The organism is Haemophilus sp. CCUG 66565, assembly GCF_001679495.1.
GTDB classification, from domain to species: Bacteria; Pseudomonadota; Gammaproteobacteria; order Enterobacterales; family Pasteurellaceae; genus Haemophilus; species Haemophilus haemolyticus_K.
In genome coordinates this window covers 173,014-230,684 of record NZ_LZOX01000001.1, presented here as the reverse complement: position 1 = coordinate 230,684, position 57,671 = coordinate 173,014, and the positions used below count along the sequence as shown (strand labels likewise).

General features: G+C 37.7%; 55 protein-coding genes, 2 tRNA genes and 1 other RNA gene (2 of these 58 only partly in view). 16 read left to right on the top strand and 42 right to left on the bottom strand.

All coding sequences use genetic code 11. The features are described from left to right. Together cydD and cydC are read left to right on the top strand one after the other, a co-directional pair. Positions 1-976: the 3' portion of a heme ABC transporter permease/ATP-binding protein CydD gene (gene cydD / locus A9501_RS01100; RefSeq protein WP_065264587.1), read on the top strand. Its footprint begins 785 nt before the window's first position; 976 of the gene's 1,761 nt are visible here — the last part of the coding sequence; its start codon lies off the left edge, out of view; its stop codon occupies positions 974-976. After that, complete coding sequence (cydC, locus tag A9501_RS01095; protein WP_065264586.1) at positions 976-2,706, top strand: heme ABC transporter ATP-binding protein/permease CydC; 1,731 nt, start codon at positions 976-978, stop codon at positions 2,704-2,706. The genes cydD and cydC overlap by 1 nt, the downstream gene beginning before the upstream one ends. A gap of 20 nt (positions 2,707-2,726) precedes the next feature. On the opposite strand, the gene ffs is transcribed toward cydC, so the two are convergent. Next, an RNA gene (ffs, locus tag A9501_RS01090) (signal recognition particle sRNA small type) lies at positions 2,727-2,825 on the bottom strand. Between the two features lie 140 nt (positions 2,826-2,965). Here ffs and nrdG point away from each other — a divergent pair. Beyond that, complete coding sequence (gene nrdG / locus A9501_RS01085) at positions 2,966-3,433, top strand: anaerobic ribonucleoside-triphosphate reductase-activating protein (RefSeq protein WP_065264585.1); 468 nt, start codon at positions 2,966-2,968, stop codon at positions 3,431-3,433. Between the two features lie 16 nt (positions 3,434-3,449). On the opposite strand, the gene rapZ is transcribed toward nrdG, so the two are convergent. The 6 genes from rapZ to yjgA all read right to left on the bottom strand — a co-directional run bounded on the left by rapZ (position 3,450) and on the right by yjgA (position 7,268). After that, complete coding sequence (rapZ, locus tag A9501_RS01080) at positions 3,450-4,310, bottom strand: RNase adapter RapZ (RefSeq protein ID WP_065264584.1); 861 nt, start codon at positions 4,308-4,310, stop codon at positions 3,450-3,452. 22 nt (positions 4,311-4,332) lie between these two features. Then, entirely contained in the window at positions 4,333-4,827 is a 495-nt protein-coding gene (ptsN, locus tag A9501_RS01075) for a PTS IIA-like nitrogen regulatory protein PtsN (RefSeq protein ID WP_065264583.1), read from the bottom strand. Between the two features lie 2 nt (positions 4,828-4,829). Further along, complete coding sequence (gene lptB / locus A9501_RS01070; RefSeq protein ID WP_065264582.1) at positions 4,830-5,555, bottom strand: LPS export ABC transporter ATP-binding protein; 726 nt, start codon at positions 5,553-5,555, stop codon at positions 4,830-4,832. A gap of 2 nt (positions 5,556-5,557) precedes the next feature. Further along, complete coding sequence (gene lptA, locus A9501_RS01065; RefSeq protein ID WP_048954107.1) at positions 5,558-6,076, bottom strand: lipopolysaccharide transport periplasmic protein LptA; 519 nt, start codon at positions 6,074-6,076, stop codon at positions 5,558-5,560. Continuing rightward, a complete protein-coding gene (gene lptC / locus A9501_RS01060) occupies positions 6,060-6,662 on the bottom strand; it encodes an LPS export ABC transporter periplasmic protein LptC (RefSeq protein ID WP_065264581.1) in 603 nt (200 codons plus the stop codon). Before lptC ends, lptA begins: the two co-directional genes overlap by 17 nt. Positions 6,663-6,731: 69 nt before the next feature. Next, entirely contained in the window at positions 6,732-7,268 is a 537-nt protein-coding gene (gene yjgA / locus A9501_RS01055; RefSeq protein ID WP_065264580.1) for a ribosome biogenesis factor YjgA, read from the bottom strand. An 88-nt stretch (positions 7,269-7,356) separates the two neighbouring features. On the opposite strand from yjgA, the gene pmbA reads away from it, so the two are divergent. Together pmbA and hpt are read left to right on the top strand one after the other, a co-directional pair. Further along, on the top strand, positions 7,357-8,712 hold the full coding sequence (gene pmbA, locus A9501_RS01050; protein ID WP_065264579.1) for a metalloprotease PmbA: 1,356 nt from the start codon (positions 7,357-7,359) through the stop codon (positions 8,710-8,712). A 323-nt stretch (positions 8,713-9,035) separates the two neighbouring features. Then, the gene (gene hpt / locus A9501_RS01045; RefSeq protein WP_065264578.1) at positions 9,036-9,575 is read left to right on the top strand and encodes a hypoxanthine phosphoribosyltransferase; all 540 of its coding nucleotides are present in this window, start codon (positions 9,036-9,038) and stop codon (positions 9,573-9,575) included. Positions 9,576-9,630: 55 nt separating this feature from the next. On the opposite strand, the gene der is transcribed toward hpt, so the two are convergent. Beyond that, positions 9,631-11,142, bottom strand: a complete 1,512-nt coding sequence (gene der, locus A9501_RS01040) for a ribosome biogenesis GTPase Der (RefSeq protein WP_065264577.1) — start codon at positions 11,140-11,142, stop codon at positions 9,631-9,633. A gap of 225 nt (positions 11,143-11,367) precedes the next feature. On the opposite strand from der, the gene A9501_RS09865 reads away from it, so the two are divergent. After that, complete coding sequence (locus A9501_RS09865) at positions 11,368-11,427, top strand: hypothetical protein (protein WP_371316032.1); 60 nt, start codon at positions 11,368-11,370, stop codon at positions 11,425-11,427. Positions 11,428-11,560: 133 nt separating this feature from the next. Here the strand turns inward: A9501_RS09865 and A9501_RS01035 are convergent. The 3 genes from A9501_RS01035 to dnaQ form a co-directional block, all read right to left on the bottom strand. Beyond that, positions 11,561-11,637, bottom strand: a tRNA-Asp gene (locus A9501_RS01035). Between the two features lie 23 nt (positions 11,638-11,660). After that, positions 11,661-11,737, bottom strand: a tRNA-Asp gene (locus A9501_RS01030). A gap of 87 nt (positions 11,738-11,824) precedes the next feature. Further along, positions 11,825-12,595 (bottom strand): DNA polymerase III subunit epsilon, encoded by a 771-nt coding sequence (gene dnaQ, locus A9501_RS01025; protein WP_065264576.1) that lies wholly within the window; start codon positions 12,593-12,595, stop codon positions 11,825-11,827. A 60-nt stretch (positions 12,596-12,655) separates the two neighbouring features. Here dnaQ and rnhA point away from each other — a divergent pair, with 60 nt between their 5' ends. Both rnhA and A9501_RS01015 read left to right on the top strand, forming a co-directional pair. After that, entirely contained in the window at positions 12,656-13,126 is a 471-nt protein-coding gene (rnhA, locus tag A9501_RS01020; protein WP_065264575.1) for a ribonuclease HI, read from the top strand. A gap of 254 nt (positions 13,127-13,380) precedes the next feature. Next, positions 13,381-14,463: a porin gene (locus tag A9501_RS01015; RefSeq protein WP_065264574.1), complete on the top strand. Its 1,083-nt coding sequence runs from the start codon at positions 13,381-13,383 to the stop codon at positions 14,461-14,463. A 129-nt stretch (positions 14,464-14,592) separates the two neighbouring features. Here A9501_RS01015 and A9501_RS01010 read toward each other — a convergent pair whose 3' ends face one another. The 20 genes from A9501_RS01010 to ffh form a co-directional block, all read right to left on the bottom strand. After that, a complete protein-coding gene (locus tag A9501_RS01010) occupies positions 14,593-15,750 on the bottom strand; it encodes a chorismate mutase (protein ID WP_065264573.1) in 1,158 nt (385 codons plus the stop codon). Between the two features lie 122 nt (positions 15,751-15,872). Further along, positions 15,873-16,790: a UDP-3-O-acyl-N-acetylglucosamine deacetylase gene (gene lpxC / locus A9501_RS01005; protein WP_048954116.1), complete on the bottom strand. Its 918-nt coding sequence runs from the start codon at positions 16,788-16,790 to the stop codon at positions 15,873-15,875. Positions 16,791-16,822: 32 nt separating this feature from the next. Beyond that, positions 16,823-18,082 carry a cell division protein FtsZ gene (ftsZ, locus tag A9501_RS01000; RefSeq protein ID WP_065264572.1) on the bottom strand — a complete coding sequence of 420 codons (1,260 nt, stop codon included), beginning with the start codon at positions 18,080-18,082 and terminating at the stop codon, positions 16,823-16,825. A gap of 83 nt (positions 18,083-18,165) precedes the next feature. After that, positions 18,166-19,443, bottom strand: coding sequence for a cell division protein FtsA (gene ftsA / locus A9501_RS00995; RefSeq protein ID WP_048954118.1), 1,278 nt, complete (start codon positions 19,441-19,443; stop codon positions 18,166-18,168). A gap of 18 nt (positions 19,444-19,461) precedes the next feature. Continuing rightward, a complete protein-coding gene (locus A9501_RS00990) occupies positions 19,462-20,226 on the bottom strand; it encodes a cell division protein FtsQ/DivIB (protein WP_065264571.1) in 765 nt (254 codons plus the stop codon). 1 nt (position 20,227) lies between these two features. Next, complete coding sequence (locus A9501_RS00985) at positions 20,228-21,148, bottom strand: D-alanine--D-alanine ligase (protein ID WP_065264570.1); 921 nt, start codon at positions 21,146-21,148, stop codon at positions 20,228-20,230. A 119-nt stretch (positions 21,149-21,267) separates the two neighbouring features. Next, positions 21,268-22,695, bottom strand: a complete 1,428-nt coding sequence (gene murC, locus A9501_RS00980; RefSeq protein ID WP_065264569.1) for a UDP-N-acetylmuramate--L-alanine ligase — start codon at positions 22,693-22,695, stop codon at positions 21,268-21,270. 67 nt (positions 22,696-22,762) lie between these two features. After that, the gene (gene murG / locus A9501_RS00975; RefSeq protein WP_065264568.1) at positions 22,763-23,818 is read right to left on the bottom strand and encodes an undecaprenyldiphospho-muramoylpentapeptide beta-N-acetylglucosaminyltransferase; all 1,056 of its coding nucleotides are present in this window, start codon (positions 23,816-23,818) and stop codon (positions 22,763-22,765) included. A 10-nt stretch (positions 23,819-23,828) separates the two neighbouring features. After that, complete coding sequence (ftsW, locus tag A9501_RS00970) at positions 23,829-25,013, bottom strand: putative lipid II flippase FtsW (RefSeq protein WP_065264567.1); 1,185 nt, start codon at positions 25,011-25,013, stop codon at positions 23,829-23,831. A gap of 6 nt (positions 25,014-25,019) precedes the next feature. After that, positions 25,020-26,336, bottom strand: coding sequence for a UDP-N-acetylmuramoyl-L-alanine--D-glutamate ligase (murD, locus tag A9501_RS00965; RefSeq protein ID WP_065264566.1), 1,317 nt, complete (start codon positions 26,334-26,336; stop codon positions 25,020-25,022). 123 nt (positions 26,337-26,459) lie between these two features. Then, on the bottom strand, positions 26,460-27,542 hold the full coding sequence (mraY, locus tag A9501_RS00960) for a phospho-N-acetylmuramoyl-pentapeptide-transferase (protein WP_005630348.1): 1,083 nt from the start codon (positions 27,540-27,542) through the stop codon (positions 26,460-26,462). Next, a complete protein-coding gene (murF, locus tag A9501_RS00955) occupies positions 27,536-28,909 on the bottom strand; it encodes a UDP-N-acetylmuramoyl-tripeptide--D-alanyl-D-alanine ligase (RefSeq protein WP_065264565.1) in 1,374 nt (457 codons plus the stop codon). The genes mraY and murF overlap by 7 nt, the downstream gene beginning before the upstream one ends. A 13-nt stretch (positions 28,910-28,922) precedes the next feature. Continuing rightward, entirely contained in the window at positions 28,923-30,389 is a 1,467-nt protein-coding gene (murE, locus tag A9501_RS00950) for a UDP-N-acetylmuramoyl-L-alanyl-D-glutamate--2,6-diaminopimelate ligase (protein WP_065264564.1), read from the bottom strand. Between the two features lie 9 nt (positions 30,390-30,398). Continuing rightward, positions 30,399-32,228, bottom strand: a complete 1,830-nt coding sequence (locus tag A9501_RS00945) for a penicillin-binding transpeptidase domain-containing protein (protein ID WP_065264563.1) — start codon at positions 32,226-32,228, stop codon at positions 30,399-30,401. An 11-nt stretch (positions 32,229-32,239) separates the two neighbouring features. Continuing rightward, positions 32,240-32,563, bottom strand: a complete 324-nt coding sequence (gene ftsL, locus A9501_RS00940) for a cell division protein FtsL (RefSeq protein WP_048954129.1) — start codon at positions 32,561-32,563, stop codon at positions 32,240-32,242. Positions 32,564-32,565: 2 nt separating this feature from the next. Continuing rightward, positions 32,566-33,531, bottom strand: a complete 966-nt coding sequence (rsmH, locus tag A9501_RS00935) for a 16S rRNA (cytosine(1402)-N(4))-methyltransferase RsmH (protein ID WP_065264562.1) — start codon at positions 33,529-33,531, stop codon at positions 32,566-32,568. A gap of 37 nt (positions 33,532-33,568) precedes the next feature. After that, positions 33,569-34,024 carry a division/cell wall cluster transcriptional repressor MraZ gene (gene mraZ, locus A9501_RS00930; RefSeq protein ID WP_065264561.1) on the bottom strand — a complete coding sequence of 152 codons (456 nt, stop codon included), beginning with the start codon at positions 34,022-34,024 and terminating at the stop codon, positions 33,569-33,571. 204 nt (positions 34,025-34,228) lie between these two features. Beyond that, entirely contained in the window at positions 34,229-35,815 is a 1,587-nt protein-coding gene (locus tag A9501_RS00925) for a carbon starvation CstA family protein (RefSeq protein ID WP_065264560.1), read from the bottom strand. 186 nt (positions 35,816-36,001) lie between these two features. Further along, complete coding sequence (locus tag A9501_RS00920; RefSeq protein ID WP_048954133.1) at positions 36,002-36,340, bottom strand: hypothetical protein; 339 nt, start codon at positions 36,338-36,340, stop codon at positions 36,002-36,004. Positions 36,341-36,530: 190 nt separating this feature from the next. Beyond that, positions 36,531-37,910 carry a signal recognition particle protein gene (gene ffh, locus A9501_RS00915; RefSeq protein WP_065264559.1) on the bottom strand — a complete coding sequence of 460 codons (1,380 nt, stop codon included), beginning with the start codon at positions 37,908-37,910 and terminating at the stop codon, positions 36,531-36,533. Positions 37,911-38,053: 143 nt separating this feature from the next. Between ffh and A9501_RS00910 the strand changes: the two genes are divergently transcribed. From A9501_RS00910 to A9501_RS00895, 4 genes are all read left to right on the top strand, one after another. Further along, positions 38,054-38,839, top strand: coding sequence for a cytochrome C assembly family protein (locus A9501_RS00910; protein ID WP_065264558.1), 786 nt, complete (start codon positions 38,054-38,056; stop codon positions 38,837-38,839). A 135-nt stretch (positions 38,840-38,974) separates the two neighbouring features. Then, complete coding sequence (locus tag A9501_RS00905) at positions 38,975-40,237, top strand: HlyC/CorC family transporter (RefSeq protein WP_005638729.1); 1,263 nt, start codon at positions 38,975-38,977, stop codon at positions 40,235-40,237. Between the two features lie 128 nt (positions 40,238-40,365). Next, positions 40,366-41,136, top strand: a complete 771-nt coding sequence (locus A9501_RS00900; RefSeq protein WP_005634905.1) for a threonine/serine ThrE exporter family protein — start codon at positions 40,366-40,368, stop codon at positions 41,134-41,136. A 1-nt stretch (position 41,137) separates the two neighbouring features. Continuing rightward, positions 41,138-41,617, top strand: a complete 480-nt coding sequence (locus A9501_RS00895; protein ID WP_065264557.1) for a threonine/serine exporter family protein — start codon at positions 41,138-41,140, stop codon at positions 41,615-41,617. 45 nt (positions 41,618-41,662) lie between these two features. Here the strand turns inward: A9501_RS00895 and A9501_RS00890 are convergent, their stop codons facing one another. After that, on the bottom strand, positions 41,663-41,881 hold the full coding sequence (locus A9501_RS00890) for a YdcH family protein (protein WP_005628252.1): 219 nt from the start codon (positions 41,879-41,881) through the stop codon (positions 41,663-41,665). A gap of 118 nt (positions 41,882-41,999) precedes the next feature. After that, a complete protein-coding gene (locus A9501_RS00885) occupies positions 42,000-42,758 on the bottom strand; it encodes a hypothetical protein (protein WP_065264556.1) in 759 nt (252 codons plus the stop codon). A 170-nt stretch (positions 42,759-42,928) separates the two neighbouring features. Between A9501_RS00885 and serS the strand changes: the two genes are divergently transcribed. Then, positions 42,929-44,218 (top strand): serine--tRNA ligase, encoded by a 1,290-nt coding sequence (serS, locus tag A9501_RS00880; protein WP_065264555.1) that lies wholly within the window; start codon positions 42,929-42,931, stop codon positions 44,216-44,218. Positions 44,219-44,270: 52 nt separating this feature from the next. On the opposite strand, the gene selD is transcribed toward serS, so the two are convergent. From selD to seqA, 8 genes are all read right to left on the bottom strand, one after another. Then, on the bottom strand, positions 44,271-45,311 hold the full coding sequence (gene selD, locus A9501_RS00875) for a selenide, water dikinase SelD (RefSeq protein WP_083071867.1): 1,041 nt from the start codon (positions 45,309-45,311) through the stop codon (positions 44,271-44,273). 56 nt (positions 45,312-45,367) lie between these two features. Beyond that, a complete protein-coding gene (lpxM, locus tag A9501_RS00870) occupies positions 45,368-46,324 on the bottom strand; it encodes a lauroyl-Kdo(2)-lipid IV(A) myristoyltransferase (RefSeq protein WP_065264553.1) in 957 nt (318 codons plus the stop codon). 46 nt (positions 46,325-46,370) lie between these two features. Beyond that, entirely contained in the window at positions 46,371-47,138 is a 768-nt protein-coding gene (locus tag A9501_RS00865; RefSeq protein WP_065264552.1) for a TSUP family transporter, read from the bottom strand. 17 nt (positions 47,139-47,155) lie between these two features. Beyond that, complete coding sequence (mepA, locus tag A9501_RS00860) at positions 47,156-48,016, bottom strand: penicillin-insensitive murein endopeptidase (protein WP_065264627.1); 861 nt, start codon at positions 48,014-48,016, stop codon at positions 47,156-47,158. Between the two features lie 146 nt (positions 48,017-48,162). Beyond that, positions 48,163-49,236, bottom strand: coding sequence for a chorismate synthase (gene aroC, locus A9501_RS00855; RefSeq protein ID WP_065264551.1), 1,074 nt, complete (start codon positions 49,234-49,236; stop codon positions 48,163-48,165). An 11-nt stretch (positions 49,237-49,247) separates the two neighbouring features. After that, positions 49,248-52,589 carry a mechanosensitive channel MscK gene (gene mscK / locus A9501_RS00850; protein ID WP_065264550.1) on the bottom strand — a complete coding sequence of 1,114 codons (3,342 nt, stop codon included), beginning with the start codon at positions 52,587-52,589 and terminating at the stop codon, positions 49,248-49,250. A gap of 16 nt (positions 52,590-52,605) precedes the next feature. Beyond that, entirely contained in the window at positions 52,606-53,967 is a 1,362-nt protein-coding gene (gene menE / locus A9501_RS00845) for an o-succinylbenzoate--CoA ligase (RefSeq protein WP_065264626.1), read from the bottom strand. A gap of 2 nt (positions 53,968-53,969) precedes the next feature. Beyond that, positions 53,970-54,581, bottom strand: coding sequence for a replication initiation negative regulator SeqA (gene seqA, locus A9501_RS00840; protein ID WP_065264549.1), 612 nt, complete (start codon positions 54,579-54,581; stop codon positions 53,970-53,972). Positions 54,582-54,650: 69 nt separating this feature from the next. Here seqA and A9501_RS00835 point away from each other — a divergent pair, with 69 nt between their 5' ends. The 3 genes from A9501_RS00835 (at position 54,651) to fur (ending at position 56,526) form a co-directional block, all read left to right on the top strand. Beyond that, complete coding sequence (locus A9501_RS00835; RefSeq protein WP_065264548.1) at positions 54,651-55,433, top strand: alpha/beta fold hydrolase; 783 nt, start codon at positions 54,651-54,653, stop codon at positions 55,431-55,433. A 98-nt stretch (positions 55,434-55,531) separates the two neighbouring features. Then, positions 55,532-56,056, top strand: coding sequence for a flavodoxin FldA (gene fldA, locus A9501_RS00830; protein ID WP_065264547.1), 525 nt, complete (start codon positions 55,532-55,534; stop codon positions 56,054-56,056). A 29-nt stretch (positions 56,057-56,085) separates the two neighbouring features. Then, positions 56,086-56,526, top strand: coding sequence for a ferric iron uptake transcriptional regulator (fur, locus tag A9501_RS00825; protein ID WP_048954146.1), 441 nt, complete (start codon positions 56,086-56,088; stop codon positions 56,524-56,526). Positions 56,527-56,660: 134 nt separating this feature from the next. Here fur and cysS read toward each other — a convergent pair whose 3' ends face one another. Then, a protein-coding gene (gene cysS, locus A9501_RS00820; RefSeq protein ID WP_065264546.1) for a cysteine--tRNA ligase crosses the window boundary here: on the bottom strand, positions 56,661-57,671 show its 3' portion. It continues 369 nt past the right edge of the window; 1,011 of the gene's 1,380 nt are visible here — the last part of the coding sequence; its start codon lies off the right edge, out of view; its stop codon occupies positions 56,661-56,663.

Sequence of the window (57,671 nt, the reverse complement as noted above, 5' to 3'; positions counted from 1 at the left end):
ACTGATGGCGGTCTATTTTGGTTTTAGCTACTTAGGTCAAATTGAATTTGGTACCTATAATGCACCGCTTACACTTTTCACAGGCTTCTTTTGTTTAATTCTTGCGCCTGAATTTTATCAACCCTTACGCGATCTTGGCGCTTATTACCACGACCGCGCAGCGGGTATTGGTGCAGCAGAAGCCATTGTTGATTTCTTAGAATACGATTATTTAACCGTTCATCAAAATGAAAAAACAATTTCTTTGGAAAGTGCGGTTGAAATTTCTGCCGAAAATTTAGTGGTGCTTTCTACACAAGGTTCAGCATTAACCAAGCCGTTAAATTTCCAAATTCCAGCAAATCACAATGTTGCGCTTGTAGGACAAAGTGGCGCAGGGAAAACCTCATTAATGAATGTAATTTTAGGCTTTTTACCTTATGAGGGTTCTCTCAAAATTAATGGACAAGAACTTCGCGAAAGCAATCTAGCTGACTGGCGCAAACATATTGCCTGGGTAGGACAAAATCCATTGTTATTACAAGGCACAATTAAAGAAAATCTTCTGCTTGGTGATATTCAAACAAGCGATGAGAAAATTCACCATGCTTTAAGCCAAGCCCAAGCCACCGAATTTATAGATAAACTCGGTTTAGATTATGAAATTAAAGATGGAGGATTAGGCGTTTCTGTGGGACAAGCGCAACGTCTTGCTATTGCACGTGCATTATTACGCAAAGGTAGCCTACTATTACTTGATGAGCCAACAGCCAGTCTCGATGCCCAATCTGAAAGTCTCGTCCTTCAAGCATTAAATGAAATGAGTTGCTACCAAACAACATTAATGATTACACACCGCATTGAAGATTTAAAACAATGTGATCAAATTTTTGTCATGCAGCAGGGCGAAATTGTCCAACAGGGGATTTTTGCTGAATTACAAAATGAAGGTTTCTTTGGAGAACTTCTTGCACAACGAAAACAGGATATCCAATAATGCGCACATTACTTCCGTTTATACGTTTATTTAAATTCGCCAAATTTCCTCTTATTTTAGGCTTGGTGCTGATGATTTTAGGATTAGGATCCAGCATGAGCTTACTTACCGTTTCAGGCTGGTTTTTAGCCGCTACAGCCATTGCAGGACTAGGCACTCTATTTAACTTTTTCTACCCTTCAGCCAGTGTGCGAGGTTTAGCTATCGGACGAACCGTCATGCGCTATTTTGAAAAAATAGTGACGCATGATGCAACATTCCGAATTTTGTCAAAATTACGCGTACAAGTATTTGAAAAAATCATTCCTTTAAGCCCAGGGGTATTAAATCGTTATCGTAACAGCGATTTGTTAAATCGTTTAGTATCCGATGTGGATACACTTGATAGCCTCTATTTACGTTTACTTGCGCCATTTTTCACTGCTGCATTTGTAATCATTGCCATGACGATTGGACTTAGCTTTGTCAATATTCCACTCGCACTTGGTTTAGGCTTATTTTTGTTAATTTTATTAATAATTATCCCAACTGTTTTCTATCGACTAGGACAGGAATTCGGCGAACGCTTAATCCAAGCACGCGCGACCTATCGAACCCAGTTTTTAGAATTTATCCAAGCACAAGCCGAGCTTTTATTATTTAATGCAGAAGATAAATTAAAAGAGAAAATGTCAGCCACAGAAAAAACATGGCAGGAAGATCAAGCCAAAGAAGCCAAATTAAGCGGATTTTCTACCGCACTTGTTCTCTTTCTTAATGGTTTGTTGATTTCTGGAATGCTATGGTTTGCAAGTAACGCCGATTTTGGCACAGATGAATATCGCACGGCTTATATTGCACTTTTCACTTTTGCTGCACTTGCAGCCTTTGAGATCATCATGCCATTGGGAGCCGCATTTTTACATATAGGTCAAGTGATTGCTGCAGCAGAACGTGTGACCGAAATCATTGAGCAAAAACCGCTTGTTGAGTTTAATGGTAACGAAGAATTTGAAACAAAAGTGCGGTTGATTTCTACGAAGAATTTAAGTTTTTCCTATCCAGGGCAAGAAACACTCGTATTAAAAGATCTTACATTAGATTTAGAACAAGGCCAAAAAATTGCTATTTTAGGCAAAACTGGAAGTGGGAAATCTTCACTCCTTCAACTTTTAGTACGCAATTATGATGCGCATCAAGGTGAGCTTTTATTGGCAGAAAAACCAATTTCCGCCTATTCAGAAGAGACATTACGCAGCCAAATTTGTTTTTTAACTCAACGTGTTCATGTATTTAGCGATACGCTTCGTCAAAATTTACAATTTGCAAGTGCGGACAAAATTTCTGATGAAAAAATGATTGAGGTGCTACATCAAGTTGGTTTAAGCAAATTACTTGAGCAAGAAGAAAAAGGTTTAAATCTTTGGCTTGGGGATGGCGGCCGTCCACTTTCCGGTGGGGAACAACGCCGTTTAGGTTTAGCCCGTATTTTACTCAATAATGCGCCAATTTTATTATTGGATGAACCAACAGAAGGTTTAGATCGCGAAACTGAACGTCAAATTTTACGTTTAATTCTACAACATGCCGAAAATAAAACCCTAATAATGGTCACTCACCGTCTCAGTTCAATTGAACAATTCGATAAAATTTGTGTAATTGACAACGGAAGATTAATCGAGCAAGGCGATTACAATAGCTTAATCACAAAAGAGAATGGATTCTTTAAAAGATTGATTGAGCGAGTATAAGAAAAGGAAGTTGGGCGGAAACCTTCCCAGCTTCTTCTCGGCACACAGTAATTCCGACTTTGGCTGCTTCCTTCCGGACCTGACCGAGTAAACCAGACACCGTTGCGAGAGACCGAAAAGGTTTCCATTGATATCGCAGAGCGATTGCGGGCTATTATGCAAGAATTACCATATTATTGCAAAGATTAATTCTCTTTAATTACAAAAGTGCAGTTAATTTGCTGATAATTTACACCATATTCCAGGAGTTTATAATAATATGAACTATCTTCAATACTATCCCACTGATGTCATTAATGGCGAAGGTACACGTTGTACTTTATTTGTCAGTGGCTGTACCCATGGTTGTAAAGGTTGCTACAATCAAAAAAGCTGGTCATTTTCAGCAGGTGTATTATTTGATGAAGCGATGGAACAACAAATCATCAATGATTTAAAAGACACACGCATTAAACGCCAAGGACTGACGCTTTCAGGTGGAGATCCACTTCATCCCCTCAACGTAGAAACATTATTGCCCTTTGTGCAACGCGTAAAACGAGAATGCCCCGATAAAGACATCTGGGTTTGGACAGGTTATAAGCTGGATGAACTAGACGAACAACAACGTGCTATGTTGCCTTATATTGATGTGTTAATTGATGGGAAATTTATTCAAGAACAAGCAGATCCAAGTTTAATTTGGCGTGGTTCAGCAAATCAGGTTATTCATCGATTTAAACTATAATATTACCGATATGCCATTATTGCGTCTTTTTATTTCGCTCTAAAGATTTATGCTGAATTTGCACTATTTTTCCTTTTGCCTGAAAATATTCTCCAAGTTGTTGTGCTATATAAACAGAGCGATGTTTCCCACCAGTACACCCAATAGCAATAGTTAAGTAACTTCTATTATTTTTTTCTAAAAGTGGCAACCATGTTTCTATATAATTTCGTGTAAGATAAATAAATTCATTCACTTCTGTATGACTATTTAAAAATGCCGCCACAGGCGCATCTAATCCTGTCATTGGGCGAAGTGCCGGATCCCAATGTGGATTGGGTAAGAATCGCACATCAAAAACATAATCTGCATCAAGCGGAATACCATATTTAAACCCAAAAGATTCTATAATGATTTTAAGCTCTTTTTCGCCATACCCACAAATAAACTCTCGTAATTTTTCTGCAAGCGTATGTGTCGAAAGATGTGTCGTATCAAGAATGAAATTAGCATGTTGGATAAGTGGTTCTAAATATTGATATTCTGCATCAATCGCAACTTCAAGGGACAGATCTTGAACAGAAAGTGGGTGTAAACGCCGAGAATCACTATATCGACGAATCAACGTACTGCGCTCCGCCTCTAAGAAAATAATCTTAACCTGATGATGGTTTTGTAATGTTGAAAGTGTTTGCTCTAACGTCGTCGCAGAATTTGGAATATTACGAATATCTAGACTAATCGCTACTGAAGATTGTGATTGAGAAAGAATCTGAGTTAATTGAGGTAGTAAATCAAAAGGAATATTATCTACACAATAATAGCCCATATCCTCCAAAGCGCGTAGAGCCACAGACTTTCCTGCACCAGAACGTCCGCTAATAATGATAATATCCATGTGCCCTCCCACTCTTTATTTCTTATCCATTATTCTCAAAAGAGATATTTTCTGAGCTATCTGAAATTTCAAAAACCTGCCAAATTTCCTCTGCACTTTTTGCTGAACGTAACTGCTTCAACAGGTTTTTATCCGTTAGTCTTTCGGTTAAGAAAGATAAAATTGGCATATAGGTTACACACTGATTTTCAGGTACCAATACTGCAAATACAAGATCAACAAATTTACCATCTGATGAATCGTAATCAATCGGTGTATCTAATTGCATAAATACAGCTATTGCTTTGTCTGATAACGTTACAGGAATTTTAGCTTTAGGCATGGCGATACCATTTCCTAAACCTGAATTACCTAATTTTTCCCGTTCAAAAAGACATTCCAAACAAACTTGTTCACCTTTCTCATCATTAACTTGCTCAATGACAAAATGCGCAATAGATTCAAATAATCGTTTTTTACTGGAAAAACTTACCCCCTGACGAATATTCTCAGGGCTTAACAACTCGGTAATGTTCATCTTTATAACTTAAACTGATCACCAAGATAAACACGTTTAACATGCTCATCATTCATAACAGACTCAGGCGTACCTGTCGCAATAATTTTACCTTCTCCAACAATATAAGCACGCTCACACACATCTAAAGTTTCACGCACATTATGATCAGTAATTAGCACACCTAATCCGCGATTACGTAAATCAGTAATAATTTTCTTAATATCAGATACTGAAATAGGGTCAACACCAGCAAAAGGTTCATCTAATAAAATAAATTTAGGATTAGCGGCTAATGCTCGAGCAATTTCTACACGACGACGCTCCCCACCAGATAAAGATTGGCCGAGACTATCTCTAATATGACTAATATTAAATTCTTCGATTAATTCATCCGCTCTTTCACGGCGTTGCTCAGCAGTTAAATCTTTACGAATTTCTAAAACAGCCATCAAATTTTCATAGACGGTTAAACGGCGAAAAATAGATGCCTCTTGGGGTAAATACCCAATACCTCGCTGGGCGCGATTATGCATTGGAAGTAAACTAATATCCTCACCATCAATCACAATCTTACCTTGATCTTGGCGAACGAGTCCCACCACCATGTAAAAAGTCGTCGTTTTTCCTGCACCATTCGGCCCAAGTAATCCCACAATTTCATTTGAATTAACTTGAAGACTAACATCAGATACGACTTTACGGCTTTTATAGCTTTTCGCTAAATTCTCAGCAATCAAAACTGACATGATTACTTCCCTTTCGCTTTTTGTAATTGAGACGGAATTAACACCGTAGTCACTCGTGATTTCGCACCGCCATTGGCTCTAAGTTGCTGTTTCTTCACATCATAAGTGATAAGTTCACCATTAATTTTGCTATCTAATTGTTTCAACTCAGCATTACCTGTCAATGTTAAAAACTCCGTACCAAGATCATAGTGCACCTTATTAGCCTTTCCATCAACCGGTTTCCCATCGTCAAGTAATTGATGAAATGTAACAGGGCTACCAAAAGCATCAACAGTTTCTTTTTTACCTGAGTTTTCTGGTGGACGTGTAATCACAACCTTACTTGCTTTAATTAAAATCGACCCTTGAGTTATCACAACATTATCCGTAAAAGTCACTACACTCTTTTCCATATCCAACGCTTGATTATCCGAAACGATATTAATCGGTTGATTTGTATCATCTTTAAGCGCAAAAGCCGATATGGATGTCATCATTAACGTTGTGAGTAAAAATATTTTATTATTTACGAACTTCATAATATGTTTTCACCTGTTCTTTTAAAGTAGCAACTTGTTGACGTAAATTGCCAACCATTTTTAATCCTGTTGAACTAAAATTTTGTCCATTAATCTTAACCATTGAGTCTGATGTCATATCCTGTGTTTTCAAATTGACAATTGCCATCTGAGTTTCTACACGCCGCAAATGAGAAGTTGGTTCCAAACTTTCCGCCACAACATCTCCCTCTAAATACAGCATTTCATCTTTTGTGAGCTTGGCTTTTTTAGCACTCAATTTCCAACTCTGTGATACCAAAGCATGAGCAACATCCTTTGCTTGACTAGTATTAGATGAATTAACATCGAATAAATAGACTAATGGCATCTCAAAATCAGTATGTCCATCTACAGTATAATGTTTCACATTATCCGCAAGAGAAACATATTGTTTTTTCCCTTCTGGTGAAAACACTGTTGTTTCCATTTTATTGCCAATATAATCGGGGCTATCTGGCTTTTTCACCAAATTTGATAAATCAGGTGCATCCCGATTCAGTGAATAAAACCAACCTAGTAAACAAAAAGCAATAATACTTAAAATTACATTCCAACGAATATTCATTTTTTCTACTTTATTATCTGGATAAGTGCGGTTAAAAACGTTGATAGCACTTGCTTGAGTCTCACAAAGCTAATCTTCCAGCATCAATGATTTCAGCATTTGATAAATATCTCGATATGCTTTCGAAGGTTTATTTTGTTCCCGCTCTTTCTGTGCAGAACGAATCAAATTACGTAATTTCTGGCGATCAGCTTCTGGATAATTATTTAATAAATTCGTCAATGCTATATCACCATTTTCGATCAACTCATCACGAATTTTTTCAATTTTATGTAACATCGCTTGCTGCTGATTATGCTTATTTTCGATTTTATCTAACGCTTCACGAATTGGGGCAATATCAATACCACGAAATAATTTTCCAATATATTGTAACTGACGACGGCGCGCCTCTTTTTGTAAACGCTGAGCAAGCTCAATGGCATCAAGCAAAGATTCATCAAGGGGAATTTTAGCTAAATTTGCTTTGGTTAAATTCACAATTTTTTCGCCAAGTTGCTTTAAATCTTCCGCATCTCGCTTAATTTCACTTTTACTTACCCAAATAATTTCTTCTTGCGCCTCATCTCCCCAATCAAAAGCTTCTTTTTTCTTACGTTTCGCCATTTTTTGTCCTTTATAAAAATTGGGGCGCATTTTACCATAAACTTTGAAAATAAGATAAAATGTTGCAAATTTTTAACAGGAAAAAACAATGAAAGCACCCGAAAATCAAACCGCACTTTTAAAAGCGCAGGAGCAAGGATTACGTCACGCTGTTAGTTTTGCAGTTGAATTAGCCCAAAAAGCTGGAGCCAGTGCAGAGGTGGCTGTAACCAAAGTAAGCGGCTTATCTGTTTCAACACGATTGCAAGATATTGAAAATGTGGAATTTACCAATGATGGAGCACTAGGTATTTCCGTTTATTTAGGACAACAAAAAGGTAATGCTTCTACCTCTGATTTAAGTGAAAATGCCATTAAAAATACTGTAGAAGCGGCACTTTCTATCGCAAAATATACATCACCCGATGATTGTACAGGACTTGCTGATGAGCAATTAATGGCCTTTGATGCGCCTGACTTAGCACTTTACCATCCTGCTAATATTGATGTAGAAAAAGCAACAGAACTTGCTCTCCGTACAGAAAAATCTGCTCTTGAAGCAGATAAACGAATCGTAAATAGCAATGGTGCAAGCTTTAATTCTCACACAGGTGTAAAAGTATATGGTAATACCTACGGTATGTTACAAAGCTATTTATCTAGTCGCTATTCATTATCTTGCTCAGTCATTGGGGGCGTAGAAGGTGCATTAGAAAATGACTACGAATATACAATTTCCCGTGAGTTTGATCGACTTCAATCACCGACTTGGGTCGGTGAAACTTGCGCGAGAAAAGTAGTTTCACGCCTAAACCCACAAAAGCTTAATACATGTGAAGTACCCGTCATTTTTTTAAATGATGTTGCAACTAGTATTATTTCGCATTTAGCGGCATCAATAAGTGGCGGTAGTTTATACCGAAAATCAAGTTTTTTACTTGATAGACTAGGAACATCCGTCTTACCTGAATGGTTTAATATCAGCGAACGCCCCCATTTATTACGTGCACTTGCTTCAACGCCTTTTGATAGCGAAGGAGTCCGCACACAAAATCGTGAAATTGTTGAGAATGGTATATTACAAACCTATTTATTGACCAGTTACAGTGGAAAAAAACTCGGAATGCCAAGCACAGGTCATGCAGGCGGGATTCACAATTGGCTTATTCAACCAAATTTAACGGGAGGATTAACCGCACTCTTACGTAAAATGGATAGAGGTCTATTAGTAACGGATGTTATGGGACAAGGAGTAAACCTTGTGACTGGTGATTATTCTCGAGGCGCATCAGGATTCTGGGTTGAAAACGGTGAAATTCAGTACCCTGTCGCTGAAATTACAATTGCAGGTCAATTACAAGATATGTTGAAAAACATTGTTGCTGTATCAGATGATATAGAACATCGTTCAAACATACAAACTGGCTCAATTTTATTAGAAAAGCTGAAAATTTCTGGAAACTAAAAAATATTTAATATTGATAATTATTCTTATTGACAGAAATTAAAATTCTGATAAGATACCCACCATCTGTTAAGCGATTGCAGGTTGCTCCAACAGGTAGAGTAGAAAGTAAATTCGTTAGGGTTCAAAAGGCTGAAGATTAATCTTCAGCCTTTTTTATATTTCATCTTCTATCTCTAAATCTATCTTAAAAGAATCCAAGTTATTTATATTGAAATATAGAATAACACTCAGCGAGAAATTCTGATACACATGGCATAACGATCAATTTTTTTGTAGAATAGCAAACGATTACATTCCTTTTAAATTCACAAGGACATTTTATGAAAAAACACCATGTTGATGTTTTAATTGCAGAAAGCGATGTTCACTCTCGTATTGCAGAGCTTGGGGCCGAAATAACAAAACATTATCAAGAAAAACAAGTCAATAACCTTGTTGTTATCGGACTTTTACGTGGCTCATTTATGTTTATGGCTGATATTGTACGCCACATTCATTTACCTGTAGAAATTGAGTTTATGACTACTTCCAGTTATGGAACAGGGATGACAACAAATCATGATGTGCGTATCACAAAAGATCTTGATGGCGATATTAAAGGTAAACACGTATTAATCGTAGAAGATATTATTGACACGGGTTACACACTTGAAAAAGTACGTGATATTTTGAACTTACGTGATCCTGCAAGCCTTGCTATCTGTACCTTGCTTGATAAACCCTCTCGTCGCGAGGTTGAAGTGCCGGTAGAATGGATAGGTTTTGAAATTCCAGATGAATTTGTGGTGGGATATGGTATCGATTATGCACAACATCACCGTAATTTAGGCTATATTGGCAAAGTGGTTTTAGAAGAATAATACTCATCAAGCAAGTGCGGTCAAAATTTATAATGAATTTTGACCGCACTTATTCTTAACGTTTCGCTTTCTTAATAAACTTCATCAAACGTTTACGCTTACGCAATTGATTTGGAGTAAGTTTATTTTTACGCCCCGCAAATGGGTTCGAACCTTCTTGAAAAAGAAGACGAATTGGTGAGCCAATAATTTTCAAACTCTTACGATAATAATTAGATAAATAACGTTTATAAGAATCGGGTAATTTATCCATTTGGTTACCGTGAACCACAATAATCGGCGGATTATAACCACCTGGATGAGCATATTTTAATTTAATTCGACGACCGCCAATCATCGGAGGTTGGTGCTCATCCGTTGCCATTTGTAAAATACGAGTTAAAAGCGAGGTTGTCATTTTTTGAGTCGCGCAAGCATACGCTTCTTTAATCGAATCAAAAAGATTACCCACACCACTGCCGTGCAATGCGGAAATAAAATGTACGCGAGCAAAATCAATAAAATCTAAACGACGATCAAGCTCAGATTTAACGCGGTCTTTCACATCTTGATCTAAACCATCCCATTTATTCACAACGATCACTAAAGAACGACCTGCATTTAAAATAAAGCCGAGCAAAGATAAATCCTGATCAGAAATGTTCTCTCTCGCGTCAATAGTCAATAACACAACATTAGCATCTTGAATCGCTTGTAAGGTTTTAATCACGGAGAATTTTTCCACTGCCAAATGCACCTTACCGCGTTTACGCACACCAGCTGTATCAATCAACGTATATTGCTGCCCATCACGCTCCATTGGGATATAAATACTGTCGCGTGTCGTGCCTGGCATATCGTAAACCACCACACGATCTTCACCTAAAATACGATTAGTTAAAGTAGATTTACCCACATTTGGACGACCAACAATCGCAATCTTAATATTTTTATCTTGCTCTTCTTCCGATTCCTCTAGCGCCTCATCAAGCAATGCCGTATCTTCTTCTGAATCAAAATCGAATTCTTGTTCCCATTCGTCTTGTTCTTCCTCAGAAGTGCGGTCATTTTCATTGGAGTTTTCCATCTGTTCCGCAAAAGGCGCAAGTACTTGTTCCATTAACTGAGTGACACCACGGCCTTGTGAAGCAGCGATTTGCTCAATTTCTCCTAAGCCTAATTGATAAAATTCAGCACAATGAGAATCCGCATCAATACCATCAGTTTTATTTGCCACTACAATCGTCGTTTTGTTTTGACGTTGACGTAAGTAATTAGCAATACCAATATCGGCTGCCGTTAAACCCGCTCTAGCATCCACAAGGAAAAGAACAATATCGGCTTCATCAATAGCAAGCAAAGATTGCTCCGCCATTTTTTCTTCTACGCCTTCTTCGGTTCCATCAATACCGCCAGTATCAATAACAATAAACTCATAACCAGCAATATGAGCATGGCCGTATTTTCTATCACGAGTTAAACCAGGAAAATCCGCGACTAACGCATCTCTTGTACGAGTAAGGCGATTAAATAATGTGGATTTTCCCACATTCGGGCGACCAACAAGGGCCACAACTGGAGTTGCCATAAAAAATCTCTTATTTTGTCAAAAATGTCGGCTATTATATCGGAAGTTAAAGGATTGGTAAAAAATGATTTTATAAAGAAAAGAAAAAGCCACAAGATGCAATCCTATGGCTTTCCAAACACTGTTTATTTATCCATAACTTAACATTATAATAATCTAGCTTTCAAGGATCCAGCTTGAAAGAGAGTGTTGCGCTTTTTCGCAACGTTTGAAGAGGATAAAAAGATGATTAAAGTCATTATCCTTGTCGTACTACTATTATTAGTGAGTTTACCGACTTACTAATAACACGACATACTAGGGAGTGACAGCTCCCTAGTTCTTCAAATCTTAAAAGTTTACTTTATTTTTGTCAAGGATGAAGCAAATTTCAGATACAAAAAAAGCACCCTTAGGTGCTATCTTTATTTATCTTAATTGGCGGAATGGACGGGACTCGAACCCGCGACCCCCTGCGTGACAGGCAGGTATTCTAACCAGCTGAACTACCACTCCGAGATAAGATATTAATTTTAAATTGGCGGAATGGACGGGACTCGAACCCGCGACCCCCTGCGTGACAGGCAGGTATTCTAACCAGCTGAACTACCACTCCGCTAAGTGTTGCGTATCATAATGACGAACATAAATCTCGTCAATCTTTTTTTATAATTTTTTTATTGTATGATTAAATCCTAAACGATTAGTGAATAACCTCTTTGTCTAAACGTTTATCCCATAAACAATTATCACCGCTTTTTTTATTAATCATTTTAATAAATTCTAAATGCGCCAATAATTCATCTTCACTCGGTTGTAATACCTTCAAATTATGCGAAATATTCACCGCACTTCGTAAAGCTGCATTTTTATTGCCTGACATAGTTCGAATAAAATGTGATTCATTCACATCATTTTCATCAAACAAACTGGTTTGACCGCCTGTCATTGCCAAATAAACATCAGCTAAAATTTCAGCATCTAGCAATGCCCCGTGTAGCGTACGTTTACTATTATCAATATTCAAACGGTCACAAAGTGCATCTAAGCTATTACGCTTGCCTGGATACATTTGACGCGCCATCTGTAGCGTATCTGTAACTAAGCAAATTTCATCAGTTTTCACATTAAGATTCAACTTACGAAACTCATAATCCATAAACCCCACATCGAAGGGCGCATTATGAATCAATAATTCTGCGCCTTTAATATAATCCAAAAATGGCTGTGCAATCTCATTAAATGAGGGTTTATCTGCCAACATTTCATCTGTAATGCCATGAACTTTAATTGCTTCAGGATCAACAGGACGATCAGGCTTAATATAAAAGTGAAAATTATTGCCAGTATAACGACGATTAATCATTTCTACCGCACCAATTTCAATAATACAATGTCCTTCATAATGCGCCCCTAATTGATTCATCCCCGTTGTCTCGGTATCCAGTACAATTTGGCGATTTGGATTAACCATTTGTTCAACCTATTTCTTTCCTTTAAAATGAGGGCCATTTTACACAACAACCCTTTTGTTATGCAAAAACAGATTGAAATTTTTACTGACGGCTCCTGCTTGGGCAATCCTGGCCCGGGAGGAATTGGCATTGTCTTACGCTATAAGCAACATGAAAAAACCATTTCCAAAGGCTACTTGAAAACTACAAATAATCGTATGGAACTTCGTGCTGTCATTGAAGCATTGAATATTTTAAAAGAGCCCTGCCAAATCACACTTTACAGTGATAGCCAATATATGAAAAACGGAATCACAAAATGGATTTTCAATTGGAAAAAAAATAATTGGAAATCAAGTCAAGGCAAACCTGTAAAAAATCAAGACTTATGGCAAGCGCTGAACGAAGCCATTCAACATCATCAAATCAATTGGCAATGGGTAAAAGGCCATGCAGGACATCGTGAAAATGAAATCTGTGATGAATTAGCCAAAAAAGGGGCTGAAAACCCAATATTGGAAGATGAAGGATATTTTGAAACCTCAATATAAATACACAGCTTCGATGTATTTTTATACCACTTTACTTAAGCAAACGATCACGAAAGCATTCATTTGAACACAAAATAAACAAAAATAGATGAAAAATGTGATCCTGATCAGATTTTTGGAAATTAAGCCTATAGGAGTGATTGACACAAAAAATGGAATTTGCAATGATTTGCACGTCTATTTAGGCGATTGGACTGCCATATAAGGAAAGAGTTCAATCATAGATAGTAAAACAACCATAAGGAATACAAATTATGAAAAAAACACTTGCAGCATTAATTATTGGTGCATTCGCCGCTTCAGCAGCAAATGCAACAGTAATCTATAATAATGAAGGTACTAAAGTTGAATTAAACGGTTCTTTACGTATCAACTTAGAAAAATCTAACCAAGATGGTATCAACAAAAGCAAAACAACTAAACGTCATTCACACTCAGGTTTACAAAATGATGGTTCTCGTTTTGAAATTAAAGCACGTCATGATTTAGGTGATGGCTATTACGCATTAGCACGTACTGAAGTACGTTTTGATGGTGATGAAAAAGGTCTTAAAAAGAAAGACAACGATGGTTTTGGTAATTTAACTACGAAACGTGCTTATGTTGGTTTAGGCCACAAAGAATTTGGTCAAGTAACTTTTGGTCGTCAAGTAACTATTGTTGATGACGTAGTGACAGCAGAAGACAAAACATACGGTCTAATTGAACAAGGTGATTACGTATCAAAAGAAGGAAAATCTGTTGTTCGTTACGACTACTATGGTATTGAAGGTTTACAATTAGGGGTTGGTTACCAATTTGCAGAACAACGCAAAGATAATAATGAAGTACTTGAAGGTTCTGTTCAAAACTCAAACCAATTTGGTGCTTTATATGAAAAAGATGGCATAATTGCTAAAACTGCGTTTGGTAGAACAAATTACAAAACTGGCAATACAGAAACTAAAGAACATAGAGATGGCGTTGTTGCTAGCTTAGGTTATGAGTTCAATGGTGTAACTCTTTCTGTGGATGGTGGTTACGCAAAAACCAAATTTAAAGATACCGATAAAAAAGAAACTCGTTTCTTTGTATCACCAGGTTTCCAATATCAAATTACTGACTTAAGTAAAGTATATGGTAACTATAAATATGAACAAATTAAAGGCACGGATAGTTCTAAAGATAAACAACACGGTTTCTTACTAGGTATTGACTATAAACTTCATAAACAAGTAGTAACCTACTTAGAAGGTAAATATCAAGTTACTAAATCTTATGACGAAGATGGTAAATACGTAGACGATAGCAAAGTTAAAGATAAAGCTATTGGCGTAGGTATCCGTGTATACTTCTAATTAGTTGATTAAAGACTACTGTATAAAAGGCGAATCAAATGATTCGCCTTTTTACTTATTACATGTAAACAAAATCTAGTCATAACGAAGTACGGTAATAAAAATAGCATTTTATTACCGCACTTTTTCTTATATGTTCACAGGCTTAACAATTTCGCTCGGATAGCACCCTAAAATCTTTAAATAATTACTATAATTTTTCAGCTCTTCCAAGGCTTGTTGCGTATCGGGATGATGAATATTCGCCTCAATTTCTAAATAGAACATTTCTTCCCATGGTTTACCATAGATTGGACGAGATTCTAATTTTGTCATATTAATGTGGTGTTTTTTAAATACCAATAAGGCATCGACTAATGATCCCACCTGTTGTGAAGTCGTCATCAACAATAAGGTTTTTGTTGGGATCTGAGAAGAAACCTCTCGAGGTGTTTTAGCAACCACAATAAAACGTGTAATATTATTTTCTTGATTAGCAATATTCGTTTTCAGAACATTCAAACCATATAATTTTCCACCGTCTTCATTACCCAATGCCGCGATATTAGGTTTATTCAAACTTGAAACTAATTGCATAGCATGGGAACTACTTTCGCAATATTCAATATGAACACGTTCAAGACTATGAATAAATTGGCTACATTGTTGAATAACTTGAGGATGGCTATATAAGGTATCAATTTGGCTTAAATCTGTCATGTCATTGACTAATAGGCAATGTTTAATTGGATAAGCCAACTCTCCCACTAATGAAAGCTCCGTATGTTGAAGTAAATCATAAACTTCATTAATCGCACCCGAAGTAGTATTTTCTAAAGGAAGGATACCAAAATCAGCCTCACCATTTTGTACTTTTTCAAATACTTGTTCAAAAGATTGACAGCCTAATTCAATAAATTGTTTTTGGTAACGTGCCGCATAATTCCTTGCCGCAAGATTAGAATAAGATCCACGTTTTCCTAGAAATGCAATATGCAAATTTTGGCTACGCTGTTCATTTAATTTATTTTGTAAGTAAACTTGCTGCGTTAATACTGAATCTTCAATGATTTTTTGAAAAATTGATGTGATATATTGAGCTTCAAGTTGATAGTTCTCATTTTCAGCAAATTGAATCAATTCTTGTAAAAGCGCTTGTTCACGCTCAACATCTCGTAAAGCCTTTTGAGTGACTTCTTTGCTTCTTACAACATCAAAAGCTAAGCGATGACGTTCTGACAGCAACTTCAACAAACTACGATCAATTTGTGTAATTTGTTGCCGAATTTCTGATAATTCTAATGCCATAATGTTTTCCTATAAAATCTTCCCGAAATTAACCGCACTTTTGCGCTGTACAATTAAAATACGTACTAAATAAAAAAGCTATACTTCTTATCAGAAATATAGCTTTTTCAACAAAAAAAGAATTAAATCAATACTTGAACAGGCGCTACATACCCTTGCGGTACTTGAGCTTTATCTTCAAAGGTGACAAATTCCCATGCTTCTTGATTAGCTAAAACGGCGCGAAGCAATTTATTATTCAAACCATGTCCTGATTTATAAGCTTTGAAATCACCAATGATATTATAGCCTGCCATGTAAAGATCGCCGATCGCATCTAACATTTTATGGCGTACTAATTCATCTTTGAAACGTAATCCATCCTCGTTAAGAATACGATAATCATCTAACACGATGGCATTATCAAGGCTACCGCCTAATGCCAAACCTTGAGATTGAAGATATTCAATATCTTTCATAAAACCAAAGGTTCTTGCTCGGCTTATTTGATGAACAAATGCTTGAGCCGAAAATTCCATATCATAATTACGTACGTTTTTACCAATCGCAGGATGATCAAAATCAATAGTGAAATTTAAGCGGAAACCATTATAAGGCTTAAATTCAGCCCACTTATCACCATCTTCTACACGTACATATTCTTTAATACGAATAAATTTCTTCGCCGCGTTTTGTTCTTCAATACCCGCATCCAATAACAAATAAATAAATGGGCTTGCACTACCATCCATAATAGGAATTTCTGGAGCATCGACTTCAATAATAATATTATCAATACCAAGGCCTGCTAGTGCAGCATTTAAATGCTCAACTGTTGAAATACGCACACCTTGCTCATTTATTAAGGCTGTACAAAGCATAGTATCACGAACAGAATTAGGATCAGCTGGAAATGCCACAGCTGGATTTAAATCTGTACGGTAATATACAACCCCTGTATTTGGCATTGCTGGACGTAAAGTTAATGTTACCTTTTTGCCACTATGCAAGCCCACACCAGTGACCTTAATGCTTTGTTTTAATGTTCTTTGTTTAATCATATTATTTACCCTTAATTTCAGGCAATACTACATCAATTTGATGAATTTTCATCACGTTGTGCTGCTGGGTTAAAGAAAGCATTGTTTTTAAACATATCTAAACGATCTGTAATAGGTTTATCAAGTGGACGATGATATTCCTCTTCTACTGTTTTAGTTTCTTCAACCGGTTCCGGACGACGAATATCTGGCACAATATTTACATCTTGTGGCTGGCGCACTGGGCGAACAACTTGAATTGGCTCATTAACTGAGATATCTCCCAATCCTGTTGCAACAATAGTCACTCGGATTTCATCCGTCATTTCAGGCACTAAGCTGGTACCAATCACTACAGTCGCATCTTCAGAAGCAAAACTACCCACCGTTTCACCGACAATATTAAATTCTTCGAAAGAAAGATCCATACCAGCAGTGATATTCACCAAAATACCTTTTGCATTTGAAAGATCGATTTTCTCTAATAAATCATTACGTACGGCAATACGAGCGGCTTCTTCAGCACGCCCTTCACCCGCTGAACCAATAGCAGAACCAAAGCCAATCATTGCTTGTCCCATTTCTGACATAACAGTTCTTACATCAGCAAAGTCTACGTTGATTAAACCTGGTGAGGTAATCATATCTGAAATACCCATTACAGAATTACGTAGTACATCGTTTGCTGCAGCAAATGCATCAATTAATTTAGCGTTTTTAGGGAGAACTTTTTGAATTTGTTGATTTGGGATAATAATCATTGAATCAACATATTGCGCTAAATCTTTAATACCCAATTCAGCAAATTGCATACGTTTTTTGCCTTCAAAAGCAAACGGCTTAGTAACAACCGCTACAGTTAAAATACCTAATTCTTTTGCAATTCTCGCTACAACAGGTGCAGCACCCGTACCTGTACCGCCACCCATACCAGCAGCAATAAAGACCATATCAGCACCTTCAAGCATTTTACGGATTTCTTCTTGATCATCTTCCGCTGCTTTACGGCCAATATTTGGATTTGCTCCGGCACCTAAACCTTTAGTCGTCTCTCCACCAATTTGTACAGTTTGTTGAACATGGCTTTTACGTAGAGCTTGTGCATCAGTATTTACTGCATAGAAAATAATGCGACCATGCTCTTCCGATGTTAATGTGCTTTCCCCTAAGTAGGTACCACCCATTTCTTGTTTCACCATATTCATAACCATATGGTTGACGGCATTACCGCCACCGCCTCCCACACCTACGACTTTAATCAGTGCGCCGGACTCGTTAAAATTGTCGTACTCAGGGTACTCAGGGTATAGCATTGATGTTCTCCGTTATGATCAGACAAACTGACCCAATATATAAAACCTAAATTCTCTTTATTGTAGATGAAAAATCAAAATAATCAAAATTCTGACCGCACTTTATTGACAATTTTTTTAATTCCTTGCCAGATTGGCTGCCAAACACCACTCTCTGAATCATCACTACCCGAAATTAAATCATCATCACTATTGCTTTGATTATATTGTAATAATCCTACTACTGTAGAATATTGTGGACGACTCACATAATCCGTTAAACCAGTAATATTTAACGGACTACCAATACGTACTTGGCAATTAAATACATCTGAAGCACATTCTTTTAAATCTTCAATTTGTGCTCCACCGCCGGTAATCACAACACCTGCAATTAATTCAAATTTAATATGTTTTGCTTCTAATTCTTTTTTTAATTTATCTAATTCATCTTTTACTACACCTAAAAGTTCAGTATAACGCGCGGATGTAATTAAGGATAAATCACTTTTAGTTAAAGAACGAGGTGCTCGACCACCAATACTTGCCACTTCAATTTTTTTATCGCCATGTAAACGTGCTGGATAAAATGCACTTGCATAGTTAACTTTAACACGCTCAGCTTCTGCACGTGAAATGGTACAAGCGTGTGCAATATCATTTGTCACAATATTCCCAGCATAAGGAATTACCTTACTAAAACGCAAAGCACCATTAGTATAAACCATCACATTCATTGTGCCTGCGCCAAAGTCAATTAAGCATACCCCTAAATCTTTTTCATCTTCAGTTAATACTGAATGGGTAGCAGCAAAACCAGAAAATACAACCTTATCAACCTGTAAACCACAACGTTCAACAGCTTTTTTTAAGTTATTTTGCCAATCTTGATGGCAAGCAATTAAGTGCACTTGAGCTTTTAATCGAACACCTTGTAAACCAAGAGGATTCTTGATATTAAATTGACGATCTACTGCATATTCTTGTGGAATAATATGTAATAAAGATAATCCTTCTGGCAATTTAATCGAACTTGCAGTATGAAGTGCCGCATCAATTTCATCTTGTGTTACTTCGCGATCAGAAATAGGTACAAAGCCACTTTCATTTAAGCTTTGAATATGCTCACCTGTAATTGCTAAAGTCACACTCATAATTTGGCAGTCTGCCATGGATTCAGCGCCTTCAATCGCACGTTGAATCGAATTGACGACAGCATCAAGATCAGTAATACTGCCACGATCAATACCTTTTGATGGGCAACTTCCCATCCCAAGAACATTTACCACGCCATCAGGGAAAACTTCCCCAACAACTGCGACAACTTTTGACGTGCCAACTTCTAATCCTACAATCGTTTTTGCTTCCACACCTTTAACCATTTTTGCACCTAGTTATTTTTATTTATCTGCCATACCTACAGCAGCACCTGCCGTATATCGTAAATCTACATAATCTATTTTTTTATTTTCAGGTACATCAATTTGTGGATAAATCGTTACAAAGCGCTCCAGTTTCGATTTCCACTCACCTCTGCCTAATCTTAACACAATATCATTATCAAGCGTAACCTGCCATGCACCACGCTCATCAATTGTCATGCCTTTTGCCATTAAATTCTTGGCTTTAAAATCAGCATAAATTTGATTCCATGCCTCCAAAACTTTTAAGCTTTGATAATCTGGCCCTCCTAAATAAGGTAACGTTTGCTTATTCAACCTTTCAAAAGGAAGCTGAAATACAACACCATCTTGTGTGACTAACTGGTTATGATTCCAAAATGCTACAGGCTGATATTCAGTTACCCAAATGCTTAAACGGTTTGGCCATATTTTCCGAACAATTGCATTCTTAACCCAAGGCAAAGCTTCTATTTGAGCCTGAATAGGCTCAACATCCTGTCCCCAGAAGCCTTTTAACGATCCCATTTTTAATAGGCTTTCTTTTATATCTGCATCTGTCGTAAATGTTTTCTGCCCCATAAGTGCAAATGCCCCCATGGGTTTGTCATCCATTTTTTCTAAAAGTGTTTGCCAATTAATATATACGCTAAACACAAGCAAAGCGCCTAACAAAGCAAAGAAAGCCCGGATGTGAAAATAATACTTGGACTTTTTTTCGCCAAAACGAATATTCTGTGGTGTATTCCCTTTCAGAATGTTCATATTATGCACTTAACTCCAAAATTTTCACGACAAGTTGCTCAAAAGAAATCCCGACTGTCGCAGCTGATTTAGGAAATAAACTATGACTAGTCATACCTGGGTTTGTATTCACTTCCACTAAACGGAAATTGCCTTTTGAATCACACATGACATCAATACGGCTCCAACCACGACAACCTACTGCATCATAAGCACGTTTCACTAATAACGCTAATTCTTGTTCACGTTCAGGCGTTAAGCCTGCAGGGCAAAAATATTGTGTATTATCTGAAATGTATTTTGCCTCATAATCATAAAACTCGCCTTCAGGTACAATACGAATAGCAGGTAAAACCTTTCCATCTAATACCGGTACAGTTAACTCATCTCCAGCAAGCCACTCTTCAATCAAAATTGTATTATCAAATTTAAGGGCAAATTCTACCGCACTTTTTAGAGCTTCTACGGTTTTCACTTTTGTTAATCCCACACTAGATCCTTCTAAAGACGGTTTTACCATTAATGGTAAGCCCAGCCTTGCCACAACCTCTTGAGAATTAAGATTATTAAAAGTTTCACGCGTAACCACTTCCATTTCAGCGACAGGTAAACCAAACGCCTTCCATAGCATTTTTGTACGCATTTTATCCATCGTCAGCGCAGAAGCCATCACGCCACAACCAGTATAAGGCAAACCAATTTGCTCTAATAAACCTTGCATTGTGCCATCTTCACCACCACGACCGTGTAAAATATTAAATACTCGATCAAAACCATCATTTTTAAGATTTGCAACAGGGTATTCTTTAGGATCTACTGGATGAGCGTTATACCCCTGATTCAACAAAGCTTCTAATACGGCTTTCCCTGATTGAAGAGACACTTCTCGCTCAGCAGATGTACCGCCTAGTAATACAGCGATTTTTTCTTTTTTTAAGTTCATTTTTTATCCTGTTCGTCATTACCTAGGGAAAATATATCCTAGATTTCTTTCTGTTCTATTTCATGGGAAATGTAGCCGTTCCTCAACAGAGGATGATTATAAATAACCAAGAGCCTATATTAATTTTTCCAAGATTCAGCCAAACCACGAGAAATTTTACTCACACTTCCCGCACCTTGCGCTAGAATTAAATCACCGTCTTGAATAATTTGATCAAGCACATCACCTAATTGTGATGTATCTGAAACTAAAATTGGATCAACTTTTCCCAAATTACGAATAGAACGGCAAAGTGATTTACTATCCGCACCGACAATTGCGACTTCTCCTGCTGCATAAACATCAAGCATAATTAACGCATCAACTTGAGAAAGTACCTGAACGAAATCATCAAATAAATCTCGAGTACGAGAATAACGATGAGGTTGGAAAATCATCACAATTCGTTTATCGCCCCATCCTTCTCGTGCAGCTTTAATGGTTACACCAACTTCTGTTGGGTGATGGCCATAATCATCTACTAAACGTACTTTTCCATTAGGACGAATAAATTCACCTAATTGATCGAATCGGCGACCAGCCCCTTGGAAATCAGCTAATGCTTCTAAGATAGCTTCATTATCAATACCTTCTTCTTTTGCTACCGCCAATGCTGCCGTTGCATTTAAGGCATTATGTTTACCTGGCACATTTAATAATACATTGATACGTTCACCATTTGGACAAATCACTACATAATGTCCTTGGAAACCAGTCTGTTCATAATCTTCAATGCGATAATCCGCATGCTCACTGAACCCATAGGTAATGACTTGACGGCCAACTTTTGGTACAAGTTCCATTAATACAGGATCATCTGCACACATCACGGCTAAACCATAGAATGGTAAATTATGTAGAAACTTGACATAGGTCGCTTTCATTTTCTCAAAATCACCTTCATACGTATCCATATGATCGGGTTCCATATTAGTCACCACTGAAACCATAGGTTGCAAATGTAAAAATGAAGCATCACTTTCATCCGCCTCCGCAATTAAATAGCGACTCGCACCAAGATGCGCATTTTTACCCGCAGATTTTACCAATCCTCCATTTACAAAGGTTGGATCAAGTTTTGCCTGGGTATAAATCATGGAAATCATAGCTGTGGTAGTCGTCTTCCCGTGTGTTCCTGCAACAGCAATACCATGACGAAAACGCATAATTTCAGCTAGCATTTGTGCGCGTTGAATAACTGGGATACGTTTCTCCTTAGCAGCAATAAGCTCAGAATTATCTTCATGAATCGCACTTGACACAACAACAACACTTGCGCCTTCTATATTCTCTGCCGCATGACCAATATAAATTTGCGCCCCAGCCTGCACTAAACGTTGAGTAACAACGCTATCGGCAATATCTGAACCAGAGATTTGATAGCCCTCATTTAATAAAATCTCAGCGATACCACTCATTCCCGCACCACCAATACCAATAAAATGGATTTGTTGTACACGGCGCATTTCAGGAATAATTTTTCTAATTTCTTCGTGGGAATGTTTCATTTATATTTCCTTTTTGACCTATCGGCAAAATACTAAAGTGTGGTTAAAACTCACAATGTTTTTGTTATTACTTTGAATTTTCAATGATTACATCTGCAACTCGTTGTGCTGATAATGGTGTCGCCATTTCTTTTGCTTTGATTGCCATTTGCAATAAATTTTCACGTGAGAAATTTTTCAAATAGTTCACCAAAATATCAGGCGTTAAATCAACTTGCTCCACAATTTTTGCGGCACCAACATCAGCCAAATATTTAGCATTCAAATATTGCTGGCGATCTTTATGTTGGAAAGGTACAAAAATGGCTGCTGCACCAACTGCGGCAATTTCGCAAACCGTTAATGCACCTGAACGACAAATCACCACATCCGCCCAAGAATAAGCTTCTGCCATATCATCAATAAACTCTGTTATTTTAACTTGATGAGCATTTTCTGCATAAAGTGCTTTCACTTCATCTACCGCACCTTTCCCTACTTGATGGCGAATATCTAATTTATTCTCGAGTTTAGAGAAAACTTTTGGTAACGTATGATTCAATACTCTCGCCCCTTGGCTTCCCCCTACAACTAAAACACGTAATTTATCTCCACGTTCAGAAAAACGAATTTCAGGATTAGACATCTGAAATAAATCTTGTCGAACAGGATTTCCAACAACCTCTGCATTTGGAAAAGCCGTTGGAAAAGCCTGCAATACACGCTTCGCAATTTTAGCTAACCACTTATTCGTTAATCCCGCTATCGCATTTTGTTCATGCAAAATAACTGGTACACCACAAAGCTTCGCAGCAATACCACCAGGACCTGACACATATCCGCCCATACCAAGTACGGCATCCGGTTTCTCATGTTGAATAATTTTTTTTGCTTGTAGGATTGCGCGTAAAATAGCAAAAGGCGCAGTAAGTAAGGCTTTTAAGCCTTTACCACGCAATCCTGAAATTTGAATAAAATAAATTGGAATACCGTACTTAGGTACAAGCTGGGCTTCCATCCTATCTTTTGTGCCTAACCAACAAATATCCCATCCTTGTTTCTGTAAAGTTTGTGCGACAGCTATTGCTGGAAAAACATGTCCGCCAGTTCCACCGGCCATTACTAATAATTTTTTATTTTTCATCTTTATGTCTCTAATCATCACGCAAACGTGCTTGGCCAGCTCGGAGTAGACGATTTTCATGATCTATACGTAATAAAATACCAATCGTTGCTGACATAATAATAATACTAGAGCCACCATAGCTGACAAGAGGGAAAGTTAAACCTTTAGTTGGTAACATGCCAAGAGCCATACCTAAATTGACAAATCCTTGGAAAAAAATCCAAAAGCCAATTCCTAATGCAAAAAAACCTCGAAAACGTTGCTCTAATATCAAAGATTCTTTACCAATTTTCAAAGCGCGAAATATAAGTAATCCCAATAAAGTGACAACAATAATAATACCAATCAAGCCAAACTCTTCGCCAATAATCGCCATGATAAAGTCTGTATGCGCTTCGGGTAAATAATCTAGTTTTTGAATTGAATTACCTAGTCCCTCACCAGTAATCTCACCTCGACCAAATGCCATAAGAGAATTGGTTAATTGGAAACCTGTACCGTATGGATCTTTAAAAGGATCTAAAAAACCTGTAAATCGTTTCAAACGATAAGATGCTGAAATAATCAACCATGCACCTAGTAAGCCCCCTGTAGCCACTAATAAAACAAATTGAAAAAAGTGTGCGCCAACAATAAATAGCATACAGAAAGTTATTACAAAGAGCACCACGGTACTTCCCATATCTGGCTGAACCAACAGGAACATCCCCATTACACCCATAACAATAAATGGCTTCACCGCACTAAATTTACGACCACGTACTTCATCATAACGACGAGTAAAATAGCTTGCTAAAAAACAAGTTAAAGCTAATTTTGCAAATTCTGCAGGCTGAAAATTCAAAATACCTAAAGAAATCCAACGTTTAGCACCGTTTACCGAAGTACCAATAAATAACACAGCTACGAGCAATACTACCGCAACCCAGAAAATTTTTGCATGCCATCTTTCTAACCTTTCAGAAGGTAAATACAACATGCTGTAGCAAGTTGCTAAAGATAAGCAGACATAGAGTGCATCACGTTTGGCAAAGTAAAACGGATCATTGAATAGTCGTGAGCTATAAGGAATGGAAGCGGATGTCACCGCAATAAGACCAATCAAAAGCAAAATTACAAATAGCCAGAATAGAGCACGATCATATAATAATCCTTGCGGGGTAATACGAGTCCACTCATCGTAATTTTTTTTGAGCTTTTGTAATAATTCCATCTTATTCTATACGTTATTAAGTTGAGCCAAACGTGTAAATTCTTCACCACGTTTTTCAAAAGAGGTAAACTGATCTAAACTTGCACAAGCAGGAGACAATAATACCATATCACCTACACACAATATAGGGCGTAAAAATTCAATGGCCTGCCCCATTGTTTCAAATAAGTGACTTTGTGGAGAAAGTTTCGCTAATTGTGCACCATCTCGACCAAAACAATAACAAATAATGTGTGGTTGATTAATTAAGTCAGCTAATTCTGAAAAATCAGCTCCTTTTCCATCACCGCCTAACAACAAATGCAATTTGCCTTCCACATAAAGGCCAGCTAATGCGGCAACCGTACTCCCCACATTTGTTGCTTTAGAGTCATTAACCCAACGGATGCCATTAGCTTGATGTGCTAATTGAAAACGATGATCTAATCCTTTGAAATGACGAAGTGCGGTACGAATTGAATCTAAATTAATACCGACAGCTTGTGCCAATGCCGTTGCCGCCAAAATATTCATATAATTATGGCGACCGACTAATGTTGCTTCTTCACAAGGCAAAATTACTTCATCTTTTGCCATTAAATATTGCTTGCCGTTTTCCGTTTTTAGCCAATAATCTGCTGTATTTTCCGCAAAAGAAACGGTTTGTTTCGCTTGATTTTCACCTTCACCAAAAGTCAGCTTATCCTCATTATTCAAAACGCCGACCTCAGCATTATGATAAATGCGTAATTTTGCTTGGCGATAATCTTCTAAATTCACATAGCGATCCATATGATCTTCAGTTACGTTCAAGACAGTTGCAGCTGCGGCTTTTAAGCTGTAAGTTGTTTCAAGTTGAAAACTAGACAGCTCTAATACATAAAGTTCACAATCTTCATTCAACAATGACAAAGCAGGAATCCCAATATTTCCACCCATACCAACTTTCACGCCAGCAGCTTTCGCCATTTCATAAACTAAAGTAGTCACGGTACTTTTTCCATTTGAACCGGTAATCCCGACAATTGGCTTCGTCGCCGCTCGGCAGAATAATTCAATATCACCGATTACTTCTACGCCGGCTTTAAGTGCGGTTTGAATTTCAGGTGTTTTTACCGCAAGCCCTGGGCTGATAACAATCATATCGCTTTCAAGTAACCATTCCTGATTTAAACTACCAGTATGAAGAGGGATATTTTGAGGAAGTTTATCAACACCAGTAGGATTTTTTCGGGTGTCAATCACACGAATATTAGCCTGTTGGGATAGGAGATAATCCACGCAAGAAAGACCTGTTTTGCCAAGCCCTATGATAGTAATATTTTTGTTTTGATAGGCGTTCATTTTCTTTCTTCTTAATTGCTATAAATTCTAAAATTATATTATTGATGGAAATATAAATTTCTTTTACTAACGTAAAAAAGGTCGCCCTTTCAAAAACTGAAAGAGCGAGCCTAGCTATATTCATTAACGCAACTTCAAGGTGACCAATCCCATCAAAACTAACATTAAAGAAATAATCCAAAACCGAATAATCACTCTTGGTTCTGGCCATCCCTTCAATTCAAAATGGTGGTGAATCGGAGCCATTCTAAAAATGCGTTGTTTGCGTAACTTATAAGAGCCCACTTGCAAAATAACAGAGAGCGCTTCAACAACAAATACCCCGCCCATTATCACAAGCAAAAATTCCTGACGAACTAGGATCGCCACTACACCTAGCGCTCCGCCTAATGCAAGGGAACCTACATCGCCCATAAAGACTTGTGCTGGATAAGTATTGAACCATAAGAATCCTAACCCTGCACCAACAATAGCTGTACAGAATACAACCACTTCAGAGCTATATTTAATGTATGGGATGTGCAAGTATTCTGCAAAATTCACGTTACCCGTCGCCCATGCAATTAATGCAAATGCGCCTGCGACTAGCGCTGTTGGCATAATCGCCAATCCATCCAAACCATCTGTTAAATTCACCGCATTACCCGTTCCAACAATCACAAAGTAAGACAATACGATATAAAACAAACCTAATTGAGGCATAATATCTTTAAAGAATGGAATCACTAAACGGGTGGCATCAGTGTCGTGGCCAAGCCAATAAAGCCAAAGGATTGCCACTAATGCCACAACGGACATCCAGAAATATTTCCAACGAGCAATCAAACCATCTGTATTTTTACGAGTAATTTTGCGGAAATCATCCACGAAACCAATTGCACCGTATCCAAATAATACAAATAAGCAAACCCAAATATAAGGATTAGCAAGATTTGCCCATAATAACGTACTTACGCCAATAGAAAATAAAATCATCACACCGCCCATAGTGGGTGTGCCTTTTTTTGCAAAGTGACTTTCAGGACCATCATTTCGCACTTCTTGGCCAAACTTTAAGATCTGTAAACGTTTGATCACTTTTGGGCCAATCCAAAGTGAGATAAAAAGTGCAGTTAATAATGCAAGAATTGCACGGACGGTAATATAAGAAATCGCATTAAACGCGGTTTCATAACGAACAAGATATTCAGCAAGCCAGACTAACATTTAATTTTATCCTTTAATGAATAAATCACATCTTCCATTTTCATTGAGCGCGAGCCTTTTCCTAGCACCACGACTTTGTTATTTTGTTGTAATTGGGTTTCAATCAATGGCACAAGAAAATCAACCATCTCCACCTTATCAGTAAAATGCTTACCCGAAACAGTCTCAGAAATAACCGCACTTTCGTTGCCATAAGAACAAACTAAATCTAAATTTGCCGAATTGGCATGTTCTCCTACTTCACGGTGAATAGCGAGAGAGTTTTCGCCTAACTCTTTCATATCGCCGACACATAAAATACGGAAAGCATCATAACCTTTTAGGACATCAATGGCAGCACAGAGAGAATCTTTATTTGCATTATAAGTATCATCTAATAACAATAAATTAGGTGTTACTTGAATTGGGAATAAACGTCCTTTCACTTGTGAACGTTGTTCTAATCCAGCTTTTACATCCGTAATAGTTGCACCAACATTCATCGCAAGTGCGGTAGCAGCCAAGGCATTTTTTACATTATGTTCACCAAGGTAAGGCAAGTTAATCTCAATTTCACCTTGTGGGGAAATAAGTGTAAAAGTGGAGCCTTGACCAGTATGATGAATATTTTTTGCAGAATAATCTTTACCGTTGAAATATTGAATCTCATGTTCACCGATTTCTTTTTGCCAAACATTTAAGTGATCATGTTCTGCGTTAATAATCGCCACACCATTCGATGTTAAACCACGATAAATTTCACCTTTAGCTTGTGCAACGCCCTCTAAAGAACCAAAGCCCTCTAAATGCGCGGGTGCAATATTATTAATCAATGCTGCATCGGGTTGAGCTAATTTTGTAGTGTAATCAATTTCACCTTGATGATTTGCGCCAAGTTCGATCACTGCGAAACGATGTTTTTCTGTTAAGCGAAAAAGGGTTAAAGGCACTCCAATATCGTTATTAAAATTGCCATTGGTAAAAAGTACCGCGTCAGAATCACCAGCAGTATGTTGCAAAATACTTGCCGTCATTTCTTTTACCGTGGTTTTACCAGAAGATCCTGTCATCGCGACAGTATGCGGATTAATTTTCTCGCGTAACCATTTTGCAAGTTCACCCAAGGCAATACGAGTATCTTTAACCACAAGTTGTGGAACAGAAATGGAAGAATTTTCTTGCTGAACAACAACAGCTACCGCACCTTGTGCTACCGCTTGTTCAAGATATTGGTGGGCATCAAACTTTTCGCCCTTCAAAGCAAAAAATAAACTATTTGATACACTTTTTCGGGTATCTGTATTAATTTCTTCAACTTGCACATTTTTATCGCCAATTAATTTAGCTTGAAGAATCTGTGCTAGCTGTTCAGTAGAGAGTTTAATCATAATTTAATTGTTATTATTTTAAAAAATCATGTGCTACATCTTGATCAGAAAATGAAATCACTTCATTACCAATAATTTGATAATGCTCATGACCTTTACCCGCAATTAAAATCACATCATTTTCAATAGTACTTTCAATTGCAAATTGGATAGCTTGTTCTCTATCAGGAATAATACCCACTTTATCCATATTAATAAAACCAGAAACAATATCATCCTCAATTTGTTTATAAGGCTCTGATCGCGGGTTATCTTTTGTCACGATAACTTTATCAGCAAATTGTTCTGCCACTTTTGCCATTAATGGACGTTTACCTCGATCGCGATCACCGCCACAGCCAAAAATGCACCATAATTCACCTTGACAGTGCCCCCGTGCTGCAAGTAATGCCTTCTCTAACGCATCGGGGGTGTGAGCATAATCAACGATGACCGTTGGTTTGTTTGGATACTGAATCATTTCCATTCTTCCACATACTCCTTTCAAAGATTTCGCCGTAGCGAGTAAATTTTCCAATGGGTAACCAAATGATAATAGCGTGGTCATTACTAATAACAAATTGCTTACATTGAAAGCACCGATTAATGGACCATGCAATACGCCATTACCCCAGCTAGATTCAAAAGTAATCTCTGCGCCTTGAGCATGATAGTGGATATTTGTTGCCTTCATCCATTGATGAGAGTTTGCTTGGAAATCAGTGCCTGCACTAACCGCAATTGCATCAGGCAATTCACTTAACCATTGGCAGCCAATCTCATCATCAGCATTAATCACTTTAATTTGCGTATCTAATTCGGTGAATAAGCGTTTTTTAGCGGAAGCATAATTTTCCATTGTTTGATGATAATCAAGATGATCACGAGTTAGATTCGTAAAAATAGCTGCCTTAAAATGTAATGCTTCTACTCGATATTGGGCTAAACCATGTGATGAAACCTCAATTGCAGCGAAATCGGCTCCATCTTGTCTAAATTTGGCAAGGGAAGACTGAAGTTCTACCGCAGACCCTGTCGTATTCTTAGCCTCAACTACGGCACCTAAAAGTCCATTACCAATTGTTCCCATTACTGCTGCACGATGGCCTAATAGCTCCGCCCATTGTGCTAATAATTGAGAAATAGTAGTCTTGCCATTTGTCCCTGTTACGCCAACAAGCGTTAATTTTTTAGAAGGCGAATCATAGAAAATATCTGCCAACGACGAAAGATGGCGTGCAAGTTGATAAAACTTAACTACTGGCACATTCCCAATAAATGTTACTGTTAAATGCTCGCTAGATAATTCTGTTTCAGAAATCACCGCACTTGCACCAGAGTGAATAGCCGAATCAATAAATTGATTTCCATCGACTTGATGTCCTTTTATTGCGACAAAAAGATCCCCTGTTTTAACTTTACGGCTATCCAATACCATATTATGGAGTTCTACCTCATCCTTTAATTCAGGTAAATCAAAAAGTGCGGTGAGTTTTTTCATTATTTTTCCTTAATTCATTTTTTCATTCTTACGCTCACCAACATATACAATGCGTTTCGCACTTTTCATTGTTTTTTCTGTTGGTTCCGCATCTTGTGGAATTCCATTAGCACGTAATGCATAACCCATAATACTAGAGAACACAGGAGCTGAAACCGCACCACCATAATATTCCCCAGCTTTTGGATCGTTAATCAAAATCACTAAGGCATAACGTGGATCACTAATTGGTGCAATCCCCGCTGTAAATGCAACGTATTTATTCACATAATGGCCATTCTCTAATTTACGTGCTGTACCCGTTTTTACACCAACACGATATCCTTCAACCATTGCTCGCTTATTTTTAATCGCTACTTTTTCTAAAATACCAACAATATCCTTCGTGATTTTTTCAGAAAAAACTCGTTTCCCAATTACAGGTGGATCAACTTTTGTAATAGAGAGTGGACGATAAATACCGAAGCTACCAAGCGTTGCATAAGCTCTAGCTATTTGGAGTGGTGTTGCAGTAATACCATAACCATAAGAAACCGTTGCACGTTCAATATCCGCCCAACGTTTACGGTTGGCATTTAAAATCCCAGCCTGTTCACCAATCAATCCCAAATCTGTCGACTTACCTAAACCTGCATTTTGATAGGTTTCCATCAAGGCACTTGGGGGCATACGTAACGCAAGACGACTTACACCACGGTTACTTGAATTAATTAATATTTCATCTAATGTTTGTTGCGCACGTGGCGCTACGTCTACAATTTCTTTTCCACTTACTGTAAAAGACCCTGTATTAATAACCTCATCGCGACGAACTACACCACGTTGAAGTGCAGTTAACACAACTAAAGGCTTTACAGTAGAACCCGGCTCAAAGGTATCCGTAATAGCACGATTACGCATTAATTCTGATTTAACGCCAACACGATTATTCGGGTTATACGATGGCGCAGTAGCCATGGCTAATACTTCTCCTGTACGAACATCAACTAATACAGCCGTACCCGATTCAGCATTATTTTCTGATACCGCTTTTTTAATTTCACGATACACCATAGATTGTAATTTTTCATCAATACTTAACGTAACATCTTGCGCATCATATTTTTTTTCATCAGAAATGTGTTCAACAACGTTACCTCGCTTATCTTTACGTACTGTGCGTGAACCATCTTTCCCCACAAGCATGGTATTAAAACTTTTCTCTATCCCTTCTATACCATTCCCATCAATATCAGTATAACCGACTAAATGTGCAGCTTCTTCTACACGTGGATAAAAACGACGATGTTCAGTTTCTAAGAAAACGCCTTTAACGTTTAATTTTTTAATATAATCTGCTTTATTTGACTCTACTTGACGGGCCAAATACAAATAACCTGATTTTGAATTTTTCTCAATTTTTTTAATCAAGTCATTGCTACTCATTCCTATCTCTTGCGCTAATGCATTAATACGCTCTTTATCCGCTAAAGCATCTTCTTTTAACATCGTTTTAGGATCAGCTACTATTGCACTCATCGGGACACTTACTGATAATAATTGCCCATTACGATCTAAAATTGAACCACGCACAGAAAGAATTTCATCTTTACGTAACGAGCGTTTGTCAGCCTCACCAGATAAGGTATCAGCATTAATAGATTGGACATAACCAGCACGAGCTACCAATGCACACAAACCAAGAAAAACAAAAAATACCGAAATAATATAACGTCCACGCATAAAACATTTATCAAACACTATTTTCGGTTTGTTATGTTTCACGGCTTCAGGTGCGGTTAATTTTCTAATTGTTTTTTTAGACTTATTTGATTTACGAGAAGAATTGAATTTAACCATCTTTTTACCTATTATTCTCTAATCTCAACTTCTTGTTCTGTCGTTAAAGGTTTCATTTTTAAAGTACCTACAGCAATAGATTCTACTCTTGTGCTATCCCCTTCAGTCGCTTCCTGCACCTGTAAATTTCGATATTCATTTTCAAGCGCTTGCCGTTGTAAAATAAGTGCACCATTTTCAGAAATTAACTGACGTGTTTTATGCGTCACCCAAATAGCGCCCATTGCGGATACCAAAATTGCTATTAATAAGAAAACAATTAACTTATTTGAAGAAAATAAATCTTCAACTAAAATCTGCTGTAACGGATAACGAGGTTTATTATTTTCAGACATCACTAAATTCTCTCCGCTACACGCAATACTGCACTTCTTGAACGAGGATTTGCTTGAATTTCCGCCTCACTTGGTTGAATTGCTTTACCAATAGTTTTTAATTTTTGATTACGTTGAATTTGGTCTTCTCGCAATGGCAAACCTTTAGGGATATCCTCACCTTTACTTTGTTTTTTCATAAAATGTTTTACCATTCTATCTTCTAAAGAATGGAAACTAATAATTGATAAACGCCCTTCTGGCGCTAGCATGTCTAAAGCAGAATTGAGTACACTTTCCAATTCATCTAATTCTGCATTGATGAAAATACGAATAGCTTGGAAACTGCGAGTTGCAGGATGTTTATGTTTATCTTTGAAAGGTACCGATTGTGAAATAAGTTCAGCTAATTGACTAGTGCGCGATAAAAATTCTGTGCCATTTTTAGCCGCACTTTTGTTGTAATCCACAATGGCAGTGGCAATACGTTTAGCAAAACGCTCCTCGCCAAAAGTTTTCAAAACCCAAGTTAAATCCTCAACCGATACTTGTTTTAACCATTCCTCTGCTGATAAACCTTGAGTCGTGTCCATACGCATATCAAGCGGGCCATCTTTCATAAAACTAAACCCACGCTCTGCTTCATCAAGCTGGGGAGATGACACACCAAGATCAAGCAAAATGCCGTCAATTTTGCCAACCAAATTTAATTTTTCACAAATTTCAGGAATATGAGAAAAGCTGTTATGTTCAATCTGAAAACGTGAGTCTTTAATTTTTTGAGCTTCAGCAATGGCTCTAGGATCGCGGTCAACTCCAATGAGGCGACCATTCGGAGATAATTTAGAAAGGATTAAGCGAGAATGTCCACCACGGCCAAAAGTACCGTCAATATAAATTCCATTTTCCTTCAATGCCAAGCCATTCACGGCTTCGTGAAGTAAAACTGTGATATGTTCAGGTGAAGAAAAGGAATTTTCGGTATCCATAAATACAATATAAAAGTAAAAAACGGTGAATCATTTTCTATAATGAGAAATATTTCAAAGCCTCAGACGCAAAGCCTGCACTTGAACCAATTTCCATATCTTCTTCAATTTGGGCATGCCATTCTACAGCACTCCAAATTTCAAATTTATTAAGTTGTCCTACTAACATTAAACTTTTTTCTAATTTTGCATGTTGACGTAATGGTCCACTAAGCAAAATACGGCCCTGAGCATCCATCTCACATTCAGTGGCATAGCCAAGCATTACTCGTTGCAAACGGCGTTGGGTAGGATCAAAATTAGAAAGTGCGAGAAGTTTTTGTTCGATTTTTTCCCACTCATCAAGGGGATAAAGTAAAAGACAAGGTTGTCGAATATCGACGGTACAAACCATTTGCCCTTGGTTCTTTTCAAGAATTTCAGAGCGATAGCGGGTTGGGATCGCTACGCGTCCCTTAGAATCTAAATTAACCGCTGTTGCACCACGAAACATATTACGCCTTCAAAATTAAACTTATTTTGAGAAATTTTTCTAAAAATCTCCACAAAACACCACTTTTCTCCACATCTATGTAAGTTTATAATTTGTTTGCTTAAGTTGCAAGCGATTATCCCTGAAATAACCCTATTTTTTATCAAAATAAAAAGCCGTTTGAGACAATATCTCAAACGGCTTTTTTCAACCAAATAATCTTAATTAATTATTCACATAAGCTTCTTCGTCACGGTCACCGAATGGTTTAAGTAACGTAAAGAATAATATGATACATACTACTGTTGTTGTCAAACCTAAATACACTGATAATTGATAATCTAAGTGGAAACCAATTGGATTGTAATATAAATAAGTTGCACACACAGTGGTAATAAACCAAGCCGGAATAGACGCAACCCAATGGAATTTATGATAACGATATAAATATGCAGCTGCTGTCCATAACATTACCATTGCTGTCATTTGGTTTGCCCAAGTGAAATAACGCCATAATACGCTAAAGTCAATGGTTGAAACAAAATAGCCTAATACGAATAGTGGTACAGCAATTAATAAGCGTTTAGATAATGAACGTTGGTCAATATGGAAAATTTCCGCTAATTGTAAACGAGCAGCACGGAATGCGGTATCACCAGAAGTGATAGGTAAAACAACCACACCTAACACAGCAAAAATACCACCAATAAAACCTAAGAAATGTAATGAACTGTCATATACAACTTTAGACGGTGATCCTGCAGAAATTGCATCTTGTAATGCTTGTGGATTTTCATAGAATGCGAGACCCACCATACACCATACTAACGCAATTACCCCCTCGGCAATCATTGCTCCGTAAAAGATAAAACGACCTTCTTTTTCATTTTCAGCACAACGCGCCATTAATGGTGTTTGTGTTGCATGGAAACCAGATAATGCCCCACAAGAAATAGTTAAGAATAATAATGGCCAAATTGGTACATCCCCCTTAACTTGGAAATTTTGTGTAAATTTAGCCCAAGTTAATCCCTGACCATCAGCATCTATCGTACGGAAAAATTCAATTGGATCAACCGCACTAAAGTGTGAAGACACTAAACCATATACCATACCTACAGACATAAATAGCAATAAAGCGCCAAAGAGCGGATAAATTCGACCAATAATTTTGTCGATAGGTAATAACGTTGCAAGAATATAATAAGCAAAAATAATTATTGTCCAAACAACAACAACCGTTGCTTTATCCATCCCCCAAACTTTAATGCCACCTGCCTCAATTGCATGATGAACAGATTCTACATCACCCAATTGTAATGCACCTTGAGATGCACCTAATACATCCATTGTAATCGTTCCCATTAATTGGGCTGGGCTTGCAACAAAAACAACACCAACTAATAATAAAAGCACTAATGCTAAAATATTAATAAAAAGCTTGACCGGGCGACCTAAGAATTTACCGGCTAAATATGGCATTGTTGCACCACCATGACGGATACTCAACATACCACAGAAATAGTCATGTACTGCACCAGCAAAAATACAACCTAGTACAATCCATAACATCGCGACAGGTCCGTATAATGCACCAAGAATAGGGCCAAAAATTGGGCCAGTACCAGCAATATTCAACAATTGAATTAACCAAATCTTAGTTTTTGACATTGGCATATAATCCACACCATCATTTATTTGATAGGCCGGTGTTTGACGTTTTGGATTAATGATAAAGATTTTTTCGATAATTTTTCCATAAATAAAGTAACCAAGAATAAGAATGGCTACACAAAAGAAAAACCACAACATAGAAATACTCCTCAAAAGATGGGTAATAATATTTAGATATACTCTAAATTAGCGGCCGTATTCTATGTCAAATTGATAGAAATCAAAAATTGAATTTAAGAGTTTTTTTAAAATTTGTGACTTTTATCACATTTATTAATAACACTATTTACATTAAAAGAATAAAACAGATTGATACTCTCAAAGTTAAATACATCCTCCACAGCTCCCGCAGCGCCAATCGGCCTGATTTACTGCTTGATAAAATGCTCTCATTATATTTTCCTCTAAAGGAATATTATGCTCAATAAATACATCAGAAAGCCATTCAATATTTTCAACAATCCAATCATCCTCCCCCAATCCCTCGCGATAAAGCTCATCTTCAGGATCCATAAAATTATAAATATTTTCTGTTCCCATATCTTTATCTTGACGCTCTCGAGGTAACACGACGGGTAAACCAAGATATTTAATTTCCCAATGTCCCAAACATAATGTATGTCCCTTAGATGACCAGTTAACTTGGAATGGATTATTATTCATGTTGAATTTTTATAAAAAAAGTTGAAATGTGTAATGAGTATAGAATGAAGTAAAGAAAATTCCCATACTAAGTACCGGGTATTATTTCAACTAAAATTCACTTATAAATGACACTTAGGCTAATATTTTGGCCCAAAACAAAGTGCGGTTAAAAATATTTCTTTTTTAACCGCACTTTTATCTTCTGAAATTATCGTTTAAACATTCCGCCTAAACCGCCTAAGCCTCCTCCCATTAAGCCTTGCATTCCACGCATCATTTTAGCCATGCCACCTTTACGCATTTTCTTCATCATACGTTGCATTTCATCAAATTGTTTAAGTAATTTATTGACATCTTGCACTTGAGTGCCAGAACCTAATGCAATACGACGACGGCGAGATCCTTTGATAATATCAGGGTTGGCACGTTCTTTTAGGGTCATGGAGTTAATGATCGCTTCCATTCTGACAAACATTTTGTCATCTACTTGATTTTTAACATGCTCAGGCAAATTTTTTGCACCCGGTAATTTCTCAAGCATAGACATCATGCCGCCCATTTTTTTCATCTCGATAAGCTGTTCTCGGAAATCATCTAAAGTGAAATCATCGCCTTTCTTGAATTTCTGTGCCATTTTTTCTGCTTTTTCACGGTCAACAGAACGTTCAAGATCTTCGATAAGGGAAAGCACATCTCCCATGCCCAAAATACGGGAAGCAACACGGTCTGGATGGAACGGCTCAAGCGCTTCTGTTTTCTCGCCCACACCCAAGAATTTGATTGGTTTACCTGTGATTTGACGAATTGATAAAGCTGCACCACCACGCGCATCACCGTCCACTTTCGTCAAAATAACCCCCGTAAGCGGCAATGCTTCATTAAAGGCTTTTGCCGTATTGGCGGCATCTTGACCAGTCATCGCATCTACGGTGAAAAGGGTTTCGATTGGATTTAATGCTGCATGGACTTGCTTGATTTCGTCCATCATTTCTGTATCAACGTGTAGGCGACCTGCCGTATCCACAATCAACACATCGTAGAATTTAAGTTTTGCATCCGCAAGCGCCGATTTAGCAATATCAACTGGATTTTGTTTAACATCCGATGGGAAAAAATCCACGCCAACGGATTGAGCCAAGGTTTCAAGTTGCTTAATCGCAGCAGGGCGATATACGTCGGCAGACACCACTAACACTTTCTTTTTATGGCGTTCACGCAAGAATTTTGCCAATTTACCCACGCTGGTGGTTTTACCCGCACCTTGTAAACCCGCCATTAAGATAACTGCTGGTGGTTGAGTTGCTAGGTTTAAACTCTCATTCGCTTCACCCATGGCTTTTTCAAGCTCACGCTGAACGATTTTTAAGAACTCTTGCCCCGGCGTTAAGCTTTTATTAACTTCTTCCCCAAGCGCGCTTTCTTTTACTTTCGCGATAAATTCACGCACCACAGGTAAAGCAACATCTGCTTCAAGTAATGCCATACGCACTTCGCGCAAGGTTTCTTTAATATTATCTTCCGTTAAACGGCCTTTTCCCGTGATATTGCGTAAAGTTTTAGAAAGGCGATCCGATAAATTATCAAACATGACTCGTAATCCTGTTTTTTTCTAAAAAAATTGCCTTGATTATACCGAAATTTAGGCGTTTTTCATCATTTCAAATAAATTTATAGCGAATTGTGAGTGAGAACGATAAAATACGAACCATTCCCAAACAGAGAAAAGAAATTATGTGGTTTGCTATTTTTTCGATTTTATTTTATCTAATTAGTGTGTTGATGATCGCTCCTTTACTTACGTCCGTAGAAAACACACAACATTCTCCGAAAAAAACACCGTTGTTTTTTACCGCACTTTTTGCGATAGCATTACACGGTATTACGCTTTTCCCTTCCTTGAAGGAATTAGCTGAAGAGCATACATTCACATTAATTCAAATTAGTTCATTAATGAGTGTTAGCATCTCTGCCCTTGCAGTATTTGCTATTTTATCAGTGAATTCTATCTGGTTCGTTTTACCTATCGTCTTTGCCTTTTCAATTTTTAACTTAATTTTGGCAACATTTATACCAAGTCATTTTATTCAATTACTCAATCAAGATTCTGCGATGTTATTTCATATAGGCTTATCTATATTTACTTATGCCGTATGCTTTATTGCCATGCTTTATGCAATCCAACTCAACTGGATTGATCGTTCATTAAAAGCCAAAAAAACCAACTTTTCTCCGATTATACCTTCTTTAATGACCGTAGAACGTCATTTTGCAAGGGTATTTGCTTTTGGTGAATTATTATTAACACTGACATTAATTTCAGGTATTTATCATTCTATCAATGCATTAACTGCAGAAAATATTCACAAAGCACTATTTTCATTTTTTGCTTGGATTGTCTTTGGCATCGCACTTTTTGGTCATTGGAAAAAAGGATGGCATGGAAAAAGGATGATAATTTATGCAATTTCAGGTATTATCTTACTCACGATTGCTTATTTTGGCAGTCGGCTGATTTAAAAATAAGGGCGAATTCAAATTCGCCTTTATTATTCCATAGGGCATAACTTATTACATAAACTTAATTAGCTCGACTAATTTATGCTTCAATAAATTACACCCTATGATGTGATTAACGAACAAAAGGATTTTCCCTTGGACAGTATTCCCCTTAGTACTTTATTGATTATTCTCATTATCTGTTTAGTGTTATCTGCCTATTTTTCCGGCTCAGAAACCGGACTACTCTCTCTCAATAAATATCGTCTTCGTTTTCTATCCGAACAAGGCAATAAAGGCGCACAAAAAGCAGAAAAACTGCTAGAAAAGCCAGATACCTTGTTAAGCTTTATTCTTATTTTTAATAACCTTGTGAATATCAGCGCATCGGCGATTGCGACCATGATTGGTATGCGTTTATACGGTGATGCCGGCGTAGCGATTGCAACAGGTTTGCTCACTTTCGTGATGCTTGTCTTTTCTGAAATTTTCCCCAAAACTGTGGCAGCGATGCACGCAGAAAAAGTCGGTTTTGTGTCTAGCCATATTCTGACGGTATTACTTAAAATCTTCTATCCGCTAGTTTGGTTGATGAATATTTTTACCAAATCATTAATGCATTTGGTGGGATTAAAACCCGATATGCAAAAACAAGTAATTAGCCGTGAGGAACTTCGTAGTATCGTATCAGAAGCGGGCGAAGCGACCCCTGATGAACAACATCCACAAATGTTGCTTTCTATTTTAGATATGGAAACCGTCACCGTTGATGACATTATGGTTCCACGCAACGAAATCGGCGGCATTGATATTGATGATGACTGGAAAGCCATTATGCGCCAGCTCAATCATGCGGCACATAACCGCGTTGTGCTTTACAAAGGTAGCCTTGATGAACAAGTGCTTGGTATTTTGCGCGTGCGTGAAGCATTCCGCTTACTGCTTGAAAAAAATGAATTTACCAAAGAAACCTTAATTCGTGCCGCTGATGAAGTGTATTTCATTCCTGAAAGCACGCCATTAAAAACTCAACTTGCGAATTTCCGTGCAAATAAAGAGCGAATTGGCTTAGTTGTAGATGAATACGGCGATATTAAAGGGCTTGTGACGTTGGAAGATATTTTGGAAGAAATCGTTGGTGATTTTACCACTTCCACCGCCCCAAGTATTGACGAGGAAGTAACGCAACAATCTGATGGTTCCATGATTATCGATGGCTCAGCCAACCTACGCGATCTCAACAAAATGTTTAACTGGGAATTGGATACAGAAGATGCTCGTACTTTTAATGGTTTAATCCTCGAACACTTAGAAGAAATTCCCGATGAAGGCACGGTTTGCGAAATTGATGGCTTGCAAATTACCATTCTTGAAGTGGGCGATAATATGATAAAACAAGCGAAAGTCGTCAAACTTTAATCATAAAAACTCAGCCAAATTGAACCGCACTTTTGACTTGGATCACAAGTGCGGTTCTTTTTTTGCGCATTTTTCAGAAAACATTTTTATAATTCTTTCTAGGTATATTTTGATAGAAGAAGACAGATATGGAGCACGAATATCAACGAGCGGTGACTCGCGTGTGCGTACAAACAGCACTGCTCTTGTTACAACATGGGGCTGAAAGCACTGTTGTGGTGCAAATGGCGCAACGTTTAGGCATAGCACTTGGCGTAGAAAGCGTAGAATGTGCGCTTACGGCAAATGCAGTGGTGCTGACGACCTTATCAGATAATCATTGCATTACCACCGCAAGAAAAAATACGGATAAAGGCATTAATATGCAAATGGTCACTGATGTTCAGCGCATTGTGATTGCCGTTGAACATCATTTGTATGACTTAGAAATCGCTCAAAGAAAACTGGATCAATTAAAACCGCTTAAATATAACCGATGGTTAGTTGTATTCATGATTGGCTTATCTTGTGCAGCATTCGCCCATTTATCTGGCGGAGACTGGGTGATCTGTGGTATCACCTTTGTGGCGGCAGCCATCGCCATGTTTGTGCGACAAGAATTTTCTAAACGGCACTATAATCCTCTTATCGTCTTTTCCATCACCTCTTTCGTCGCCTCGCTGATTTCTGGCGTGAGCTTAAAATATAACTTAGGTAATGATCCTCAAATTGCTTTAGCGTCTAGTGTGTTATTACTTGTGCCGGGGTTTCCTCTGATTAATTCTTTGGCGGATATATTAAAAGGTTATGTGAATATGGGATTAGGCCGTTGGACGATTGCAACTATTCTCACTTTTGGCGCATGTCTTGGCATTGTATTCGCTTTAAGCGTATTACATATTACAACTTGGGGGCATTAAAATGTTATTAGATATAACAATATTTATATTGAAATTATTCGATGATATGTTATTTGCCGCAATTCCAGCCGTGGGCTTTGCTTTAGTATTTAATGTACCGCCCAAGGCCTTAAAATATTGCGCAATTTTAGCCGCACTTGGGCATGTTACACGCACATTATTACTGCATATTAATATGCCTATTGTATTTGCCACATTCTTTGCAACTTGCGTAATTGGTTTTTTAGGCGTGCATCTTTCCCATCGTTATTTAGCCCATCCTAAAGCCTTCACCGTTGCCGCAATTATCCCGATGATCCCTGGTGTTCAGGCCTATAAAGCAATGATTTCAATGGTACAAATTCATCATTTCGGCTTTTCTGATGCGTTATTTGAGCAAATGATTAGCTCCTTTATTAATACCAGTTTTATCCTAGGCGCAATAGTATTTGGATTGGCTTTACCGGGCTTATTGTTTTATCGACAAAAACCTGTGGTATGACACTAAAATAGTTCAACAAAAAAACCGGATCAGCCGGTTTTTGTACTATTCTTGTGATTTTTTCTTGAGGTATTCATAAAGCTCATCTTTAATCCGTAATTTTTCTTTTTTCAAAGCCTCAATTTCCATATGAGTGGCGAGCTGAATGTTTTCCTGCATATTCTTAATTTCATGATCTAATTCGTTATGCTTTTCAAAAAGACGATCGAAATAAGCATCATTACTTTTAAGTTTAGTGATTAATTCTCGGTATTCGGGAAACATAGCATTGCTCCTATAGTGGTTTTAACTGGTTTCAGTTTACTACATTCGCCCCAAATAAACAGAAAACAATCTTAAAAATTTGACAGCGATCACAAAATTTATTTCTCTCAAACAATCCTTACTCTTTTGCTTTTTTATTTCTTCCAGCACCTAAAATCAGCATCGCTAACAAACTAAGAATAATTCCAAAACCAGCACCAATACCCGTTGAAATAACATAAGGTTTCTCTGTCATCACAAGATTAGGCTGTTGAACAAAATGAAATGCCACCAAATTATTATCTAACGGTTGAACAGATTGCATCATTTTCAATTTGTTTTCCCAAGAAACGTCAATTTTAGCATCTGCAGCATTTTTCACTTGTTCGAATAACGATTTCCATTTTGTAATCAATTCATTATTTAATGTTTGGCGCGCTTGATTATTCACATAACGAATGTATTCCACAAAAAGTTGATCCACTTCTTCACGATCAAAAGAAGACAGGGTTAATTGCTCAAAATTATTTTCTTGGGAAAATTTAAAATGTGAGGCGATTTGCTGAATGGTTTGATTTTCAACTTTAGCTCTCGCTTTTACAAAATCAGATTGATTTAAAAAAGCGATTAATTGAGCAGGTGAATTAAGAATTTTTGTAAATTCATGATAGGCAGAATTGGTCGCCTTGCGTTCAATCTTTGTAGCATCCACTGCATCCGCATCACCGCTAACTAAACTATATGTAGAAAAAAGAGAAAAGTAATTACCCAGTTCACTCATTTTTGGTGCTTCAAATTGCACACTAACCTGCCATTTTGTCGGATGAAAATGAGCCCCGGCAAAACCAAGCCCACCACCGATAATCATAAATAGAAAAGAAAGAATAAATTTTCTCATAGCCCACCTAAAAAATTTGATTAAATTGGCGCGAATTTTAGCACAAAGCGCGGTGTATTTTTCTTTATTTTCAGAATATCGTTTTTCCCTTGGCTTTTAACTGGTTTATTTCAACAACGTGCGATAGAATAAAACCATTTTCATTTCAACGAAAAAAGTAAGGAAATACCATGATCGATCCAAATTTACTCCGTAATAATTTAGCGGAAGTCGCAGAAAAATTAAAAGTAAAACGTAACTTTATTCTTGATACAGAAAAACTCACCTCATTAGAAGAACAACGTAAGAACTTACAAGTCACTACCGAAAATTTACAAGCTGAACGTAATACTCGCTCTAAAGCCATTGGCGCTGCCAAAGCGCGTGGTGAAGATATCGCACCATTGTTGGCCGAAGTGGATAATATGGGCAATCAATTGACTGAAGCAAAAGCACAATTAGATGCGGTACTTGCAGAAATCAATCAAATTGCATTAAGTATTCCAAATCTACCAGCAGATGAAGTGCCATTAGGCAAAGATGACACCGAAAATAAAGAAATCTTACGTTGGGGGACACCGCGTACATTTGATTTTGAAGTGAAAGATCATGTCACTTTAGGTGAAGATGCTAATGGCTTAGATTTTGCCGCTGGGGCTAAATTAGCTGGCGCTCGTTTCGCGGTGATGAAAGGTCAAATCGCTAAAATGCACCGTGCATTAGCGCAATTCATGTTAGATCTTCATACTGAACAACATGGCTATTTAGAAACTTATGTGCCTTATTTAGTGAATCACGCCACGCTTTATGGTACAGGGCAATTACCAAAATTTGGTGAAGATTTATTCCATACTTTAGCCTTAGAAGGCGAACAACCTTACGCATTAATTCCAACCGCAGAAGTGCCTGTCACTAATTTAGTGCGTGATGTAATTATTGATGAAACAGAATTACCAATAAAAATGACCGCACATACGCCATGTTTCCGTTCAGAAGCGGGCTCTTACGGTCGTGATACTCGCGGTTTAATTCGTATGCACCAATTTGATAAAGTGGAAATGGTACAAATCGTTGATCCAGATAAATCTATGGAAGCGCTTGAAGAATTAACTGGTCACGCAGAAAAAGTATTGCAATTATTAAATTTACCATACCGTAAAGTTTTACTTTGCACAGGCGATATGGGCTTTGGTTCTTGCAAAACTTACGACTTAGAAGTGTGGGTGCCTGCACAAAATACTTATCGCGAAATTTCTTCTTGCTCAAATATGTGGGATTTCCAAGCTCGCCGTATGCAAGCACGTTGTAAAGCAAAAGGCGATAAGAAAACGCGCTTAGTGCATACCTTAAATGGTTCTGGCTTGGCTGTTGGTCGTACTTTAGTAGCTGTGCTTGAAAACTATCAAAATGCAGATGGTTCAATTACCGTGCCAGAAGTGCTACGTCCATATATGGGCGGATTAGAAGTTATCGGAAAATAATCCTTCTATAAAATAAAAAAAGCGTGGATTTTAAAATTTCCACGCTTTTTTATTAAGCTATTTCAACGACGACATCGAGTTCTGATTTAGGTTTTAATTCCCCCACTTCATATAAATCAATGCCCGCATCCTTGGCTATTTCAATTACCGTTTGAACGCTATTAGGCTCAACTGCCACTAATAAACCACCTGATGTTTGAGGATCACACAAAATCGCTTTTTGTTCTTCCGTCAATACACCAACTTTATGTCCATAACTGTCAAAATTACGCCCTGTTCCACCGGGTACGCAACCTTGAGCAATATAATCTTTTACACCATCCAAGGTTTTAATTTTGTCCGAAAAAACCACCGCACTTAGATTTGAACCTTCACAGATTTCAATTAAATGACCAAGTAAACCAAATCCTGTGACATCCGTCATTGCAGTGACGCCATCCACTTGGGAAAATTGACTGCCAATAGAATTCATTTGGCACATAGCGGCAGTGGCTAAACCTTGATGTTCTGGTTTAAGTTTTCCTTTTTTCTCCGCCGTCGTCAAAATACCGATACCAAGCGGTTTTGTCATATAAAGCCTACAACCTGATTTTGCAGAAGCATTACGCTTCACTTTTTCAGTGTCAATCACGCCTGTCACGGCTAAACCAAAAATAGGTTCAGGCGAATCAATGGAATGTCCTCCTGCCAAAGCAATCCCCGCTTGATGGCAAGCAAAGCGACCACCATCAACAATTTTCTGTGCAACTTCTGCAGGTAATACATTGGTTGGAAAACCTAAAATGGCGATGCCCATAATCGGCTTACCTCCCATAGCAAAAATGTCACTAATGGCATTGGTTGCGGCAATTCGTCCAAAATCAAAAGGATCATCCACAATCGGCATGAAAAAGTCTGTGGTACTGATAATTGCAGTTCCATTACCAAGATCATACACCGCTGCATCGTCAGCAGTTTCATTGCCGACGAGCAAATTTGGATCATAAAATTTTTCCAGTTCTGAATGTAAAATTGTCCCTAACACCTTAGGCGAAATTTTACAACCTCAACCCGCACCATGGCTGTATTGCGTAAGCCGAATTTTTTCTTCCATTTCTTATTTACCTTGTTGAATATCCGTTTTCGAGAATATGACGTTTAAACTTATTCTTAATCATAAAGATCTTCGCCATCTTTCCTTGTACGCAATAATTGCAAAATCCAAACATATTGCTCTGGCGCTGGCGTAACAAAAGATTCTATTTCTTCGTTCATTGCTCGAGCTGATTGTTCAGGATCATCACTTAAATTCATTGCGGGATGAATTTCCATTTCATATTTGCCAGCCTCAGCGTTATAACGAGGAAACATTGGAATGACAACAGCTTTAGAAAGTTTTGCCATTTTATTTAATCCTGGCAATGTCGCTTTATAAGTTCCAAAGAAATCAACAAATACACTTTGCTCGGCTCCAAAATCTTCATCTGGTAAGTAATAACCCATTTCGCCTTTACGAACATGATTTAAAAAAGGTTTAATACCATTTTGGCGAGCATGCATTTTTCCACCGAAACGTTGGCGTGTAATCGTCCAAAGCCAATCCACCAATGGATTTCTGTGTGGATTATACATAGAAGTCATTGGCATGCCTTGAGTATGCAAAATAATGCCTGACGCATCAATCGCCCAGCCATGTGGCACCATAAGAATAATATTCTTGCCCTCAGCTTTTGCCTGTTCAATATGTTCAAGACCGATAAATTTACTGCGTTTTTGCAAATGTTTCTTTGAACGGATAGCAATCTCACCAATACCAAACATAACTTGTGCAACAACCGCAAACATTTTATCAATGACTTGCTCACGTTGTTGTTCAGTCCAATGAGGGAAACAATATTGCAAGTTAGTTTGCGCACGGGTACGCTGTTTCTTTGCTTTATGCCCAATCCAAACACCTAATTTTCCCGCCAATTTATCGCGCAGACGAAAAGGCACAAATGCTAACAACAATAAAAAGAAAATACCGAGCCAAATTCCCCAATATTGAGGCTTTAAATAAGACCATGAAAAGTGTGCTTCATAGCCCACTCTCGCCGTCAAACGTAAATTTTGTTGATTATCCGACATAATAAAATAAAATTAATTTTAACCGCACTTTTGCGCGCTTTCCGAACTAAAAATGAAACCAGCCCTGATCGTAAACCATTTTAGCCGTCATTATAAAAGACATGATAACAACCATCGGTCGAATCAAGGTTTTACCTTTCGTCATCACCATTTTGGCGCCTAAATTGGCACCTAAAATGCTCCCTGCCATCATCACGAAACCCACTTTCCAAAGAATTTGTCCGCCCAATAAGAAAAGCGCAAAAGAAGCAAGATTCGAAGTGAAGTTCATCACTTTTGCATGTGCCGTTGCTTTCGGAAGATTAAATCCTAGTAAAGTAACACAGGCTAAACTCATGATTGAGCCAGTCCCGGGCCCAAAGAAGCCATCATAAAAACCTAAAAATGGGCTAACTAAAAGACCAAATAACAGATAACTTAATCGTTGTTTCCGATCTTCATCACCTAATTTAGGAGTAAATAAAAAATATAGACCAATGGCTAAAATCAAAAAAGGCAGAATTTTTTTGAAAATCGCCACATCAATTGATTGAATTAATAATGTACCTAGGGCAGAACCTAAGAAAACCCAAATCAAAATAAACCAAATATCGCGTAAATTGACCGCTCTTTTTCGCAAGAAATAAAGGCTTGCGGATAATGCGCCTCCCATAGCTTGCAATTTGTTGGTGCCTAATGCCATTGCAGGTGGCATGCCAGTCATAAGCAAAGCTGGAATAGTGATTAATCCACCACCGCCAGCAATCGCATCGATAAATGATGCAACAAAACCAACACAAAACAATATTGCTAAAAGATCAATTCCGATATCCATATTGATTTACCTTAATGCTATTCTAACCATTCACTCCGATTCGGTGAGTTCAAAATTTGTTGGCACAAAAACGGTTCCGGTGGTGTAACTTTAGGTTTACTCACTGAAGTGCCTGGTTTTGGCGGTTCAAACCAAGAATATAATTCGTCTCCACAACCATCACCGACAGGCACAGGCGCTTGATTTTCACAATAAGGCGCATCTGCTGGGCAAGTTAAACGAACATGAAAATGAGAGTCGTGGCCATACCAAGGGCGAACTTTGTGTAGCCAACCGCGATCATTGCCAGCGGTTTGACATAATTTTACCTTAATCGCGGGATTAACAAAAATACGTGTCACACTTGGATCTTGTGCCGCTAACTTGATTAACATCGCATGATTGGTATTCCATACGCGTTCATCCACTCGTTGCGCTTTTCTATCTACAACTAATAAACCTTTACCATCAGAATTCAGCGCATCGGCATCCGACATTTCGCCCATTCTTAACCAAATATCCGCATCTAATCCCATCTGATGGCTAGCATGGCCAGTTAAAAATCGCCCGCCACCTGGCATGGCAATATCGCCTACTAACATCGTTGGCAACCCAGCAGCTTTAGCGCGTTGTCCCAAACGTTCAAGATACTGAATCATATTTGGATGGCCATAATAGCGATTGCGATTCATACGAATCACTTGGTAACCTTCACCTTTTGGCGGTAATGCTTTCGCCCCAATAATACACCCATTGGTATAACTACCAATAGGTTTTGCTTTCCCATCGTCACTTGGAATTGGACGTTTCACTTTTTGCCAATCTAGAGGAGACGCAACAACGTTCAGAGAGAAAAGTGCGGTAAAAATTATGGTTGTTTTTAATAAAATTTTATTCATTCTAATATTATCATCAATAGTTTCATCATCGATAAATATACCCACGATAAAAAATAACTCCCCTTTGAGGAATATTCATTGCTCAAAGGGGGAACATCAAAGCGTACCTAGGAGATAGCGACCTAGCCTTAAATATTACATTAAGATCACTTACACTGAGCCTTAAAACGCAACAGGTGATCTAATAAGACAATCGCCATCATGGCTTCTGCGATGGGTACAGCACGAATACCCACACAAGGATCGTGTCGACCTTTTGTTACAACCTCTACGGCTTCACCATTAAGATTGATTGAACGACCAGGAATCGTAATACTTGAAGTCGGTTTTAGCGCAATAGTGGCGATAATCGGTTGACCAGAACTAATTCCCCCTAAAATGCCACCGGCATGATTGCTTTCAAATCCATCGGGGGTCATTTCATCACGATGTTCACTTCCACGTTGCTCAACCACCGCAAAACCATCACCAATTTCGACGCCTTTTACTGCATTAATTCCCATTAATGCATGGGCAAGATCCGCATCTAAACGGTCAAATACTGGCTCGCCTAATCCGACTGGAACATTTTCAGCGATAACGGTAAGTTTAGCGCCAATAGAATCCCCTTCTTTTTTAAGTTCACGGATCAATTCATCAAATTTTTCTACCGCACTTTCATCAGGACAAAAGAATGGATTGCTATTTACCTTTTCCCAATCAATTTCTCCGATAGTCTGCGGTGCAATTTTCACATGACCGATTTGACTTAAAAAACCGCGGACTTCAATACCAAAATATTCGCGTAAATATTTTTTTGCAATTGCTCCCGCTGCAACTCGCATCGCGGTTTCACGCGCTGACGAACGCCCACCACCACGGTAATCGCGAATTCCATACTTTTGCTGATAGGTAAAATCCGCATGTCCTGGGCGGAAACGATCTTTAATATCGCCATAATCTTGCGAACGCTGATCACCATTTTTAATGATCATTCCAATACTTGTGCCTGTCGTTTTTCCTTCAAACACACCAGATAAAATTTGAACTTCATCATCCTCACGGCGTGGCGTGGTATATCGAGATGTCCCAGGTTTACGACGATCTAAATCTGGCTGAATATCTTTCTCTGATAATTCGAGATTTGGCGGTACCCCATCAACGATACAGCCTAATGCAATACCATGTGACTCCCCAAAAGTTGTCACACGAAAAAGTTGTCCGATTGTGTTACCTGCCATATTATTTCTCTTTAATTAGTTTTAGTTAATTTTTCCATATTAATAAAAGGAATCTCTTCACCCGTGTCGTTATTTTTAATAAAGATATCCAATTGATTGAAAGCTATGTCTATATTATTTTCTTTAAACAATTGATTTACACGACGATTTAATAAATCAAGCGTATCATTACGATCTGAAACCTGTCCAACATAAACTCGTAACTCATGATCTAAAGTGCTTGCACCAAAATTTAAAAACAACGCTCTTGGCTCTGGCTCTTTTAAAACGCTCGGCAATTCATAAGCAGCTTGTAACAACAAACGTTTTACTAATTCTAAATCGGAGTTATAAGCAACCCCCACAGAGATGACTAAACGAGTAATGGTATTTGATAATGCCCAGTTCGTCACTTGCCCTGTGACAAACGATTTATTCGGTACAATCACTTCTTTTCTATCAGGATCAATCATTGTAATGGCACGAATACGGATTTTCGCGACCGTACCAGTGACACCGTTTATGGTAACGGTATCGCCCACTCGAATTGGGCGTTCAAACAATAAAATAATCCCAGATACAAAGTTTGCAAAGATTTCTTGCATACCAAAGCCCAAACCAACTGAAAGGGCAGCAAATAACCATTGCAATTTAGACCACGACATGCCTAATGTAGCAAATGCCCAGGCACCACCAACCGCAACTAAAACATAGGTTAATAATGTAGTAATAGTATAAGGCGTGCCTTGTGAAAGTTTAACCCGTGAGAAAATTAGTACTTCTAAAATACCTGAAATATTGTGTACTAACACATAAGTAATCCCTACAATAACCAAAGCAACGAGAAGATTAAATAAAGTGATACTTTCCATCACGGTACCAGCTTCAGTAGTCGTCGTTTGCTGCCATAAGGTCACTTCACGCAAATAACTTGCCACCGTGACAAGATCTGACCAAACGTAATAGAAAATTCCAATCAACGCAGTCCAAATAAAGAGATCAGCAAAACGTAATAATTGACTACGCACTTCATTTAACGCTAAACCTTCTTCTTTTTCATTTAGAACAACAACATCATCGGATGTCGAACCATCATTAAAGCCTGCTTGTTTTTGACGGAGTTTTTCTTCTAAACGACGATGAGCCAAGCGACGAGATGATACAGTAATACCACGATAAATTACTTGGCGAATTAACCACCACACACACCAGGCTATATAAGAATTAATCAGATGCTGTATTAAATTCAACGCAGTGTAATAGTATCCCAATGCGACTAATAGCACTAAGCCAACAGGAATAATCTGTAAACCAAATTGAACGATTTTGACGATAATGTGGTTATGGCTTTTTTTCTCATCTTCGTAAGAACGTAGCACATTTTTGAAACGTGGTGCGATGATAATAATGCAGAACAACAATGAAACTATTGTATTCACCTGTCCAATCACATCATTTGCCAACCCATAATCAGTCACGTTACTAAATACTGATGTATTAAGTAATAACACAACCGCTACAACAATACGTTTAATTACACTTTGAAAACGCACCGCACTTTGTTGAGAAAATTCAAAGTGACGGACAAAAATTCCATTCGGGCGGAATAAAGAAAGCCAAAACGTGAAGAACCACCAATAGCCAGCCATACTAAACGACCAATCCCAAAACTCAGTTGGATTTTTCATAAAGAAGAAGCCAAGCATTTGACAAATGGCTAAAAACCATAAAGTTCCAGAAAGCGTTAAAAATGCAGTAAGCAATAAGGCTTGTGGAGTATTCCACTGATTATCATATTTTAATCGATTAATTTCGCCGTTAATTTTTGACAGACGTTGTTTGATGCGATCTTTGAATTTAAAAATAGCACCACCCACGACAAACAAGCCCAAGCAGTACATCAGTAAGTAAGGCAAGTTACTGTAATTTGTGGGTAAACCAATTTTTTTCACAATACCATCAACTTGCGCCATAAATGCTCGAGGCAATTCAGCAAACCAATCTAAATTGATAGGATTATTGCTTTTAACCCAGAAACTTTGTTGCTCCAATTTTGATTGAATTTGATCACTAATTTGAGTAATTTGTTGCTGAGTGAGTTCTAAAGAAATAGCTAAATTAAGCTGGCTATTCAATGATTTAATTAAGTCAGATAAAACTTTCCGACGCTCAGTTAATAAATTCGTTAATTGAATCTTCTCTGTATTACTAAATTTTTCGCCTTCATCTGATTCTACTTTAAGAATATAAGCATCTAAATCGTAAAGCTCATTACGTTTTTGAGTAATATCAAAAATCTGAACCCTCAAATCTGCAATTTGTTTTGATAAACCTTGAATATTTAAATTAGTTGGTAATTTTTGTTTTTGTTGCTGAATAATACGAGAAAGTACCAATGTACCTTGTAAAGCGCTAATTTGTTCGTCAATCGTATGTTTAGTTTGAGTAAGACTCTCCAACACATTACGCATTCTCAAGTCATCTTGCGTCAAGATATTAGTTTTCTCAGTTTGTTGTAGCAAATATTGACTCAAGTCCGCATTACGTGCCAATTCTTTCTGAATATAGGAATTTTTTGCACTATTTAGTTGCTGTTGCTGAACTTGTTCCACTTGGTTTTGAGTTTGCGCCAAGTTTTTCTGATTAATCACTTCTTGGATCGCCACAATTTGTTGTTGTAGCAGTTGTAAACGAGCATTCAACAAATCATAACGGCTTTGATAAAGCAATGTCAGCTGATCGCTATTTTTCAATAAATCTTGGTTGTAAGCGTTTTTTAAATCAATCAACTGTAATTCTATTTGATTTTTTTGACGTAAAGTTTTTGTAAGATTGCTATCGGCTAATTGTTGATTAATTTCTTGTGTGCGTTTCAAATTCTCAGTAAGACTGGTTTGAGCACGCTCAGATACAGAACTTTGCCCCGCTAATTGAGTATTCGCTTTACTTAATGCAGTTTGGGTTTCCTGCTGTTGAGCATTAAGTTTGCTTAATGTAGCCTGTAAATCCGCTAAATTTTGAGCTTGATAATCGACTGATTTAGATTGTTCTAACTGCTTCTTAAACGCCAATAAATCTGCATTATTTTTCTTAATTTCACTATCAGCATGGGCTAAAACATCATGTAAATCTTCATTATTTTTTTGTTGAGTTTGAATGAGTTGCAATAAATCTAAAGAGGTTTGCAATTCATTAATAAGTGCTGTTTTTACATCACCATCAGCCATTTTCTGTGCATCGGCTAAATCAGTAGTGAGATCTTGCTCCGTAGGTAATAATATTTTGCTTTTGTTTGCAGCAAATGTTGGATGCACCGTCGCCCAACCAATTAAAGCTGTAGCTAAAAGTACAGTGAAAAAACGTGATGTTTTCATAAGTTACCTGTATTTTTTATTGTTCGTTTATTTGTTTTGCTAACCAATCGGAAAGCACTTTACGTGATATTTTTATTGCGCCAGCAGATAAATCTACTGGCAATTCATAATAAGCTATTGGCTGTTTAAAGCGAGCCAATTTATCTTGTAAAAATTCAGTGAGTTTTTCGACCGCACTTTGATTAAAGGGTTCATTCAAAGCAACAATCGCAACTGGGCGATAGCCAAATTCATGATCGGCTTTGGGTAAAACAAAAACTTGTTTCACCATAGCATTTTCCAGAATCACTTGCTCTATTTCTTCTGGCTGAATATTTTCACCGCCTGAAATAAACATATTATCAAGTCGACCGATAATAACCAGTTCGCCCTCTTGCAAAATGCCTTTATCTTTTGTCTGAAGCCAGCCGTCGCTATTCGTTAATGGAAAAATTTGTCGTTCTTTCCAATACCCCATTGCCAAACCAGCGCCTTTTAGCCAAACTTCATCATTCACCAAACGATATTCTCGACCTAATAACGGTTGCCCTACGCCTTGTTTTTCATCAGATTTTTTGGCAAAAACCGTAGACGCCATTTCCGTCATTCCGTAGCCAGAATACGTTTCGACACCATATTTCACCATTTTTTGTGTAAGTTCTGTCGGGATATGCGCGCCACCAAGCAAAATATGACGCGTAGCAAATGAAATACTCGGATTTTCCTGTAAATAATCTAATAAACGCTGTAATTGCGTTGGCACAAGAGAAACGTGAGTCACCTCCAATAATGAAGCGTAAAAATCCGTTTTCGGAAAATGCAATTCAGCACCACAACTCAACCAACGCCAAACAATACCTTGACCTGAAACATGATATAACGGCAAGGAAAGTAGCCAAGAATGTACGCTATCGAACTTCATCAATTCGCATACGCCCTTCGCATTATCTAAATGCGCTTGAACATTATGCACTACCGCTTTTGGCAAGCCAGTTGAGCCAGACGTGAACGTCATTGTAGCAGGGCGAAAAAAATCAGCTTTTTGTATAACTACATCAGTTTTTGGAAAATCCCTCAAATCTTCATCATAAAAACAAAAATCGATGTGATGAATCTCACACAATTCTTCAATTTTTTCTTGAGGAAACGCAGGATTAATACCTAAAATTTTTGCACCAAGTTGGATTGTAGCAAGATATAAAAATAAAATGTTTTCTGTATTTTTTCCAATAAAAGCAACCGCACTTTCAGGATTTACACCTTTATTTCGTAAAAAGGAAACAGTTTGATTCACTTTCTCGGCTACTTGCGCCCAATTAAAAATATCGCCCTGTGCAGTGCGCAAGGCGATTTTATGAGAAAACTTAGGTTGGAGAGCAAACGCTTGCCAAGGATACATCATTAATTTACCGTGAAATATGCCCGCACTTCGTCAATTAAACTTTCAGGCAAATCCATTGATTGCATTGCACCTTCCAACATCAGCATTTTACGACCACTGTTTGTGTTCGTGATAACCCAATAAGGCGTATCTGGAATTTGTTTTGGTTTTGTATGATTACCAGTCATTAACAATGTCGCCTCATCACGCGCAAAATAAACTCGAGTACGGCCTTGTAAAGATTCTGTAGCTTGCGCAAAACTCTCAGGATTGGTACGGTAAAGCACGCGTAGAATTGCTAAGAAACGCGTAACAGCTTTGCCTTCTTCTTGAAATTCTGTCGAGTTCAACAACGTTTGAACTTTTTCTACGATCTGATTAATTGCAGTTATCGGCTGTTTTTTCGTCGGTTTGACACTTTCTGACTTAGCAGATTCGGTCTGTACATCTACTTTTGATTCTGCTTTTTCGTTATTTTCAGCTGGTGCAAATGTTAAGTCATCGGCAAAAACACTCGCATGTGCCGGTAAATTAAGCAAACGGCGTAAAATATCCGAAGCACTTTCCCCAATAGAGCGGGTTTGGCTCGCAATGTATTGGTATAATTCTTCATCAACTTCAATGATCTTCATTTTTTTCTCTCTGTTTGCTAGAATTTTTTTAATTATAGCGACTTCTTTACAAATTCTCACGCAAAAATTATGGCAAACTCATTGCTCAATTATCAATTTCATCAAGTAAAACAAACGATTAATTCTCCAACTTTAGTTTTTATTCACGGTTTATTCGGGGATATGAACAACCTTGGCATCATCGCCAGAGCTTTTAGCGAAAATTACAATATTTTACGCGTAGATCTGCGTAATCACGGCCATAGTTTTCATTCGGAAAAAATGAATTACCAACTTATGGCTGAAGATGTTATCGCGGTAATCCGCCACTTAAATTTACCCAAAGTGATACTAATTGGTCATTCTATGGGGGGAAAAACCGCCATGAAAATCACCGCACTTTGCCCAGAATTAGTCGAGAAATTAATTGTAATTGATATGTCTCCCCTGCCTTACGAAGGATTTGGACATAAAGATGTGTTTAATGGCTTGTTCGCTGTAAAAAATGCAGCCCCTCAAACTCGTCAAGAAGCTAAACCGCTATTAGAAAAGGAAATTGATGATCAGGATGTCGTGCAATTTATGCTGAAATCTTTTGAGCCCAGTTCACCTGATTATTTTCGCTTTAATCTCACCGCACTTTTCAACAATTACGCAAACATTATGGATTGGGAAAAAGTGCATGTACTAACGCCTACGCTGTTTATTAAAGGCGGAAATTCTTCTTATATAGAAATAGAGAATAGCGAAAAAATTTTAGAACAATTTCCTTATGCGACGTCTTTTACTATTAGTGGTTGTGGGCATTGGGTGCATGCTGAAAAACCTGAATTTGTTATACGTGCGATAGAGCGATTTGTAAATAAGAATTAATTAATTTAAATGAGAATACTTTTGTAGTATACTCCCACATAATTTAGGGTATATCCCCTATTTATAATCAATACGTTAAATTTTAAAAGGAAAGAAAAATGGCAGTTGTTGGTCTATTTTATGGCAGTGACACAGGCAATACCGAAAACATCGCGAAAATGATCCAAAAACAATTAGGTAATGACTTAATCGATATTCGTGATATTGCAAAAAGTAGCAAAGAAGATATTGAAGCATACGATTTCTTACTTTTCGGTATTCCGACTTGGTATTACGGCGAAGCACAAGCTGACTGGGATGATTTTTTCCCAACGTTAGAAGAAATCGATTTTACAGATAAACTCATAGGTATTTTCGGCTGTGGCGATCAAGAAGACTATGCTGATTATTTCTGTGATGCTATCGGCACCGTGCGTGACATCGTAGAACCGCGCGGCGCGATCATTGTGGGGAACTGGCCAACTGAAGGCTATACTTTTGAAGCATCAAAAGCATTATTAGAAGATGGAACTTTCATTGGGTTGTGTATTGATGAAGATCGCCAACCTGAACTCACAGCAGAACGTGTAGAAAAATGGTGTAAACAAATTTACGATGAAATGTGTTTAGCCGAGCTCGCTTAGAATTTTTCACATAAAAGGAAGGGAACTTTATGTCTGAAGAAAACATTAAATTACTTAAAAAAGCTGGATTAAAAATCACTGAACCTCGTTTAACGATTCTTGCTTTAATGCAAAATCACAAAAATGAGCATTTTTCTGCAGAAGATGTATATAAGATTTTACTTGAACAAGGTAGTGAAATTGGGCTTGCAACGGTTTATCGTGTACTTAATCAATTTGACGAAGCACACATTTTAATCCGTCATAATTTTGAAGGAAATAAATCAGTATTTGAATTAGCTCCGGTCGAGCACCACGATCACATTATCTGCGAGGATTGCGGAAAAGTATTTGAATTCACAGATAATATTATTGAACAACGCCAACGCGAAATTAGCGAACAATATGGTATTAAATTAAAAGCTCACAGTTTATACCTTTACGGTAAGTGTAGTGACATCAATAAATGTGATGAAAACTCAAATAAATAATTTCAGCAAGGCGACTAAAAGTCGCCTTTATTTTTTCCATTTATCAATTTCAATAAAAATACCCAATCACTTCTCTAACCTACTTCATTGGTCAGTTTTTGAATCTAAATATGATTCGATAGGCAATAAACTTGTTATTGCTTACGCCAAGTTGTTCCATTCGGACCATCTTCTAATACGATGCCCATAGCTGCCAATTCATTACGTGCTGCATCTGCGGCAGACCAATCTTTAGCCGCTCGAGCTTCGTTGCGTTGTTTGATGAGTGCTTCAATTTTTGCCACTTCATCATCGTCAGAACCGGCTTGTAAGAATTTTTCTGGATCTTGTTGAAGTAAGCCTAAAATCGCCCCCAATTCACGTAAACGTGTGGCAAGTCCATTGGCTTTCTCAGCATCCTCTGTTTTTAACTTATTAATTTCACGCGCCATTTCGAATAAAACAGAAAGTGCATTTGGCGTATTAAAATCATCGTCCATTGCTTCACGGAAAGTTGCCACAAAATTTTCTTCGCCAAAAGCAACCGCACTTTGATCTGTTCCGCGTAAAGCCGTGTATAAACGTTCTAACGCACCCTGCGCTAAATTCAAGTTTTCTTCGCTATAATTGAGCTGACTACGATAATGTGCCGTTAATAAGAAATAACGTACTGCCTCTGCATTATAGTGATTTAATACATCACGAATTGTGAAGAAATTGCCGAGGGATTTCGACATTTTTTCTTTATCCACCATAATCATGCCAGAATGGATCCAATAATTCACATATTGACCGCCATGCGCACAGCAAGATTGTGCAATTTCATTTTCGTGGTGAGGGAACATTAAATCAGAGCCACCACCGTGAATATCAAAATGCTCGCCAAGCTGTTTGCAGTTCATTGCAGAACATTCAATATGCCAACCTGGGCGACCTGCCCCCCAAGGGGAAGCCCAACTTGGTTCGTTTTCTTTCGACATTTTCCAAAGCACGAAATCCATTGGATTTTTCTTGATTTCATTGATTTCAATACGTGCACCAGCTTGTAATTGCTCAAGATCTTGACGAGATAATTTGCCGTATTCTTTAAAACTTTCCACATCAAACATCACATCGCCATTATCCGCGACATAAGCATGTCCGCGTTTAATTAATTTTTCTACAAT

Excerpts from the sequence above, each read along its gene's own strand:
- lptB (WP_065264582.1), bottom strand. The coding sequence starts at position 5,555 with ATGTCAGTTTTGATTGCTGAGAATTTAGCGAAAAGCTATAAAAGCCGT.
- A9501_RS00890 (WP_005628252.1), bottom strand. The coding sequence starts at position 41,881 with ATGTTTCCCGAATACCGAGAATTAATCACTAAACTTAAAAGTAATGAT.
- A9501_RS00835 (WP_065264548.1), top strand. The coding sequence starts at position 54,651 with ATGGCAAACTCATTGCTCAATTATCAATTTCATCAAGTAAAACAAACG.
- serS (WP_065264555.1), top strand. The coding sequence starts at position 42,929 with ATGATCGATCCAAATTTACTCCGTAATAATTTAGCGGAAGTCGCAGAA.
- A9501_RS00865 (WP_065264552.1), bottom strand. The coding sequence starts at position 47,138 with ATGGATATCGGAATTGATCTTTTAGCAATATTGTTTTGTGTTGGTTTT.
- menE (WP_065264626.1), bottom strand. The coding sequence starts at position 53,967 with ATGTATCCTTGGCAAGCGTTTGCTCTCCAACCTAAGTTTTCTCATAAA.
- fldA (WP_065264547.1), top strand. The coding sequence starts at position 55,532 with ATGGCAGTTGTTGGTCTATTTTATGGCAGTGACACAGGCAATACCGAA.
- murE (WP_065264564.1), bottom strand. The coding sequence starts at position 30,389 with ATGAAAAAACTCACCGCACTTTTTGATTTACCTGAATTAAAGGATGAG.
- ftsA (WP_048954118.1), bottom strand. The coding sequence starts at position 19,443 with ATGGTTAAAGGTGTGGAAGCAAAAACGATTGTAGGATTAGAAGTTGGC.
- ftsZ (WP_065264572.1), bottom strand. The coding sequence starts at position 18,082 with ATGCTATACCCTGAGTACCCTGAGTACGACAATTTTAACGAGTCCGGC.
- ftsL (WP_048954129.1), bottom strand. The coding sequence starts at position 32,563 with ATGTCTGAAAATAATAAACCTCGTTATCCGTTACAGCAGATTTTAGTT.
- lpxC (WP_048954116.1), bottom strand. The coding sequence starts at position 16,790 with ATGATTAAACAAAGAACATTAAAACAAAGCATTAAGGTCACTGGTGTG.
- rapZ (WP_065264584.1), bottom strand. The coding sequence starts at position 4,310 with ATGGATATTATCATTATTAGCGGACGTTCTGGTGCAGGAAAGTCTGTG.
- lptA (WP_048954107.1), bottom strand. The coding sequence starts at position 6,076 with ATGAAGTTCGTAAATAATAAAATATTTTTACTCACAACGTTAATGATG.
- mepA (WP_065264627.1), bottom strand. The coding sequence starts at position 48,016 with ATGAATAAAATTTTATTAAAAACAACCATAATTTTTACCGCACTTTTC.
- A9501_RS00910 (WP_065264558.1), top strand. The coding sequence starts at position 38,054 with ATGTGGTTTGCTATTTTTTCGATTTTATTTTATCTAATTAGTGTGTTG.
- rnhA (WP_065264575.1), top strand. The coding sequence starts at position 12,656 with ATGCAAAAACAGATTGAAATTTTTACTGACGGCTCCTGCTTGGGCAAT.
- seqA (WP_065264549.1), bottom strand. The coding sequence starts at position 54,581 with ATGAAGATCATTGAAGTTGATGAAGAATTATACCAATACATTGCGAGC.
- murC (WP_065264569.1), bottom strand. The coding sequence starts at position 22,695 with ATGAAACATTCCCACGAAGAAATTAGAAAAATTATTCCTGAAATGCGC.
- A9501_RS00900 (WP_005634905.1), top strand. The coding sequence starts at position 40,366 with ATGGAGCACGAATATCAACGAGCGGTGACTCGCGTGTGCGTACAAACA.
- murF (WP_065264565.1), bottom strand. The coding sequence starts at position 28,909 with ATGATTAAACTCTCTACTGAACAGCTAGCACAGATTCTTCAAGCTAAA.
- A9501_RS00925 (WP_065264560.1), bottom strand. The coding sequence starts at position 35,815 with ATGTTGTGGTTTTTCTTTTGTGTAGCCATTCTTATTCTTGGTTACTTT.
- mraZ (WP_065264561.1), bottom strand. The coding sequence starts at position 34,024 with ATGTTTCGTGGTGCAACAGCGGTTAATTTAGATTCTAAGGGACGCGTA.
- A9501_RS01015 (WP_065264574.1), top strand. The coding sequence starts at position 13,381 with ATGAAAAAAACACTTGCAGCATTAATTATTGGTGCATTCGCCGCTTCA.
- cydC (WP_065264586.1), top strand. The coding sequence starts at position 976 with ATGCGCACATTACTTCCGTTTATACGTTTATTTAAATTCGCCAAATTT.
- A9501_RS00985 (WP_065264570.1), bottom strand. The coding sequence starts at position 21,148 with ATGAACTTAAAAAAAGAAAAAATCGCTGTATTACTAGGCGGTACATCT.
- hpt (WP_065264578.1), top strand. The coding sequence starts at position 9,036 with ATGAAAAAACACCATGTTGATGTTTTAATTGCAGAAAGCGATGTTCAC.
- der (WP_065264577.1), bottom strand. The coding sequence starts at position 11,142 with ATGGCAACTCCAGTTGTGGCCCTTGTTGGTCGCCCGAATGTGGGAAAA.
- murD (WP_065264566.1), bottom strand. The coding sequence starts at position 26,336 with ATGAACGCCTATCAAAACAAAAATATTACTATCATAGGGCTTGGCAAA.
- A9501_RS00895 (WP_065264557.1), top strand. The coding sequence starts at position 41,138 with ATGTTATTAGATATAACAATATTTATATTGAAATTATTCGATGATATG.
- yjgA (WP_065264580.1), bottom strand. The coding sequence starts at position 7,268 with ATGGCGAAACGTAAGAAAAAAGAAGCTTTTGATTGGGGAGATGAGGCG.
- A9501_RS00990 (WP_065264571.1), bottom strand. The coding sequence starts at position 20,226 with ATGAACATTCTGAAAGGGAATACACCACAGAATATTCGTTTTGGCGAA.
- ptsN (WP_065264583.1), bottom strand. The coding sequence starts at position 4,827 with ATGAACATTACCGAGTTGTTAAGCCCTGAGAATATTCGTCAGGGGGTA.
- mscK (WP_065264550.1), bottom strand. The coding sequence starts at position 52,589 with ATGAAAACATCACGTTTTTTCACTGTACTTTTAGCTACAGCTTTAATT.
- A9501_RS00885 (WP_065264556.1), bottom strand. The coding sequence starts at position 42,758 with ATGAGAAAATTTATTCTTTCTTTTCTATTTATGATTATCGGTGGTGGG.
- fur (WP_048954146.1), top strand. The coding sequence starts at position 56,086 with ATGTCTGAAGAAAACATTAAATTACTTAAAAAAGCTGGATTAAAAATC.
- A9501_RS00920 (WP_048954133.1), bottom strand. The coding sequence starts at position 36,340 with ATGAATAATAATCCATTCCAAGTTAACTGGTCATCTAAGGGACATACA.
- mraY (WP_005630348.1), bottom strand. The coding sequence starts at position 27,542 with ATGTTAGTCTGGCTTGCTGAATATCTTGTTCGTTATGAAACCGCGTTT.
- murG (WP_065264568.1), bottom strand. The coding sequence starts at position 23,818 with ATGAAAAATAAAAAATTATTAGTAATGGCCGGTGGAACTGGCGGACAT.
- lptC (WP_065264581.1), bottom strand. The coding sequence starts at position 6,662 with ATGAATATTCGTTGGAATGTAATTTTAAGTATTATTGCTTTTTGTTTA.
- A9501_RS01010 (WP_065264573.1), bottom strand. The coding sequence starts at position 15,750 with ATGGCATTAGAATTATCAGAAATTCGGCAACAAATTACACAAATTGAT.
- rsmH (WP_065264562.1), bottom strand. The coding sequence starts at position 33,531 with ATGGATACCGAAAATTCCTTTTCTTCACCTGAACATATCACAGTTTTA.
- dnaQ (WP_065264576.1), bottom strand. The coding sequence starts at position 12,595 with ATGGTTAATCCAAATCGCCAAATTGTACTGGATACCGAGACAACGGGG.
- aroC (WP_065264551.1), bottom strand. The coding sequence starts at position 49,236 with ATGGCAGGTAACACAATCGGACAACTTTTTCGTGTGACAACTTTTGGG.
- pmbA (WP_065264579.1), top strand. The coding sequence starts at position 7,357 with ATGAAAGCACCCGAAAATCAAACCGCACTTTTAAAAGCGCAGGAGCAA.
- ftsW (WP_065264567.1), bottom strand. The coding sequence starts at position 25,013 with ATGGAATTATTACAAAAGCTCAAAAAAAATTACGATGAGTGGACTCGT.
- A9501_RS00945 (WP_065264563.1), bottom strand. The coding sequence starts at position 32,228 with ATGGTTAAATTCAATTCTTCTCGTAAATCAAATAAGTCTAAAAAAACA.
- lpxM (WP_065264553.1), bottom strand. The coding sequence starts at position 46,324 with ATGTCGGATAATCAACAAAATTTACGTTTGACGGCGAGAGTGGGCTAT.
- ffh (WP_065264559.1), bottom strand. The coding sequence starts at position 37,910 with ATGTTTGATAATTTATCGGATCGCCTTTCTAAAACTTTACGCAATATC.
- nrdG (WP_065264585.1), top strand. The coding sequence starts at position 2,966 with ATGAACTATCTTCAATACTATCCCACTGATGTCATTAATGGCGAAGGT.